51 protein-coding genes and 2 tRNA genes (2 of these 53 only partly in view) are annotated in these 57,671 nt (G+C 70.2%); 41 read left to right on the top strand and 12 right to left on the bottom strand.

Annotated elements, in window-relative coordinates; genetic code table 11:
* Positions 1 to 415, bottom strand: the 5' portion of a protein-coding gene (locus ADX84_RS01310; RefSeq protein WP_049566002.1) for a nuclease-related domain-containing protein. Its footprint begins 371 nt before the window's first position; the window shows 415 of its 786 coding nt (coding positions 1-415); the start codon lies at positions 413 to 415; the stop codon falls past the left edge of the window.
* Positions 416 to 625: 210 nt separating this feature from the next.
* Between ADX84_RS01310 and ADX84_RS01305 the strand changes: the two genes are divergently transcribed.
* Positions 626 to 2,065: an amidase gene (locus tag ADX84_RS01305; protein ID WP_082206232.1), complete on the top strand. Its 1,440-nt coding sequence runs from the start codon at positions 626 to 628 to the stop codon at positions 2,063 to 2,065.
* On the opposite strand, the gene ADX84_RS25175 is transcribed toward ADX84_RS01305, so the two are convergent.
* The gene (locus ADX84_RS25175) at positions 1,962 to 3,446 is read right to left on the bottom strand and encodes an MFS transporter (protein ID WP_082206231.1); all 1,485 of its coding nucleotides are present in this window, start codon (positions 3,444 to 3,446) and stop codon (positions 1,962 to 1,964) included. The genes ADX84_RS01305 and ADX84_RS25175 overlap by 104 nt on opposite strands.
* 199 nt (positions 3,447 to 3,645) lie before the next feature.
* Between ADX84_RS25175 and malQ the strand changes: the two genes are divergently transcribed.
* Positions 3,646 to 5,679 (top strand): 4-alpha-glucanotransferase, encoded by a 2,034-nt coding sequence (gene malQ, locus ADX84_RS01285; protein WP_049565996.1) that lies wholly within the window; start codon positions 3,646 to 3,648, stop codon positions 5,677 to 5,679.
* A 101-nt stretch (positions 5,680 to 5,780) separates the two neighbouring features.
* Here malQ and pepN read toward each other — a convergent pair whose 3' ends face one another.
* Positions 5,781 to 8,324 carry an aminopeptidase N gene (pepN, locus tag ADX84_RS01280; RefSeq protein ID WP_049565993.1) on the bottom strand — a complete coding sequence of 848 codons (2,544 nt, stop codon included), beginning with the start codon at positions 8,322 to 8,324 and terminating at the stop codon, positions 5,781 to 5,783.
* Between the two features lie 249 nt (positions 8,325 to 8,573).
* Between pepN and ADX84_RS01275 the strand changes: the two genes are divergently transcribed.
* The 10 genes from ADX84_RS01275 to ADX84_RS01240 all read left to right on the top strand — a co-directional run bounded on the left by ADX84_RS01275 (position 8,574) and on the right by ADX84_RS01240 (position 16,904).
* Complete coding sequence (locus ADX84_RS01275; RefSeq protein WP_049565989.1) at positions 8,574 to 9,209, top strand: DsbA family protein; 636 nt, start codon at positions 8,574 to 8,576, stop codon at positions 9,207 to 9,209.
* 20 nt (positions 9,210 to 9,229) lie between these two features.
* A complete protein-coding gene (locus tag ADX84_RS26205) occupies positions 9,230 to 9,385 on the top strand; it encodes a hypothetical protein (protein ID WP_199776440.1) in 156 nt (51 codons plus the stop codon).
* A 140-nt stretch (positions 9,386 to 9,525) separates the two neighbouring features.
* Positions 9,526 to 10,947, top strand: coding sequence for an aldehyde dehydrogenase family protein (locus tag ADX84_RS01270; protein ID WP_049565986.1), 1,422 nt, complete (start codon positions 9,526 to 9,528; stop codon positions 10,945 to 10,947).
* 126 nt (positions 10,948 to 11,073) lie between these two features.
* Entirely contained in the window at positions 11,074 to 11,220 is a 147-nt protein-coding gene (locus ADX84_RS26200; protein WP_199776439.1) for a hypothetical protein, read from the top strand.
* A gap of 100 nt (positions 11,221 to 11,320) precedes the next feature.
* Positions 11,321 to 11,788: a ribose-5-phosphate isomerase gene (locus tag ADX84_RS01265; RefSeq protein ID WP_026129371.1), complete on the top strand. Its 468-nt coding sequence runs from the start codon at positions 11,321 to 11,323 to the stop codon at positions 11,786 to 11,788.
* 617 nt (positions 11,789 to 12,405) lie between these two features.
* The gene (locus ADX84_RS01260; protein WP_049565983.1) at positions 12,406 to 13,509 is read left to right on the top strand and encodes a PP2C family protein-serine/threonine phosphatase; all 1,104 of its coding nucleotides are present in this window, start codon (positions 12,406 to 12,408) and stop codon (positions 13,507 to 13,509) included.
* Between the two features lie 272 nt (positions 13,510 to 13,781).
* Positions 13,782 to 15,122 (top strand): magnesium transporter, encoded by a 1,341-nt coding sequence (gene mgtE, locus ADX84_RS01255; protein ID WP_049565980.1) that lies wholly within the window; start codon positions 13,782 to 13,784, stop codon positions 15,120 to 15,122.
* A gap of 79 nt (positions 15,123 to 15,201) precedes the next feature.
* Positions 15,202 to 15,414 carry an antitoxin gene (locus ADX84_RS01250; protein WP_017545185.1) on the top strand — a complete coding sequence of 71 codons (213 nt, stop codon included), beginning with the start codon at positions 15,202 to 15,204 and terminating at the stop codon, positions 15,412 to 15,414.
* A gap of 231 nt (positions 15,415 to 15,645) precedes the next feature.
* Positions 15,646 to 16,338, top strand: a complete 693-nt coding sequence (locus ADX84_RS01245; RefSeq protein ID WP_234003810.1) for a M23 family metallopeptidase — start codon at positions 15,646 to 15,648, stop codon at positions 16,336 to 16,338.
* A gap of 20 nt (positions 16,339 to 16,358) precedes the next feature.
* Entirely contained in the window at positions 16,359 to 16,904 is a 546-nt protein-coding gene (locus ADX84_RS01240; protein ID WP_049565976.1) for a (2Fe-2S) ferredoxin domain-containing protein, read from the top strand.
* Positions 16,905 to 16,950: 46 nt separating this feature from the next.
* Here the strand turns inward: ADX84_RS01240 and ADX84_RS01235 are convergent, their stop codons facing one another.
* Positions 16,951 to 18,813, bottom strand: a complete 1,863-nt coding sequence (locus ADX84_RS01235) for an ABC transporter ATP-binding protein (protein WP_049565973.1) — start codon at positions 18,811 to 18,813, stop codon at positions 16,951 to 16,953.
* A gap of 115 nt (positions 18,814 to 18,928) precedes the next feature.
* On the bottom strand, positions 18,929 to 19,432 hold the full coding sequence (locus ADX84_RS01230; RefSeq protein ID WP_049565970.1) for an adenylyltransferase/cytidyltransferase family protein: 504 nt from the start codon (positions 19,430 to 19,432) through the stop codon (positions 18,929 to 18,931).
* Between the two features lie 215 nt (positions 19,433 to 19,647).
* Here ADX84_RS01230 and ADX84_RS01225 point away from each other — a divergent pair, with 215 nt between their 5' ends.
* The gene (locus tag ADX84_RS01225) at positions 19,648 to 19,941 is read left to right on the top strand and encodes a hypothetical protein (protein ID WP_049565967.1); all 294 of its coding nucleotides are present in this window, start codon (positions 19,648 to 19,650) and stop codon (positions 19,939 to 19,941) included.
* A gap of 206 nt (positions 19,942 to 20,147) precedes the next feature.
* On the opposite strand, the gene ADX84_RS01220 is transcribed toward ADX84_RS01225, so the two are convergent.
* Positions 20,148 to 20,221: transfer RNA gene (locus ADX84_RS01220), tRNA-Gly, on the bottom strand.
* A 116-nt stretch (positions 20,222 to 20,337) separates the two neighbouring features.
* Between ADX84_RS01220 and ADX84_RS01215 the strand changes: the two genes are divergently transcribed.
* The 5 genes from ADX84_RS01215 (at position 20,338) to clpX (ending at position 25,251) form a co-directional block, all read left to right on the top strand.
* Positions 20,338 to 20,412 (top strand) — tRNA-Pro (locus ADX84_RS01215).
* Positions 20,413 to 20,640: 228 nt separating this feature from the next.
* A complete protein-coding gene (gene tig, locus ADX84_RS01210; protein WP_049565963.1) occupies positions 20,641 to 22,092 on the top strand; it encodes a trigger factor in 1,452 nt (483 codons plus the stop codon).
* A 316-nt stretch (positions 22,093 to 22,408) separates the two neighbouring features.
* Positions 22,409 to 22,957, top strand: coding sequence for a ClpP family protease (locus ADX84_RS01205; RefSeq protein ID WP_082206236.1), 549 nt, complete (start codon positions 22,409 to 22,411; stop codon positions 22,955 to 22,957).
* Positions 22,958 to 23,015: 58 nt separating this feature from the next.
* The gene (locus ADX84_RS01200; protein ID WP_017545193.1) at positions 23,016 to 23,672 is read left to right on the top strand and encodes an ATP-dependent Clp protease proteolytic subunit; all 657 of its coding nucleotides are present in this window, start codon (positions 23,016 to 23,018) and stop codon (positions 23,670 to 23,672) included.
* 295 nt (positions 23,673 to 23,967) lie between these two features.
* On the top strand, positions 23,968 to 25,251 hold the full coding sequence (gene clpX, locus ADX84_RS01195) for an ATP-dependent Clp protease ATP-binding subunit ClpX (protein ID WP_049565959.1): 1,284 nt from the start codon (positions 23,968 to 23,970) through the stop codon (positions 25,249 to 25,251).
* Between the two features lie 132 nt (positions 25,252 to 25,383).
* Here the strand turns inward: clpX and ADX84_RS01190 are convergent, their stop codons facing one another.
* On the bottom strand, positions 25,384 to 26,094 hold the full coding sequence (locus ADX84_RS01190; protein ID WP_049565956.1) for a DUF305 domain-containing protein: 711 nt from the start codon (positions 26,092 to 26,094) through the stop codon (positions 25,384 to 25,386).
* Between the two features lie 252 nt (positions 26,095 to 26,346).
* Here ADX84_RS01190 and ADX84_RS01185 point away from each other — a divergent pair, with 252 nt between their 5' ends.
* The 4 genes from ADX84_RS01185 (at position 26,347) to ADX84_RS01170 (ending at position 32,312) form a co-directional block, all read left to right on the top strand.
* A complete protein-coding gene (locus ADX84_RS01185) occupies positions 26,347 to 27,705 on the top strand; it encodes an LVIVD repeat-containing protein (RefSeq protein ID WP_049565953.1) in 1,359 nt (452 codons plus the stop codon).
* A gap of 185 nt (positions 27,706 to 27,890) precedes the next feature.
* A complete protein-coding gene (locus ADX84_RS01180) occupies positions 27,891 to 29,300 on the top strand; it encodes an LVIVD repeat-containing protein (protein ID WP_049565951.1) in 1,410 nt (469 codons plus the stop codon).
* 133 nt (positions 29,301 to 29,433) lie between these two features.
* The gene (locus ADX84_RS01175) at positions 29,434 to 30,852 is read left to right on the top strand and encodes an LVIVD repeat-containing protein (protein WP_049565948.1); all 1,419 of its coding nucleotides are present in this window, start codon (positions 29,434 to 29,436) and stop codon (positions 30,850 to 30,852) included.
* 95 nt (positions 30,853 to 30,947) lie between these two features.
* Positions 30,948 to 32,312 (top strand): LVIVD repeat-containing protein, encoded by a 1,365-nt coding sequence (locus tag ADX84_RS01170; protein WP_049565945.1) that lies wholly within the window; start codon positions 30,948 to 30,950, stop codon positions 32,310 to 32,312.
* A 48-nt stretch (positions 32,313 to 32,360) separates the two neighbouring features.
* Here the strand turns inward: ADX84_RS01170 and ADX84_RS01165 are convergent, their stop codons facing one another.
* Both ADX84_RS01165 and ADX84_RS01160 read right to left on the bottom strand, forming a co-directional pair.
* Positions 32,361 to 32,612 carry a hypothetical protein gene (locus tag ADX84_RS01165; protein WP_049565941.1) on the bottom strand — a complete coding sequence of 84 codons (252 nt, stop codon included), beginning with the start codon at positions 32,610 to 32,612 and terminating at the stop codon, positions 32,361 to 32,363.
* Between the two features lie 77 nt (positions 32,613 to 32,689).
* A complete protein-coding gene (locus ADX84_RS01160; protein ID WP_049565939.1) occupies positions 32,690 to 33,952 on the bottom strand; it encodes a hypothetical protein in 1,263 nt (420 codons plus the stop codon).
* Between the two features lie 111 nt (positions 33,953 to 34,063).
* Between ADX84_RS01160 and ADX84_RS01155 the strand changes: the two genes are divergently transcribed.
* The 16 genes from ADX84_RS01155 (at position 34,064) to ADX84_RS01080 (ending at position 53,925) form a co-directional block, all read left to right on the top strand.
* Positions 34,064 to 35,413, top strand: a complete 1,350-nt coding sequence (locus tag ADX84_RS01155; protein WP_049565937.1) for a folylpolyglutamate synthase/dihydrofolate synthase family protein — start codon at positions 34,064 to 34,066, stop codon at positions 35,411 to 35,413.
* Positions 35,414 to 35,439: 26 nt separating this feature from the next.
* Positions 35,440 to 35,808, top strand: coding sequence for a DUF4233 domain-containing protein (locus ADX84_RS01150; protein WP_049565935.1), 369 nt, complete (start codon positions 35,440 to 35,442; stop codon positions 35,806 to 35,808).
* A 211-nt stretch (positions 35,809 to 36,019) separates the two neighbouring features.
* On the top strand, positions 36,020 to 36,424 hold the full coding sequence (gene ndk / locus ADX84_RS01145; RefSeq protein WP_049565932.1) for a nucleoside-diphosphate kinase: 405 nt from the start codon (positions 36,020 to 36,022) through the stop codon (positions 36,422 to 36,424).
* 265 nt (positions 36,425 to 36,689) lie between these two features.
* On the top strand, positions 36,690 to 37,691 hold the full coding sequence (locus ADX84_RS01140; protein ID WP_304413745.1) for a rod shape-determining protein: 1,002 nt from the start codon (positions 36,690 to 36,692) through the stop codon (positions 37,689 to 37,691).
* Position 37,692: 1 nt separating this feature from the next.
* Positions 37,693 to 38,592 (top strand): rod shape-determining protein MreC, encoded by a 900-nt coding sequence (gene mreC, locus ADX84_RS01135; RefSeq protein ID WP_049565927.1) that lies wholly within the window; start codon positions 37,693 to 37,695, stop codon positions 38,590 to 38,592.
* Positions 38,589 to 39,143 (top strand): rod shape-determining protein MreD, encoded by a 555-nt coding sequence (gene mreD / locus ADX84_RS01130; protein WP_049565924.1) that lies wholly within the window; start codon positions 38,589 to 38,591, stop codon positions 39,141 to 39,143. The genes mreC and mreD overlap by 4 nt, the downstream gene beginning before the upstream one ends.
* Positions 39,144 to 39,147: 4 nt before the next feature.
* Positions 39,148 to 41,280: a penicillin-binding protein 2 gene (gene mrdA, locus ADX84_RS01125; RefSeq protein WP_049565920.1), complete on the top strand. Its 2,133-nt coding sequence runs from the start codon at positions 39,148 to 39,150 to the stop codon at positions 41,278 to 41,280.
* The gene (gene rodA, locus ADX84_RS01120) at positions 41,280 to 42,464 is read left to right on the top strand and encodes a rod shape-determining protein RodA (RefSeq protein WP_049565917.1); all 1,185 of its coding nucleotides are present in this window, start codon (positions 41,280 to 41,282) and stop codon (positions 42,462 to 42,464) included. The genes mrdA and rodA overlap by 1 nt, the downstream gene beginning before the upstream one ends.
* 112 nt (positions 42,465 to 42,576) lie before the next feature.
* Positions 42,577 to 44,514, top strand: coding sequence for a TIGR03960 family B12-binding radical SAM protein (locus ADX84_RS01115; protein WP_049565915.1), 1,938 nt, complete (start codon positions 42,577 to 42,579; stop codon positions 44,512 to 44,514).
* Positions 44,515 to 45,130: 616 nt separating this feature from the next.
* On the top strand, positions 45,131 to 45,913 hold the full coding sequence (locus ADX84_RS01110; RefSeq protein WP_049565912.1) for a TIGR03936 family radical SAM-associated protein: 783 nt from the start codon (positions 45,131 to 45,133) through the stop codon (positions 45,911 to 45,913).
* Positions 45,914 to 46,072: 159 nt separating this feature from the next.
* A complete protein-coding gene (locus ADX84_RS01105; RefSeq protein WP_049565910.1) occupies positions 46,073 to 49,228 on the top strand; it encodes an Rne/Rng family ribonuclease in 3,156 nt (1,051 codons plus the stop codon).
* Between the two features lie 279 nt (positions 49,229 to 49,507).
* Positions 49,508 to 49,819 carry a 50S ribosomal protein L21 gene (gene rplU / locus ADX84_RS01100; protein WP_049565907.1) on the top strand — a complete coding sequence of 104 codons (312 nt, stop codon included), beginning with the start codon at positions 49,508 to 49,510 and terminating at the stop codon, positions 49,817 to 49,819.
* A gap of 13 nt (positions 49,820 to 49,832) precedes the next feature.
* Positions 49,833 to 50,093: a 50S ribosomal protein L27 gene (gene rpmA / locus ADX84_RS01095; RefSeq protein ID WP_026129380.1), complete on the top strand. Its 261-nt coding sequence runs from the start codon at positions 49,833 to 49,835 to the stop codon at positions 50,091 to 50,093.
* Positions 50,094 to 50,232: 139 nt separating this feature from the next.
* Positions 50,233 to 51,597: a GTPase ObgE gene (gene obgE, locus ADX84_RS01090; RefSeq protein WP_049565904.1), complete on the top strand. Its 1,365-nt coding sequence runs from the start codon at positions 50,233 to 50,235 to the stop codon at positions 51,595 to 51,597.
* A gap of 99 nt (positions 51,598 to 51,696) precedes the next feature.
* Positions 51,697 to 52,884: a glutamate 5-kinase gene (proB, locus tag ADX84_RS01085; protein WP_049566058.1), complete on the top strand. Its 1,188-nt coding sequence runs from the start codon at positions 51,697 to 51,699 to the stop codon at positions 52,882 to 52,884.
* 153 nt (positions 52,885 to 53,037) lie between these two features.
* Entirely contained in the window at positions 53,038 to 53,925 is an 888-nt protein-coding gene (locus ADX84_RS01080) for an alpha/beta hydrolase (RefSeq protein WP_049565903.1), read from the top strand.
* A gap of 39 nt (positions 53,926 to 53,964) precedes the next feature.
* Here ADX84_RS01080 and ADX84_RS01075 read toward each other — a convergent pair whose 3' ends face one another.
* Genes ADX84_RS01075 through ADX84_RS01065 form a run of 3 tightly spaced genes read right to left on the bottom strand, consistent with a single transcriptional unit; the run spans position 53,965 to position 55,885 of the window.
* Positions 53,965 to 54,714, bottom strand: coding sequence for an SDR family oxidoreductase (locus ADX84_RS01075; protein ID WP_049565900.1), 750 nt, complete (start codon positions 54,712 to 54,714; stop codon positions 53,965 to 53,967).
* Positions 54,711 to 55,574, bottom strand: a complete 864-nt coding sequence (locus ADX84_RS01070) for an SDR family NAD(P)-dependent oxidoreductase (RefSeq protein WP_049565898.1) — start codon at positions 55,572 to 55,574, stop codon at positions 54,711 to 54,713. The genes ADX84_RS01075 and ADX84_RS01070 overlap by 4 nt, the downstream gene beginning before the upstream one ends.
* Complete coding sequence (locus ADX84_RS01065; RefSeq protein ID WP_049565895.1) at positions 55,571 to 55,885, bottom strand: hypothetical protein; 315 nt, start codon at positions 55,883 to 55,885, stop codon at positions 55,571 to 55,573. Before ADX84_RS01065 ends, ADX84_RS01070 begins: the two co-directional genes overlap by 4 nt.
* Before the next feature lie 70 nt (positions 55,886 to 55,955).
* Between ADX84_RS01065 and ADX84_RS01060 the strand changes: the two genes are divergently transcribed.
* From ADX84_RS01060 to ADX84_RS01050, 3 genes are all read left to right on the top strand, one after another.
* Entirely contained in the window at positions 55,956 to 56,510 is a 555-nt protein-coding gene (locus tag ADX84_RS01060; RefSeq protein WP_049565892.1) for a TetR/AcrR family transcriptional regulator, read from the top strand.
* Between the two features lie 203 nt (positions 56,511 to 56,713).
* Positions 56,714 to 57,109 (top strand): type II toxin-antitoxin system PemK/MazF family toxin, encoded by a 396-nt coding sequence (locus ADX84_RS01055; protein WP_049565890.1) that lies wholly within the window; start codon positions 56,714 to 56,716, stop codon positions 57,107 to 57,109.
* A gap of 168 nt (positions 57,110 to 57,277) precedes the next feature.
* A protein-coding gene (locus ADX84_RS01050; protein WP_049565888.1) for a glutamate-5-semialdehyde dehydrogenase crosses the window boundary here: on the top strand, positions 57,278 to 57,671 show its start. It continues 881 nt past the right edge of the window; 394 of the gene's 1,275 nt are visible here — the first part of the coding sequence; it begins with the start codon at positions 57,278 to 57,280; its stop codon lies off the right edge, out of view.

The raw sequence follows: 57,671 nt of genomic DNA, 5'->3' as shown, positions 1-57,671 counted from the left end.
TGAAGTGGTCGATCTGCCCGTTGCCGCCCGGGACGGCGCGCGCGTGGAGGACGCGGTAGCCGAGCTGCTTCATGAGTTTGAGCTGGACCTCGGTGCGGCGTTGGGCCGCCGAGGGCTTGCGCCAGCGTGGGATCTCCGACTCCCGACGCGCGCTCCAGACCATCACCCCGACCAGGACGACGAGACCGAGGGTGACGCCGACCCTCCAGTCGCCGGTGAGCATACCGAAGGCGCCCGCCACCGCCCCGGCCGGAACGCTCCGGAAGATCCAGCGGCGAACGGCGTCGTTCGACTTCAGGGCCCCGTAGAGGGCCCTGGTGTTCGCCGCCCCGCCTTCCTTGCGTTGGTTGGGGAAGAAGAGGGTCTCGGGTCGTTCGGGCTCCGACCCGTCGGAGGATGAGCTACGACCGTTCACTCTGGTTGCCGATTCCACGACGGACAGGTTAGTTCCATCCATATCCGAGTCCTAGTGCATTACTTCTCACACTTTTCTTCCCTGATGTCCTGGCGCCCAAGCGTGTCCGGGGCGTCGGAACGGGGAAGGATTGCTCTTTCGTCACCTCTCTGGAGAAGTACCGTTCTTCGGCGTGGTGCCCGTTGCCCTACCCGGTTAACCTCGGGTGGCATGACCAGAATTCATGAACTTCCCGCGCACCGACTCGCCGCGTTGGTCCGCAGTCGTGAACTGTCGCCTGTTGAGATCGCTGAGCACTATCTCGAGCGAATTCGGAGGTTGGACGACCGATACGGCGCCTACGTTACGGTCACAGAAGAATTGGCTCTGGAGCAGGCCCGGAACGCGCAGAAACGCGTTCTGAGCGACACGCCGGACGATCTGCCCCCACTCCTCGGTGTCCCGGTGCCCATCAAGGACCTGGACACCCTCGCCGGAGTCCGCGTCACCTTCGGCTCACGCCTGTACGCCGACCTCGTGGCACCCACCGACTCGGCGACGGTCACCCAGCTGCGCGAGGCGGGCGCGGTCTTCCTCGGAAAGACCAACACCCCCGAGTTCGGCGCCACCTGCCACACCGAGAACGCCATCGCCCCGCCCAGCCGCAACCCCTGGGACACCACCCGCTCCCCGGGCGGCTCCAGCGGGGGCGCCGCCGCGGCCGTGGCGGCCGGTCTCGCGCCCGTGGCCCAGGGCAGCGACGGCGGCGGGTCCATCCGCATCCCGGCGAGCGTCTGCGGCCTGTTCGGGCTCAAGCCCACGCGCGGTCGCATCTCCCTCGGACCCGACCGCGCCGACCTCAACGGCCTCTCCACGGCGGGACCGATCACCCGCTCCGTCCTGGACGCCGCCCTGATGCTGGACGCCATGGCGGTCAACCTCCCCGGCGACCTCTTCACAGCCCCGCCCCTGCTCCCCGGTGAGACCTTCGCCGACCACGCCCGGCGCGAACCCGGGCGGCTGCGCGTGGCCCGCTACTCCGACACCGGGTCCACGGGTATCCCCGTCCACCCCGACGTGCTCGCCGCCCACGAGGAGACCACGCGGCTGCTCCTGGAGCTGGGCCACGAGGTCGAGGAGATCGACAACCCCTTCGAGTCCGCCTTCGGAGGGGCCTTCGCCGACGACTTCCCGTACCTGTGGGCGGCCATCGCCTCGGCCACGTCCGTCGACCCGGCCCGCGAGGACGAGCTCACCCCGATCTACCGGTGGCTCCGCGAACGGGCCCGCCGGACCACCGTCCCCGAACACGTCGGGGCCACCGCCCGCCTCCAGCGCGGCACCCGCGCGATGCTCGCGGTCACGGATCGCTTCGACGCCGTCCTGAGCCCCACGCTGGCCCAGCCGCCGGTGCCGATCGGGCACTTCACCTCGGGCGGACCGGAGGAGGAGTTCCGGCTCATGACCGAGTTCACCCCGTTCACCTCGCTCTACAACGTGACCGGGCAGCCCTCGGTGAGCGTCCCGCTGCACTGGTCTCCGAGCGGTCTGCCGATCGGCTCCATGCTCACGGGTCGGATGGGCGGTGAGGGGACGCTGCTGTCCCTGTCGGCGCAGCTGGAGCGGGCCCGTCCGTGGGCGCACCGGGTTCCCGATGGCTGGACGGACTGACGCCCTCGGAGTCGACGGCGTCAGCCTCGGCCGCTGTGGAGGCGGCCGAGACCAACGTCGCGCCCGAGCCGGGTGCGGCCGGGCTCGCGTCGAGGACGGCGGACACCTCCGCCGGGTCGGCGGCCTCCCGCGCGTCCTCGCGGTCCGTGGACGCCGACGCACCGCGCAGGAAGAGGCTGAGGACGGCGGACACCAGCACCAGCACGGCCGCGCCCAGCGCACCGCCCGCGATCCCGTTGGTGTCCACCAGCGCACCGGTCAGCGGCCCCGCCACCGCCGCGCCGATGCTCATGGCCGTGGCCATCCAGCCGAACGCCTCAGCTCTGCGATGGGCGGGGGCGGTGTCGCCCAGGCGACCCATCGCGGCGGCCAGGGTCGGTGCCAGCGCGAGACCCGAGACGAAGAGCAGCGGGGTGATCAGCAACGGGGTCGGCAGGTGGCTGACCGGCGGCAGGAACGGGACCAGCACCGCGATGCCCAGCGCCGCCCCGAAGGCCCGCAGCGGCAGCCTCGGAGCGCCCCGGAGCGCACCGGCCACCGCGCCGCCCACCAGGGAGCCCAGCGCCCAGACCGAGGCCAGCACCATCACGTAGTGCGGCGCTCCCAGCTCGTTGGCCCAGGCCACGATGACCAGGTCCATGCCGACCACGCCGGAGACGATCATCCCGCACATCGCGAACAGCAGGCAGAGCGCCGGGTGGAAGAGCAGACTCCGGTTCACCCGGGTGGAGGGGCGGTCCCGCACGCTGGCAGTCTCCTGCGGGACGGCGGCGGCGCGGTCCGGTACGGCCGGACCGGTCACCCCCGCGCGGCGCAGGGCCAGGGCGAACCCCACGGCCCCCATCAGTCCCAGAATCCCCAGGAGCAACAGCGCCCAGCGCGGACCGGCGAACGCCACCACACCGGCGGTGAGGATCGGGGAGAAGACGAAGATCAGTTCCTGCGTGGTGGCCTCGGCCGCGTAGATCGCCTGCCGCTCCGAACCCGTGGTCAGCCGGGGCCAGAGCGCGCGCACGATCTGGTTGGCCGGGGTGCCGAAGAGACCGGTGCCCAGGGCCAGGGGGATGGACACCCACCACAGGGACGCGGGCAACAGCGCCAGGGTCGCCAGACCGACCGTGAACACCACGCCGCACACCAGCACCAGACGGTCGCTGTTGCCCCGGTCGGCCATGCGCCCGCGCAACGGTCCCACCAGCGCCATGCCCAGGGTGAACGCTCCCGCCACCAGACCCGCGAGGGTGTAGGACCCGGTCCAGCCCTGGACGAGGAAGGTGACCGCGATCATCAACCCCGGTGTGTAGAACCGGGCCGCGAGGGACCAGACCAACAGGGACAGGACGTGGGGCACGGCGAAGAGCCGTCGGTAGTTGGCGAGCACGTGTTCGATTATGCCGCTCCCACCGGGCGCTCCGCGAAAGGATTCCCCCACCGCCCACCGGTGCGCACGGGGTCAGGGAAAGCCAGGGGAAAGGGGAGGTCGAGCCGGGGCCCAGGAAGGTCGAGGGGAAGCATCTTCTGTCCCCACGCCGGGCCGTCCTGCGGTGTACGCGCGCCACCGTGGGGCATGATCGGTGTCTGTGAGGGACGTTCAGCTGACCCGGGTCGCCGAGCGCTACGGGGTCGCGACCGCATACGAGGACTGGCGGGGCCGGCAGGTGCCCGTCAGTCCGGACACGATCCGCCATGTCCTGTCCGCCCTGGGGGTGGACCCGACCGATCCCGACGCGGGGCCGGGGCACGGCCTGCTGCCACCCGCCGTGGTGGTCCGCGAGGGCAAGGCGCCGGATCTGGCGCTGCCCGAGGGCGCCCGCGCCTCCGTGGAGACCTCGGACGGCGCCCTGCTGCCGTTCGACCCCGGGCTGCCCCTGGGCGTGCACACGCTGCGGGTCACCGACAGGGGGACCGAGCACGACGCCCCCATCCTGGTCGTCCCCGACCGGATCGAATCCACCGCGCTGCGCGACAACCCCCGCCTGTGGGGACTCATGGCGCAGGTCTACAGCGTGCGCTCCCGGGCCTCCTGGGGCACGGGGGACCTGCGTGACCTCTCCGAACTCGCCGAGTGGAGCGCCCGGGACCTCGGCGCCGACTTCACCCTGATCAACCCGGTGCACGCCACCGAACCCGTCACACCGCTGGAACCCTCCCCGTACCTGCCGGTCAGCCGCCGGTACGCCAGCCCGCTGTACGTCCGTGTGGAGGACGTGCCCGAGTACGCGCGCCTGGACCCCGCCCAGCGGGAGGGCATCCAGCGCCTGGCGCGGCCGCTGCGCGAACGCGGCCGCACCGCCGACCTCCTCGACCGCGACGCCGTCTGGGAGGCCAAGCTCACCGCCCTGGAGATCCTCTTCCAGGTGCCGCGCGCCCCCGGCCGCGAGGAGGCGCTCCGCCACTACCTGGAGCGTGAGGGCCAGCCCCTGGTCGAGTTCGCCACGTGGTCGGCGCTCGCGGAGGAGCACGGCTCCGACTTCCGCACCTGGCCCTCGGAACTGCGCGACGTCGGCGCGCTCACCGTGGGCAGGCGGGCCCTGGACCTGTGGCCGCGCGTGGAGTTCCACCGCTGGCTCCAGTGGATCCTGGACGAACAGCTGGCCCAGGCGCAGGGAAGCGCCCTGGACAGCGGCATGGAGGTGGGGATCGTCCACGACCTCGCCATCGGCGTGCAGGCGGGCGGCGCGGACGCGTGGATGTACGGCGACGCCCTCGTCCACGGACTGCACGTGGGCGCCCCACCGGACGAGTTCAACCGGCGCGGGCAGGACTGGGGGCAGCCGCCCTGGAACCCCACCCGCCTGGCCCAGCTCGGCTACGGCCCGTTCCGCCAGATCCTCTCCCAGGGGCTGAGGCACGCGGGCGGCCTGCGGATGGACCACGTCATGGGCCTGTTCCGGCTGTGGTGCGTGCCCGAGGGCGCCTCCGCCGACCAGGGCACCTACCTGCGCTTCGACCACGAGGGCACGGTGGGCACGCTGGTTCTGGAGGCCCGGCGCGCGGACGCGGTGATCGTCGGCGAGGACCTGGGCACCGTCGAGCCCTGGGTCCGCGACCACCTCTCCGACCGCGGGGTGCTCGGCACCTCCGTGCTGTGGTTCGAGAACGACGCGGACGGCGAACCGCTCGCACCCGACAGGTGGCGCCGGGACTGCCTGGCCACTGTGGCCACCCACGACCTCCCGCCGGTCTCCTCGTACCTGTCCGCCGAGCACGTGGAACTGCGCGACCGCCTCGGACTCCTCGACCGGCCCGTGGCCGAGGAACGGGCCTCCTCCGAGGCCCGTGTGGCCCAGTGGTGCGCCCTGCTGGTGTACCTGGGGTTGCTGGAGGAGGACGCCGACCCCGTGGGGGATCCGGCCTCCGTGGTCGCCGCGATGCACGCCTACCTGGCCGCGACCCCGGCCCGGATGCTGGGGGTGGCGCTCACCGACGTGGTGGGGGAGCGGCGCATGCAGAACCAACCGGGCACCAACACCGAGTACCCGAACTGGCGGATACCGCTCACCAGCGGCGAGGGCGAGCCGGTCCTGGTCGACGAACTGCTGGCCGACCCCAGGATGGTCGCCCGGGTGCGACGCACCCTGGGGCCCCTCGGCCACCAGGGCCGCGGCCTCTAGGACGCACCGGCCACCGGACACGCGATCCGCAGCCGAACACGGGACGGCCCCGAGGAGCGCATCTCCCCGGGGCCGTCCCACGATCACTCACACCGTGGCCGTCAGCCGCCCTGACCGGTGGCGATGTCCTTGGCGCGGGCGCGCAGGGCACGCTCCACCCCGGCCCGCCCCTCGATCAGCAGGCGGTGCAGCGCCGGAGCGGGGGAGTGCTCGGCGACGTAGGCGTCGGTGCGCTCCAGGGTCGCCTCCTCCACCAGCTGGCTCGGGTAGACCAGTTCGGCGAAGGACTGCGCGAACTCACCGGTCCACTTCTCCCACGCCGGGGCGAGCTGGGCGAAGTACCGCTCCACGTAGGGGCGGAACAGGTCCGCCTGGCGCGGCTCGGTGAAGCCCAGCAGGGTGGCGCGGAACTCGGCGTTGGCCAGGTCCCCGCCCACGATCCGCTCCCAGGCGGTCTCCTTGGCCTCGGCGGTGGGGATCGCGGCCCGGGCGCCAGCGGCGTTGCGCTGACCGGCGGCGGTCGGGTCGGCCACCAGCTCGGCGGCGATCTCCGCCTCACCCGCCGCACCAGCGGCGACCAGGCGGCGCAGCAGGGTCCAGCGCAGGTCGGTGTCGACCTCCAGGCCCTCCACGGTGATCGCGCCGTCCAGCAGCCCCCGCAGGAGGGAAAGGTGGGCGTCGGTCACGGCCGCGTCCGCCAGGGCGTTGACGTAGGCCAGCTGGAGGTCGCCGCCGGGCTCGGCGGACGACAGCAGCTCGCTGAGACGGTCGGCCAGCAGGGCGAAACCGAACGGGCGCCACGCCGGGTCGGCGTAGTTGAAGAGCGCACCCGAGGCCTGGCGGAGCAGGGTCTGGGCCACCGTGACGTCGTTGACGCCGCTGATGCCGGAGGTCACCAGCGCCACGTAGTCCCGGGCGGCCATCTCACCGTCGCGGGTCATGTCCCAGGCCGCGCCGAAGGCCAGCGCGCGCGGCAGCGACTCGCGGATCTCGCCCGCGCCCTCCACCACGGTGCGCAGGGAGCGCTCGTCCAGACGGATCTTGGTGAAGGTGAGGTCGTCGTCGTTGATGAGCACCAGGTCGGGCTGGGCCCTGCCGACCAGCTCGGCGACCTCGGTGCGGGCCCCGCTGACGTCCAGCTCCACGCGCTCGCGGCGCACGATGCCGTCGTCGGTGCGGTCGTACAGGCCGACGGCCAACCGGTGCGAACGCAGCGTGGGGTGCTCGGAGGCGGCCTCCTGGAGGACCGTGAACGACGTGAAGTCGCCGTTCGCGTCGACCTCGAACTCCGGGCGCATGGTGTTGACGCCCGTGGTCTCCAGCCACTCCTTCGACCAGCCGGACAGGTCACGGCCGGACGCGGCCTCCAGGTGCTTGAGGAGGTCGCGCAGCTCGGTGTTGCCGAACGCGTTCTCCTTGAAGTACGCGCGCACGCCCGCGAAGAACGCGTCCACGCCCACATAGGCGGCGAGCTGCTTGAGGACCGACGCGCCCTTGGCGTAGGTGATGCCATCGAAGTTGACCTCGACCGCCTGGATGTCGACCATGTCGGCGGCGATCGGGTGCGTGGAGGGCAGCTGGTCCTGGCGCAGCGCCCACGCCTTCTCCACGTTGGCGAAGGTCGTCCAGGCGTCCGACCACTGGGTGGCGTTGACCTGGCAGTACACGCTCGCGTAGGTCGCGAACGACTCGTTCAGCCACAGGTCGTCCCACCAGCGCATGGTGACGAGGTCGCCGAACCACATGTGCGCCATCTCGTGCAGGATCGTCTCGGCCCGGCGCTCGTAGCGGGCGTCGGTGACGCGGGACCGGAAGACGTAGTCCTCCAGGAAGGTCACCGCGCCGGCGTTCTCCATGGCGCCCGCGTTGAACTCGGGCACGAACAGCTGGTCGTACTTGCCGAACGGGTAGCGCAGGTCGAACAGGCCGTGGAAGAAGTCGAAGCCCTGCTTGGTGACCTCGAACAGCGCTTCGGAGTCCAGGTGCTCGGCGAGCGAGGCGCGGCAGTACAGGCCCAGCGGGATGCCGTCGTGCTCGTCGCGCACCACGTGGTAGGGGCCCGCGATCAGCGCGGTGATGTAGGTGGACATCACCTGGGTGGCGGGGAAGTGCCAGCGCACCCGCTCCTCACCCGAGGCCTCGCGCTCGACGTCGGGGGCGCTGTTGGAGACGACCTCCCACGACGGCGGCGCGTACACGGTCAGCTCGAACGTGGACTTGAGGTCGGGCTGGTCGAAGCACGTGAACATGCGATGCGCGTCGGCCGTCTCGAACTGGCTGTACAGGTACACCGAGTCGTCGACGGGGTCCACGAACCGGTGCAGGCCCTCGCCGGTGCGCATGTAGGCGGCGTCGGCGACGACGGTCAGCTCGTTCTCGGCGGCAAGGTCCGGGAGGGTGAGCCGCTCGCCGTCGAACAGCTCGGCCACGTCCAGCTCGCGCCCGTTGAGCACGGCGCTGCTGACTCTCGGCGCGGCCAGGTCGACGAAGGTCCGCGCGCCCGGCTCCGAACTGGAGAAGCGCACGACGGTGGTGGACCGGAAGGTCTCGTCACCGGTGGTCAGGTCCAGCTCCACGGCGTAGGAGTCCACGCCGAGAATGCGGGCCCGTTCCCTGGCCTCGTCCCGTGTCAGGTTCCCTGCCACGCCACGCTCCCTTCACGGCCGTCTTCGTCGTCGGCCGGAAATCGGTTGTCGACCGCGTCGGGCCCGCCGACTGGGGGTGGGCGCCGCCGGGCCTGAGGTCGTTGTAGTCGGTTCGATCCTGCCACGCGCCGGGACGGAATGCGCAACCGATCACCGTGGTTGACGATCCATGGCGGCGGTCTGACCGCGGCCACCGGAACCCGACCTTCCCCCAGGCCCGAGACCTCAGGCCCCGGACGAGGAGCAGCGATGACCCAGATCCCCGCACAGCCAGCCGAGCCGGAGAGCGTGTTCGCTGACATGTGGTTCGACCCGGCCTGCCCGTGGGCCTGGATCACCTCCCGCTGGCTGCTGGAGGTGGAGAAGGTCCGCCCCGTGACCGTGCGCTGGCACGTGATGAGCCTGAGCGTGCTCAACGAGGGCCGCGACCTGCCCGCTGACTACCGGTACTTCCTCGACCGCGCCTGGGGCGCCGTGCGCGTGTGCGTCGCCGCCGAGGAGCGCTTCGGCCCCGAGGTACTGGGCCCCCTCTACACCGCCCTGGGCACCCGCTACCACGACCGGGGCGAGGCCAAGGAAACGGACACGGTCCGGGCCGCCCTGGCCGACGCGGGGCTGCCCGAGGACCTGGCCGACGCCGCCGACTCCACCGCGTACGATGAGGCCCTGCGCGCCTCGCACGGCGAGGCGATGAAGCTGGTGGGGGAGGACGTCGGCACACCCGTCATCCAGGTGGAGGACGTGGCCTTCTTCGGCCCGGTCGTCTCCCCGATCCCCCGCGGTGAGGCCGCCGGGAAGCTGTGGGACGGCGTGCGCCTGGTCGCCGGGACCGACGGGTTCTTCGAGCTCAAGCGCACCCGCACGCGCTCGCCCATCTTCGACTGACCACCTCACCGGGAGCACCCATGCCAGGGCCTGACGACGACCGCCGCGCCACCTTCCTCGACGACCTCGACCTGCTGCCCGACACCACGAGTGACGAACGCTCGGAGGGATGGGGCGACGCCGACGAGGACTCCACCGCGCGGCTGATCGCCGACCGCCCCCCGCACTGGGGCTGACCTCCGGCGCCGGACCGGGTCCGCCCCTTCCGCGCCCCGACGGGGCGGGTATCCGTGGAACCACGGGTGCCCGCCCCGCAGTCGTTCCCACGGCCCCCTCGCTCTGGCCAACCCGAATCGCGTTCTGCGAAAGTGGGGCCATGCGATCCCTCTACATCGACGGCGCCTGGCGTGACTCCGCCTCCGACGAGGCCCTTGACGTGGTCAACCCGGCGACCGAGCAGGTCATCGACACCGTTCCGGCGGGCTCCGCCGCCGACGTCGACGCCGCGGTCGAGGCCGCCGCGTCCGCCCTCCCCGCCTGGTCCGCGCTCACCCCGGGCCAGCGCGTCACCCATCTCTCCCGTGCGCTGGAGCTCTTCGACGCCCGCCTCGACGACGTCGCCCGGCTGCTGACCACCGACATGGGCGCGCCCGCCACCTTCGCCACCAAGGTGCAGGCCGGTCTGCCCTCACGCATGTTCGGCACCTACATCGACCTGGTCGAGGAACACGGCGAGCGCTACTTCGGCGGCGAGGAGGTCGGCAACTCCCTGGTGGTGCACGAGCCGGTCGGCGTGGTCGGCGCCATCACCCCCTGGAACTACCCGCTGCACCAGATCGTCCTGAAGGTGGTCCCCGCGCTCCTCGCGGGCAACACCGTGGTCCTCAAGCCGAGCGAGGTCGCCCCGCTGAGCGCCTACTGGCTGGCGGAGATCCTCCACGAGGCCGGGCTGCCCGCGGGCGTGTTCAACCTCGTCTCCGGTACCGGGCCGGTGGTGGGCGAGGCGATCGCCGCCCATCCGAGAGTGGACATGGTCTCCTTCACCGGTTCCACCCGCGCCGGGACCCGGGTGTCCCAGGTCGCCGCCGAGACGGTCAAGCGGGTCGCCCTGGAACTGGGCGGCAAGTCTCCCAACGTCATCCTGCCCGGGGCCGACCTCACCAAGGCCGTCAAGCGCGGCGTCGCCGACGTCATGCGCAACACCGGCCAGAGCTGCAACGCGCTCACCCGCATGCTCGTGCACCGCGACTCCTACGAGGAGGCCGTGGAACTGGCCGCCGCCTCCGCCGCCAAGTACGTGCCGGGCGACCCCGAGGACGAGGCCACCCGGCTGGGTCCGCTGGTCTCGGCCGCGCAGCGGGACAAGGTCCGCGCCTACGTCGACCTGGGCGTGGAGGAGGGCGCGCGCCTGGTCACCGGGGGTTCCGAACCGGTCGAGGAGCGGGCCGTCGGCTACTACGTCCGCCCGACCGTCTTCGCCGACGTGCGCAACGACATGCGCGTCGCCCGGGAGGAGATCTTCGGCCCGGTACTCGTCCTCATCCCCTACGACACCGTGGAGGAGGCGGTGGGGATCGCCAACGACACCGTCTACGGGCTCAACGCCGCCGTGTGGTCCGGGGACCCCGACGAGGGCCTGGCCGTCGCCCGCCGACTCCGGGCGGGGCAGGTGGAGCTCAACGGAGGTGCCCTGAACCCGCGGGCCCCCTTCGGCGGGTACAAGCGATCCGGCAACGGACGCGAGTGGGGCCTGCCCGGCCTGGTGGAGTTCTGCGAGGTCAAGGCTGTGCAGAGATGACCCCTGTGTCCGGTCTCACCGCCCCCCACCAGGCCCTTCCGGAATCGGACCCGGTGACGCGCGCGTTGTGCGGTGTGGAAAGATTCCGACTGGTCATCCCCTGGTCGAACCCAATCGAGGTGTGAGTTGAGCAACAAGCCCGCGGTCTCCAAGGCAGGTCCTCTCGGTAAGGACCTCAAGTCGATCCTCGTGTACAACCTGATCGCGATCCTGTCGATGGCCGGCTTCGCCGTCCTCGGTCTGAGCGTGGCGGCGGCCGCCGCCGGGGCCTGATCCCCCGCGACCCACACGACGCGCGCCGCGCCCCTCGACGGTCACACCGACCGGGTGGGGCGCGGCGTCGTTCGTTCCAGGGAGCTGTCACACTGGTGACGTGCGTGTTTACCTTGGATCAGATCATGCGGGCTTCGAGCTCAAAGAACACCTCGTCTCCTGGTTGAAGGAGAACGGCCACGAGGTCGTGGACGCCGGACCGGCCGTCTACGACGCGGTCGACGACTACCCCCCCTTCGTCCTGCGCGCCGCCGAGGGCGTCGCGAAGGACCCGGGTTCCCTGGGCGTCGTGATCGGCGGCTCCGGCAACGGCGAGCAGATCGCGGCCAACAAGGTCACCGGCGTCCGCGCCGCCCTGGCCTGGAGCGAGGACACCGCCAAGCTGGCGCGCGAGCACAACGACGCCAACGTGCTCGGCATCGGCGGCCGGATGCACTCCCTGGAGGAGGCCACGCGGTTCGTGGAGCTCTTCCTCGCCACGCCGTACAGCGACGAGGAGCGGCACACCCGCCGTATCGCCATGCTGAGCGACTACGAGCGCACCGGCGAGCTGCCCCCGCTTCCGTAACCCGTCCCAGGTCCCGCTCGTGCGGGTCCGACCCCTCGCCCCCGCTTGCCCGGCACGCGGGGGCGAACGCGTGCGGGGCGCCGTGGGGTCAGTGTCCGGTTCGGGACCGGGGCCCTGTCGCCCTCGGGGGTCGTTGTGGGATCCTTGCCCAGGAGTGGCCCCGCGTCCGGCGTGGGTTCTTCGCCAAGCGCGCGAGTGCGCCCGGGACACACCCGGCCAGCATGCCGTGTCCGAGAGAGGGGAGGGTTCCCGAAATCAGCGGGAAGTTCCCCCACGGGCATGTGGGTCCGACACCGCGAACACGGGTTTAGGCGGAACCCAAACCCGGGGTTATGGGGCGGATCGCCGCTGGTAGTACGTGCCAGGCCAGCACCCCAAGCGCTACAGTTCGTGCACAGCGGCGGGCCATCGTAGTCCGAGACACCTTGTTGTCCGCGTCCATCGGTGCCCGCCCCTCGGCGGAACCAGCCTCCGCGATCCGGGCCGTGCCCCCACACGACTCCCCCTCCGCCGACCCAGACACAGGCCCCCGACGCGACCGTGATCGCACCGGTGTGCCGTACCCCGACCAGGAGTGACCCCCGCGGGTGAGCGGGCGTGCCGAGCCTAGAGGATCAATGAACCCCACACCGACCGCCAGGACCACCCGACTGCTGCGATCCACCGTGCAGCGCATCGTCGCGGTGCTCCGGCGCAAGGTGCTCTTCCGCTATCGCCTCGTACTCATCACCCTGGTCGCCATCGCCGTGGGCATCGGAGTCGGCGCCGTGTGGGGCCCCACCGGCTGGTTCCCGCCCAGCTCCACCATCCTCACCGTCCTCGCGGGCGGACTGCTGCTCAAGCGCAAGAGCCTCGCCTTCCTGCTCGGGGTGGTCGTCGCCGTCCTGCTGTTCGTGGCCTTCATGCTCGACTTCGGCCAGGTCGGCCCCGGCCTGGTGGTCACCATCGGTGTCACCGGGGTCCTGTCCTACCTGCTGTCCGGAGTGCGCGAACGCCTCGGCGTCCAGGGCCTGAGCGGCGAGATGATGCTGCTGGACCTGCGCGACCGGCTGCGGGACCAGGGCAAGCTCCCCCCGGTCCCCTCGGGCTGGGGGCGCACCGCCGTCCTACGTCAGGCGGGCGGCTCCTCGTTCGGCGGGGACTTCGTCGTCTCCATCCGCCGCGAACACCGGCTCGACATCGCCGTCGTCGACGTCTCCGGGAAGGGCGTGGACGCCGGGACACGGGCCCTGATGCTCTCGGGGGCCTTCAGCGGGCTCATAGGAGCGGTCCCCGCCAGCGACTTCCTCGCCCACTGCAACGACTACCTCATGCGCAACAGCGGCGGCGAAGGCTTCGTGACCGCCGTCCACCTGAGCGTGGACACCGAGACCGGCGAGTACCAGGTCGCCTCGGCCGGGCACCCGCCCGCCCTGCACTTCGACGGCGGCGGCGGAGTGTGGAGCACCACCGAGGCCAAGGGCGTTGTCCTGGGAGTCATCCCCGAGATGACCTACACCTCAGTCCAGGGCAAGCTGCGGCCCGGCGACGCCATCATGCTGTGCACCGACGGCCTCATCGAGACGCCCGGCGAGGACCTCGACGCCGGTATCGACCGACTCCTCGGAGCCGCCGAATCGCTGGTCACCCAGGGATTCGCCACCGGCGCCAGCGAGGTCGTGGACACCCTCAGCAAGGACAAGAACGACGACTGCGCGCTCGTGGTCCTCTGGAGAACCTGACCCCCGGCCGCCGCGGCACCGGCAGGGGGTGAGTCGCCCCAGCCGTTCCTGGCGGTAGGGTCGACATGTTCCCCGACCCCGGTACGAGGTCTTCGTACCCGTTCACGGATCACCGTGCCCGCCCCTCTCCGCCCCCTGGGCGCCGACGCCCGCACGGACCACCACACCAGTGACCAGGGGCCGGACCGGGTCCCCAGGACCCGGACCTACCGGATTTTCGCGGCCCCGCGGGCGTGCCCGCCGGGCGATGGAGACGCAAGGGGGTGCTTCGCATGGACGGCGAGCGCGCTGAAGAACTCACGGACCTGGTCGAGATCAATGACCTGACCGGGATCAGGCTCTGGTTGGCCGAACACAGGCCCCACGAGATCGCGGACGAACTGGCCCGCATGTCCAGCAGCGAGGCGATCATCCCCTTCCGCCTCCTGGACAAGGACCGTGAGCTGGAGGTCTTCGAGGAGCTGGACCCCGGTCAGCAGCAGGCCATCCTCCTCGGCCTGCGCGGTACCGACTTCCACGACATCCTGGAGGAGATGGACCCGGACGACCGGGCCCGCCTCATCGGGGAGGCCCCGGCCAAGATCGCGACCCGGGCGCTGGCCGGGCTGAGCCCCGCCGAACGCAAGATGACCGCCGCGCTCCTGGGCTACCCCGAGGACTCGGTCGGCCGGTACATGACGCCGGAGACCGTCATCCTGCACCGGGACCTCACCGTGGGCCGCGCCCTCGAGGTGGTGCGCGCCAAAGGAGCCGACGCCGAGACCATCTACACCCTCCCGGTGGTCAGCGACGGCCGTCGGCTGCTCGGCACCATCACCCTGAGCGACCTCGTGGTCAGCGACGACGACCGCGTCCTCAGGGACCTGGTCGACGTCCTCGCGCCCCGGGTGGGCGTGAGCGAACCGGTCGAGGACGCCGCCCGACTCATCCAGGAGGCCAACCTGGTCTCCCTCCCGGTGGTGGACTCCGAGGACCGCTTCGTCGGTCTGTTCACCTTCGACGACGCCCTTGAGGTCATCGAGGCGGCCGACTCCGAGGACATGGCGCGTCAGTCCGGCGCCAGCCCCATCGACGACCACTACGTGTCCGTCGGGGTGCTGCGCCTGGTCGGCGCGCGTTCGGTGTGGCTGATGCTGCTCATCGTCGCGGCGACTCTGACCGTCAACGTCATGCAGGTCTACGAGGCCACCCTGGAGGAGGTCACGGCGCTGGCGATGTTCGTCCCGATGCTCATCGGCACCGGCGGGAACGTGGGCGCGCAGTCGGCCACGGCGATCGTGCGTGCCCTCGCGGTCGGTGAGGTGCGGGTACGCGACCTCCCCTCGGTGATCTGGAAGGAGAGCCGGGTCGGTCTGCTCCTGGGCGTCATGCTCGCCGGAATCGCCCTGGTCATCGGGTCGGTGCTGGTTGGCTTCGACATCGCGGTGGTGGTCGCCCTCTCGGTGATCGCCATCTGCACCTGGGCGGCGATCATCGGTTCCGCGATGCCCCTGCTCGCCCGCAAGGTGGGGGTGGACCCCGCCGTGGTCTCCTCACCCATGGTCGCCACCCTCGTGGACGCCACCGGTCTGCTCATCTACTTCTCGGTGGCGCGCATGGTGCTCGGGCTGTGACCAGGGGCTGACGTTTCGCTTGAAGTGTGGCGGAAACGGGTATCGCACCAGCAGGCAGGACGCGTCTGAGGGGGATTCGATGTCCGATACCGGAGATACGTTCAACCGGCTCAAGAAGGCCGTCAACGACCACGCCGACAAGGCCGAGGGGGTCGTCGGCAAGGTGGCCGACGCCGCCAAGAAGGCGACCGGCGGGTCCCACGACGACAAGATCGACAAGGGAGCCGGGGCCGCCACCGACTACCTGCGCAAGCGCGCACAGGAGAACAAGAAGGACAAGGGTCAGGAGTAGACGCGGGGGCTCTCGGGCCCCGAGGAACGGAACGGATGGGGCGGGCCCACAATGGGGCATGGCCTCATCCGTTCCGCGTCCCGTGCCCGTCCTCCTCGCCCGGCTGCGCATGCCCCTGCTGTGGGCCGCGATGGCCGCGCTTCTGGCCGGGTACCTGGGTCTGTCCTGGTGGGTCGGCGGGACGCTGCTGGTGGTCGCGCTCGCGGTGCACCTGCGACTGGGCACTCCGAGGTGCGCGCCGCGCGTGCTGGCCCCGCCGGTACGCGGACGCTGGATGCCGCTGACCAGCCCGTCGACCACGTACCCAGCCAGGGCACGCACGCCTACGGGCAGACGTACGCGCTGGGTCTGGTCGCCGAGGACGGCACCCGCCCGGACATCGGTTGGCGACCGCTCAGCCGACCCCCGGAGGACTTCCCGGCCTGCGGTGCCCCCGTGTACGCACCCGCCGCGGGCACCGTGGTCCGGGTGCACGACCGCCAGCGCGACCACCGCAGCCGCAACTCCTGGCCGTGGCTGTTCGGCGCCGTCGTGGAGAACACCCTCCGTGAGCTGCGCGGACCCTCGGGGGTGGTCGGCAACCACGTGGTCATCGACCTCGGCGGCGCCCACGTGCTCCTCGGCCACCTGCGGAGGGGCTCCGTCACAGTGGCCCCGGGAGACACCGTGGTGGTCGGCCAACGCGTCGCCGCGTGCGGCAACTCGGGTGCCTGCACCGAGCCCCAGGTCCGGATGCAGCTCATGGACCTGGCCCACCCGCTCTTCGCCGCGGGGCTGCCCATGGTCTGGGGGAGGGGCTGGAGGGCCGGTGCCCCGGAGAACGAAGGGCTTCCCGAAACCTGGCGGTCGGTGGAGGTCGTCGGACCTGACCACGTCAGTGCTGGTCAGGACGGTGTCCCGGAGGAATATCCTGAACTGAGGTAAGGCAAGCCTAATGAGGGGGTGTGGTGAGCGCGATCGACGGTACGCCCTGCAAGCTCACGGTCTGCCGGGGCTGCTGCTGCGGCACACGCAAGAAGGTGCCCGGCGTCGACCACAAGGCGCAGCTCGCCCGGCTCAGCGCCATCGACGACCACGCGGCACGCCGCGTCCCGGTCCGCACCAGCAAGTGCCTGGGCATCTGCTTCGAGGCCAACGTCGTCGTGGTCCAGCCCTCCCGTCAGGGCCGCGCCGCCGGAGGCAACCCCGTCTGGCTGGGCCGGATGACCGAGGACCATCTCCTGGAGGCGCTCGACGACTGGATCTTCGACGGAGGACCCGGCATCGCCCCGCTCCCCGCACTTCTGGAGGAGCACGTGACCTCCAAGGACGCCAAGAAGCCGAAGAAACGCAAGAAGTCGAAGAAGAAGTCGGAACTGTCCGGGGGCACCGAGTCCGGCAAGAAGAGCAAGAAGGACAAGAAGGACAAGAAGGATAAGAAGGATAAGAAGGACAAGAAGCGGGCCAGGAAGGCCGAAAAGAAAAAGAAGGAGGAGGCTGGGAGGACGTGAGGGGGCGACCCCGCCGAGCACACCGACGGAGCCGCCCCCGAACCCCCTAGCCCGACTGGGACGCGAACTGGGTGCGGTACAGGGCCGTGTACAGCCCGCCCGACTCCAGCAGCTCCTCGTGCGTGCCGCGTTCCAGGACGCGCCCGTCCTCCAGCACCAGGATCTGGTCCGCCTCGCGGACCGTGGCCAGCCGGTGCGCGATCACCAGTGAGGTCCGGCCCTCCAGCGCCACCGCCAGCGCCTCCTGCACCGCCGCCTCCGACTCGGAGTCCAGGTGCGCGGTGGCCTCGTCCAGGACCACCACGGACGGCGCCTTCAACAGCAGCCGCGCGATCGCCAGGCGCTGCTTCTCCCCGCCCGAGAGGCGGTAGCCGCGGTCACCGACCATCGTGTCGAGGCCGTTGGGCAGCTGGTCCAGGAGAGCACCCAGCCGCGCCATCCGCAGAGCCTCCTCCAGCTCCGCGTCGGTCGCCTCCGGCCGGGCGTAACGCAGGTTGGCGCCCACGGTGTCGTGAAAGAGCTGCGCGTCCTGCGTCACCACGCCCACGGCCTCCCGGAGGGAGTCACTGGTGGTCTCACGGAGGTCCAGGCCGCCGATCCGCACCGCCCCCTCCGTCGGTTCGTACAGCCGCGAGACCAGGTGGGTGAGGGTGGACTTGCCCGCCCCGGACGGACCCACCAGGGCCACCATCTGACCCGGTTCGGCGCGGAAGGACACCTCGCTCAGCACCTGGGTGTCGTCGGCGGCCTCTGCCTGCGGGGTCAGTTCCAGGGACGCCACCGACGTCTCCGAGGCGCCCGGGTAACGGAAGGACACCCGGTCGAACTCCACGCTCAGCGGCCCGGCGGGCAGCGGCTGCGCGTCCGGGCTCTCCTTGATCTGCGGTTCCAGGTCCAGCACCTCGAAGACGCGGTCGAAGGAGACCAGGGCCGTCATGATCTCCACGTGCACGTTGGACAGCGTGGTGATCGGCCCGTAGAGCCTGGCCAGCAGGGTGGTCAGCGCCACCAGGGTGCCCACCTCGAAGGAACCGTCCACGGCGAGCACACCGCCCACGCCGTAGACCATCGCCATGGCCAGCGCCGTGATGGTGGCCAGCATGGTGAACAGCAGACCGCCGATCACCGACTGGCGCACCCCGAGGTCGCGCACGCGGGCGGCACGGTCGGAGAAGGTGCCGGACTCCTCGTCGGGACGGCCGTAGAGCTTGACCAGCATGGCCCCGCCCACGTTGAACCGCTCGGTCATCAGCGAGCTCATCGCGGCGTTGTTGTCCATCGCGTCGCGGGAGATGTTCGCGAGCCTGCGTCCCAGCAGCTTCGCCGGGACGATGAACAGCGGTACCAGGACCAGCGCCAGCAGGGTCACCTGCCACGACAGGGCCAGCATCGTGATGAGCACCGCCACCACGCTGATCAGGTTGGAGACCACCGACTGGAGCACCGAGGTGATGGCGCGCTGCGCGCCGACCACGTCCGTGTTCAACCGACTGATCAGAGACCCGGTCTGGGTTCGGGTGAAGAAGGCGATCGGCATCCGCTGCACGTGGGAGAACACCTGGGTGCGCAGCAGGTAGATGACGCCCTCACCGATCCTGGAGGACAACCACCGTCCGGTCAGGGTGATGACGCCCTCCACGAGCGCCAGCACGGCCGCCGCGACCGCCAACCAGATCACCACCGAGGTGTTCCCCGGGAGGATGCCCTGGTCGATGATGGCTCGCAGGAGGAGCGGGTTGGCCACGACCACGGCCGCGCCCACCGCGGTCACCCCGAGGAAGAGCAGGATCTGCCGCCAGTGCGGTGTCGCGTAGGACAGCACACGTCTGGTGAGCCCCGGGGGCAGTTCCTGCCCCCGTGCGCTTCCGTCGTTGACCAGTGCCCTGTAGGAGGGCCTCCCTGACATCATCCGCAGCCTCGATTCCGTTCACCACGTCGCCATCCAAGCCTCAACACCGGAGGGAGGGCGCTGCTTCCCTGGTCCGATGTGGGATCGCCGGGGAGGTCGGTGGGAACACGGGTCGTCAGAGGGACGAGGCGAGACGACCGAGTGCCGCGGTGGTCGAGCGGCCGGGGGTGAACGGCAGTTCCCAGGTCTGGGCGCCGAGGGCGTCGGCGCCCCGGATCTTGGCCTGGGTGTAGCGGTCCCCGGCGGTGAAGGCCAGCGCGGCGGGGGAGAAGGGGCGCAGCAGTTCCGCGTAGGCAGCCCAGTCCGCCACGGAGGGCGGGCCCTCGATCACGAACGATCCGGCCACACAGCCCAGGGCGGCGATGGTCTCGGACCGTTCCGCGTCGGGGTTGACCGGGCGTCCGGGGCCCTTCCAGGCCCGGACGCGCTCGTCGGACTCGATCCCCACGACGAGGGGGAGGCCGCGGGCGGCGATGGACTGGAGGAAGCGCACGTGCCCGACGTGCAGGACGTCGAAGACTCCGGTCACGACGACCGGCCGCTCCAACGGCTCCGGTCGTTGGAACCACAGCAGGCGGAGCGACGTCGCCTGCTCGCCCGTGCCGTCCGTGTCCGTCATCTGGCCCCCGTTCCACCGAACCCGAGTGGCGCCCGTTCCAGGTCGTGCCGACGGGTCCGCCCGAAAGGTCAACGTACCCGCTTGAGGCCGGTATTCCGCTTCGTGGCGAGGTGAAACCGAACAGTGTTCTGTGAATGTGCCCTGCGTCGCCGCGAACCACGACGGCGGGGAGTGAGTCCCATCACTGGAATCGAGTGCGAGAGGAAGAGGTGTCCATGTCGTGGACGGTGCTGATCGAGGAGATCCGGGGGAGCGGGGAACGCCAACGCTGGGGATTGGTCCCATCGGCGCCCGGTGGCCAGCGCAACGCCAGCTTCGACGATCGGGAGGAAGCCAGGACGGAGGCCCTTCGCCTGACAGCGGCGCATGTTCCGGGCCACCCGTGGTCGGAGCGTGACCGTCAGGCCTACCGGATCTCTCCCGACGAGTACGTCGTGAACGTGGACGGTGCCACGACGGAGTTCCACTTCCGCGTCACCGTGGCCGAGCGGATCGTTCCCGGAGGCTAGGGGCACGGGCCGGAACCCCTGCGCCGCCGAGTCTTCCGGGCTTCGAGGGTGCGGGTTATGGGGGGTCGTTTCCTGGGTGGAACGGCGAAGCGGGTTGGTGCTGACGGGCACACGGTTCGCTTCGAGTGGTGCGGGTTTTGGGGGGTTGTTTCCCGGGTGGAACGGCGAAACGAGCTGGTGCCGACAGGCACACAGCTCGTTTCGAGTGGAGCGGGCGACGAGAATCGAACTCGCATGACCAGCTTGGAAGGCTGGGGTTCTACCATTGAACTACGCCCGCGTGGCATCGGAGCCCCTGAGTTTCCTCTAGACTCGTGGAGCCGATGGAGACAAGAGTACAGTCTCTGGGGCGTTGGTCGCACACCCGTTTTCGGGACGTGTGTCCACGCCGGGTGACGGGGTGTAGCGCAGCTTGGTTAGCGCGCATGCTTTGGGAGCATGAGGCCGCGGGTTCGAATCCCGCCACCCCGACGAAACCGTCCGCGGCGGTTCGGCCTTCGGGCCGTGCGCCGTGGCCCCCTGTCTGTCTGCCCTAGACTTGGTGCGATCAGCAGGAAACTGTAAGTCCCAGCCCGTCGCAGGGCACCCCGAAGGAACGTGGTCATCACCGACCGGGGGTGCGCGCGTGCATACGCCGTTCGTGTGGTGCGCCTGCGGGCCGACGCGGACACCAGCCGGCAAACCTAGGAGTACCGCCCCGTGAAGACCGATGTCGAGGAGCTCAGCCCGACCCGGGTCAAGCTGACCATCGAGGTGCCCTTCGAGGAGCTCGAGCACGCTTTCGACGTGACCTACAAGTCGCTCGCCAAGCAGGTTCGGATCAAGGGCTTCCGCCCGGGCAAGGCACCGGCGCGGCTGATCGACCGCTACGTCGGCCGTGGCGCGGTGATCAGCGAAGCGGTCAACCACGCCGTTCCGGAGCTCTACAACGAAGCCATCCAGAAGGAGGAGATCTTCGCGCTCGGCCAGCCCGACGTGGAGGTCACCAAGCTGGAGGACAACGACGAGCTCGCCTTCACCGCCGAGGTCGACATCCGACCCAAGTTCGAGGTGAAGGACTACAAGGGCATCGAGGTGACCGTCGACAGCGCGACCGTCACCGACGAGCAGGTCGACGAGCAGATCGGCACCCTGCGCGAGCGCTTCTCCACCCTGGTTGGCGCCGACCGTCCCGTTGAGGACGGTGACAACCTCTCCATCGACCTGGTCGCCGCCATCGACGGTGAGAAGCTCGAGGACGTCGCCGTCAGCGGCTACTCCTACGAGGTCGGCACCAACACCATGCTGGAGGGCCTCGACGAGACCCTGCGCGGCATGGAGTCCGGTGGCGAGGCCACCTTCAAGACCACCCTCGTCGGTGGTGAGCACGAGGGCCAGGAGGCGGACGTCACCGTCACCGTGCACTCGGTGAAGGTGAAGGAGCTGCCCGAGCTGGACGACGAGTTCGCCCAGCTGGCCTCCGAGTTCGACACGATCGACGAGCTGCGTGACGACGTGCGCAAGCGCATGGCCGACGTCCGTCGCATGCAGCAGCTGTCCGCCGCCCGTGACAAGGCGCTGGAGAAGCTGATCGAGTCCGTCGAGATCCCGCTGCCCGACGCGGTGGTCGACGAGGAGATCAACCGCCGTCGCCAGAGCCTTGAGCAGCAGCTCGCCCAGAGCGGTCTGACCAAGGAGGCCTACCTCGAGTCGCAGGAGAAGACCGAGGAGGAGTTCGAGGAGGAGCTGAAGACCGGCGCCAACTCGGCGGTCAAGGCTGGCTTCATCCTCGACCAGCTGGCCCTCCAGGAGGACCTCAGCGCCGACCAGGGTGAGCTCAGCCAGTACGTGTTCGAGCAGGCCCAGCGCATGGGTGTGAGCCCGGACCAGCTGGCCCAGCACCTGGTCGAGTCGAACCAGATCCGCGTCGCCTTCACCGAGGTCGTCCGCGGCAAGGCCATGGACGTGGTCCTGGCCGGTGCCAAGGTGACCGACGAGGACGGCAACGTCGTCGAGCAGGAGATCGTCGAGGCCACCGACGACCAGGCCCTGGCCGAGGCCGTCAAGGCCGCCGCCGCTGCCTCCACCGAGGTCGCCGAGGCCGACAAGGCCGAGGAGACCGCTGAGGCCCCCGAAACCGACGAGGACGCCGACAAGGCCGACTCCAAGTAGTCCGAGGCTTCACGGCGCCGCGAGGCACCATGGCTCTCACGGGCCCTGGCCAACCCGTTACGGGACGGCCGGGGCCCTTTCCCTTCCGTTCCTGGCGCGTTGTTCGCTGTCAGGAGAAAGGGTGTGTCCGCGACCGGCTGCACCCTGCGCTCAAAGCGAACAGGGACGGTATCCGGACGAGCCTGGCGTCTGTCGGCGTTAGTGTCGCTGTATCGCAACCGTTTCGATTCCGGAGCAGGTGACGAGAGTGCCGCCGACCTTTGATGAGTCCCAGCGATTCGACGCTCGTACGTCGGATCAGCAGCTTTCCCCTTTTATTGAGCAGACGCCTCAGCGCCTGTTGCGCCAGCGAATCGTGTTCCTCGGCCAGCAGGTCGACGATGACATCGCCAACCGCCTCGTCGGTGAGCTCCTGCTGCTGTCCGCGGAGGACCGCCAGCGGGACATCACGATGTACATCAACTCGCCGGGTGGTTCCGTGACGGCGGGTATGGCGATCTACGACGTCATGCAGTACATCCCCAACGACGTGCGCACCGTGGGTATCGGTATGGCCGCGTCGATGGGCCAGATGCTCCTGTGCGCCGGTGCGCCCGGCAAGCGTTACGCGCTGCCGCACACCCGCGTCATGATGCACCAGCCGTCCGGTGGCATCGGGGGCACCGCCTCCGACATCCGGATCCTGGCTGACCAGCTGCTCTACGTGAAGAAGATGTTCATCCAGAAGATCTCCGAGCACACCGGGCAGTCGGTCGAACAGATCGAGAAGGACGCCGACCGGGACCGCTGGTTCACGGCTCAGGAGGCCAAGGAGTACGGCTTCATCGACGAGGTGCTCGAGGGCACGCTCGACGTGACCAGCTGACAGTCCTGAGCTGACCTGGCCCAGTCCATGAATCGGCGCAGTGCGTGGAAGGCGTGAAATGACCGAGTTCAACCCCAGTCTCATCGGCGGCGCGGCCTCGATGGCTCCCCAGAGCCGCTACGTCCTGCCGTCCTACGTGGAGCGTACGTCGTACGGCGTCAAGGAGATGAATCCGTACAACAAGCTCTTCGAAGAGCGGATCATCTTCGTCGGCGTCCAGATCGACGACACTTCGGCCAACGATCTGATGGCCCAGCTCATCACCCTTGAGCAGCTCGACTCCGAGCGGGACATCCAGATGTACATCAACTCGCCGGGAGGTTCCTTCACCTCCCTCATGGCGATCTACGACACCATGCAGTTCGTGCGCCCCGACATCCAGACGGTGTGCATCGGACAGGCCGCGTCGGCCGCCGCGATCCTGCTGGCGGGCGGCACCAAGGGCAAGCGTGGTGCCCTGCCCAACGCCCGGATGATGATCCACCAGCCGGCGACCGAGGGTATGCACGGTCAGGCCAGCGACATCGAGATCCAGGCCAACGAGATCACCCGTATCCGTACGCAGCTGGAGACCACTCTGGCCAAGCACACGGGTCGCTCCCACGAGCAGGTCTCGAAGGACATCGAGCGGGACAAGATCCTCACCGCCGAGGAGGCAGTGGAGTACGGTCTCATCGACTTCGTCCTGCCCTACCGCAAGGCCTCCCTGAAGTAACGGGGACAACGGTTGCCGTGTCCTCCCCGGCCGGGGCGTCTCGCGAACGCGAGAAGCGCCCCGGCGGGGGGAATCCGGCGCCACGAAGTACTCACCGGTCCGGTTTCTGACCCGCCTGGGACAGCCCGGTGGTGAAGCCGGTCCGGTTTTTCGCTTAGTCTGGCGGAGAGCGACACACAGATCGCCCCGTTCGTGGCTGGCAGTCGCGAACGGACACACGGGAGACGAGTCCTTCCGTCCGTTCGGCGCCGCGTGCGCCCGGAACGGGGCGGCCTTAGTTTTGAGGAGTGGCTGGGTGGCACGCATCGGCGACGGCGGGGACCTGCTGAAGTGCTCATTCTGCGGTAAGAGCCAGAAGCAGGTGAAGAAGCTCATCGCTGGCCCCGGCGTGTACATCTGCGATGAGTGCATCGATCTGTGCAACGAGATCATCGAAGAGGAACTCGCCGACGCCACCGAGCTCACGTGGGACTCCCTTCCCAAGCCCCGGGAGATCTTCGACTTCCTGGACTCGTACGTGATCGGTCAGGAGCAGGCGAAGAAGTCCCTCTCGGTGGCGGTTTACAACCACTACAAGAGAGTGCGCTCGGAGACCGACCGTCCCGGTGACGAGGACGTCGAGATCGCCAAGTCGAACATTCTCCTGCTGGGGCCGACCGGTTCGGGCAAGACCCTGCTGGCGCAGACCCTGGCGAAGATCCTCAACGTCCCCTTCGCCATCGCGGACGCCACCGCCCTCACCGAGGCGGGCTACGTGGGCGAGGACGTCGAGAACATCCTCCTGAAGCTGATCCAGGCCGCTGACTACGACGTCAAGAAGGCCGAGACCGGCATCATCTACATCGACGAGGTCGACAAGGTCGCCCGCAAGAGCGAGAACCCGTCGATCACGCGCGACGTCTCCGGCGAGGGTGTCCAGCAGGCGCTGCTGAAGATCCTGGAGGGGACCACGGCTAGCGTGCCCCCTCAGGGCGGCCGCAAGCACCCGCACCAGGAGTTCATCCAGATCGACACCACCAACGTGCTGTTCATCTGCGGTGGAGCCTTCGCGGGGCTGGAGAAGATCATCGAGTCCCGCACCGGTCAGCAGGGCATGGGCTTCAACGCCACCCTGCGGCCCAAGAGCGAGATGGCCGGGACCGCGCTGTTCGGCGAGGTCATGCCGGAGGACCTGCTGAAGTTCGGGATGATCCCGGAGTTCATCGGCCGTCTGCCGGTGATCACCAGCGTGCACAACCTGGACAAGGCCGCGCTGATCCAGATCCTCACCGAGCCCCGCAACGCCCTGGTCAAGCAGTACCAGCGGCTGTTCGAGCTGGACAACGTCGAGCTGGAGTTCACCCAGGACGCCCTGGAGGCGATCGCCGAGCAGGGCATCATCCGGGGGACCGGCGCCCGTGGTCTGCGCGCCATCATCGAGGAGGTCCTGCTCTCGGTGATGTACGAGGTGCCCAGCCGGGAGGACGTCGGCCAGGTGATCATCACCCGTGAGTCGGTGGAGCAGCACGTGAACCCGACCATCGTGCCGCGCGCCCAGCTCGAGGCGGACGAGGACGGTCGTCAGGAGAAGTCGGCCTGACCGCCGGACCGGTCGCCGCGGCGGGCTGACGCCGCGCGGTTGGACCGCTGAGGCCTTCGGGGCGCCCTTCCCACGGGAAGGGCGCCCCTTCTCATGCCTGGGCCAGGCCGGACGGGGCCGGGCGTGGTCCGGTCACTCCCCGCCCTCGAGAACTCCCTCCATTCGGGCGATCTCGGTGTTCTGCTCGGCGATGAGGTCGTTGGCCATCCGCAGGACCTCCTGGTCCTTGCCCTCGGCCATGGCCTCCTCCGCCATGGTGACCGCGCCCGCGTGGTGGGCGGTCATGAGTTCCACGAAGAGGTGGTCGAAGTCGTCGCCGTCGGCGTCGGCGAGGCGGCCCATGTCCTCGTCGGAGACCATGCCCTCCATGTCGTCGTGGTCCACCTGGAGGTCGCAGGCGACCACGGCGTCCTCGGTGGAGTGGTGGGTGCCGTCGCCCTCCAGACCGCAGAAGTTCTGGTGGGCGGGGTTCTCCCGGGCGGGCCCGAAGACGTTGACCTCCAGCCAGCTCTCCATGGCGGAGATCTCGGGCCCCTGGGCGGCCGCGATGCGGTCGGCGATCCGCTCGATGCCGTCGCGCTGGTAGCGGTCCTCGACCAGGTCGGTCATCTCCAGGGCCTGGCGGTGGTGTTCGATCATCTTCACCAGGTAGGTGACGTCGGCCTCGTTGTGGCCCTGCTCCTCGGCGAGGGCGGCGATCTGGTCCGCGGTGGCTGGGGTCGATTCCTCCCCGGGGGCGCCGGGGGCGATGACGTTGGCGGACTGCTGTCCCTCGTCACCGGTACAGGCCGAGACTCCGAGCAGCACGAGGGCGGTTCCGGCTGCGAGTGCCAGGCGACGCACGAGGTCTCCTCCAGGGGTGGGGGTCGGCGGGCCGGGTGCCCGCCGGTGTCGGCTGACCCGACGTCCTGCGGGTTTTCTACTCACTCGAGGGGTGTTTTGTCCAGTACCGGGGGTGCGGCGGGGTGGTCGTGTCCGTTCGTGGGACTCCCGGTGGTGTCCGTTCTCGGCGTTTCGTCTGGCTTGTGTACGACGATGAGGGTACAACCCATTGTAGTCAAGTGACTTCTTTGGGTGGTTTTCGGGGGTGGGTGCATGGCTTCGGTTACGGGACGGCGCCGGGGTACGGTCGCGGTCGCCTCGCTGGTCGCGGTGGCCTGGCTCGCGGTCCCGGGCGCCGGCGCCGACGACGGGGTGACCACGGGTGGGGGCGTGGTGCACCTGGCCAACGTGCCCAAACCGGAGACGCTGGCGAGGTCGCCCAACTCCGACCTGGCGTTCACCGGTGACTACGCGATCGGCGGCAACTACAACGGTTTCGTCGTCTACGACATCTCCGAACCGGAGTCCCCGACGGTCGTCTCCGAGGTCCTGTGCCCGGGGGGTCAGGGCGACGTCTCGGTCAGCGGCGACCTCCTGTACTTCTCCGTGGACTACCCGCGCGCGAACGACGAGTGCGGGGCGCCGTCCGCCCCGGCCACTGAGGCCGACGCCTTCGAGGGCCTGCGGATCTTCGACATCTCGGACAAGGCGAACCCGCGGTACGTCGCGTCTGTGGCCACCGACTGCGGATCGCACACCAACACCCTGGTGCCGGGCGCGGACGGGCGCAGCGACGTGGTCTACGTGTCCTCGTACGCCCCCGCGGAGGTCTTTCCGAACTGCCAGCCGCCGCACGACAGGATCTCCATCGTCGAGGTGCCGCACGAGGCCCCCGAGGAGGCGGCCGTCGTCAACGAGCCGGTGCTCTTCCCGGGCGGCGGCCACAGCACGACCACGGGCTGCCACGACATCACCGCCTATCCCGCTCGCGGTCTGGCGGCCGCCGCGTGCCTGGGTGACGGCCTGCTGTTGGACATCACTGACCCGATCCACCCGGAGGTGGTGGAGCGCGTCCAGGACGAGAACTTCGCCTTCTGGCACTCGGCGACGTTCACCAACGACGCGAGGAACGTGGTCTTCACCGACGAACTCGGCTCGGGTTCCTCGGCGACCTGCAACGAGAGGATCGGCCCCGAGCGCGGCGCCAACGCCGTCTACTCGCTGGACACGTCGGGAGAAAGCCCCGAACTCGAGTTTCGGAGTTACTACAAATTGCCTCGGCACCAGACCGATACCGAGAACTGCGTGGCGCACAACGGTTCGCTGATCCCGGTCCCGGGCCAGGACTTCTTCGTTCAGTCCTGGTACCAGGGCGGAGTGTCGGTCATCGACCTCACCGACCCCGACCAGCCCGTCGAGGTGGGCTTCTTCGACCGTGGCCCGTTCGACCCGGACCAGCTGCGCACGGCCGGCTCCTGGTCCGCGTACTACTACAACGGGCACGTCTACTCGTCGGACATGGAACGCGGGCTGGACGTGCTGGCGCTCACCGACCCCCGGTTCGAAGGGGCTGAGTCGGTGGTGCTGGACGAGTTCAACCCGCAGTCGCAGCCGGAGCTCCCGAACAGCTAGCCGGACCGGGTGCGGCGGTCGCCCGCCGCACCCGGAACCGGGCCGGTCTGGACACGGTGCGTGAGCGGATCGAGTCGGCTCGACACCGTGTAAACAACCATGTTTCTTTTGTTTCCCTCTATACATATTGATGTTGAGCTGTGTACGTTCTTCCTGTTTCGCTCCATCAGGAATCAGGAGTACGCATGGCGTCGTCCCCCGCCCCCTCCCCTTCCAGACGCTTGCGGTACCGACGCGGCTCCACCGGCCTCGCTCTCGTCGGCGCCACCGCCCTGACCTTGGGCCTCCTCGGGCCCGCCGCCGCCTCGGCGGACCGGACCCCCTTCGAGAGCGACGCCGAGACCAGCGCGAACGTCACTCACGTGACCAACGTCCCGAAGTCCGAAGCCATGGGTGACTACAACACCGACCTGGCGTTCACCGGTGACTACGCGATCGGCGGCAACTACAACGGTTTCGTCGTCTACGACATCTCCGAACCGGAGTCCCCGACCGTCGTCTCCGAGGTGGTGTGCCCCGGCGGCCAGGGCGACGTCTCGGTCAGCGGCGACCTCCTGTACTTCTCCGTCGACTACCCCCGGGCCAACGACGAGTGCGGCGCCCCCGCCGTCCCCACCACCGACCCGAACGGGTTCGAGGGCATCCGCGTCTTCGACATCTCCGACAAGGCCAACCCGGCCTACGTCGCGGCCGTGGCCACCGACTGCGGATCGCACACCAACACCCTGGTGCCCGGCAAGGACGGCGAGCACGACTACGTGTACGTGTCCTCCTACTCGCCCTCGGCGAACTTCCCCAACTGCCAGCCGCCGCACGACAAGATCTCGGTCATCGAGATCCCCGTGGACAACCCCTCCGAGGCCGCGCTGGTCAACGAGCCCGTCCTGTTCCCGGACGGTGGCAACCGCAACACCAGCGGCTGTCACGACATCACCGCCTACCCGGAGCTCGACCTCGCCGCCGGGGCGTGCATGGGTGACGGCATCCTGATGGACATCTCCGACCCCGCCCACCCCGTGGTCACCGACGTCGTCCGGGACGACAACTTCGCCTTCTGGCACTCGGCCACGTTCACCAACGACGCGGGCACCGTGATCTTCACCGACGAGCTCGGCGGCGGTGGCGGCGCCATCTGCACCGAGGAACACGGGGTGGAGCGCGGCGCCAACGCCATCTACTCCGTCGGCGGCACGGACGGGGCGCCCGAGCTGGACTTCGAGAGCTACTACAAGATCCCGCGCGTGCAGAGCGCCACCGAGAACTGCGTTGCGCACAACGGTTCGCTGATCCCGGTCCCGGGCCAGGACTTCTTCGTTCAGTCCTGGTACCAGGGCGGGGTGTCGGTCATCGACTTCAACGACCCGACCGCGCCGCGTGAGATCGGCTACTTCGACCGGGCCCCGATCGACGAGGACAACCTCGTCCTGGGCGGTTCGTGGTCGGCGTACTACTACAACGGCTACGTGTACTCCTCGGACATCACCCGGGGCCTCGACGTGATCCGGCTCGACGACCCGCGCCTCCGCTCCGCCGCGCGCGTCACCTATGACGAGTTCAACCCGCAGTCGCAGCCGAGCTACCGACCGGGCCGCTGACGCGCGCCACGACCTCTCCCGGTGGCTCCTCCTGGGGAGTCAGGGCAAACGGGAGAGAACGGGGCCGTGGTCCGACGGCCACGGCCCCGCCGCGTACCCCTCATCTCCGTCCCCCAACCGATCTGGAGAAACCATGCCCGCAGCTCCCCCGTCACGGGCCGGACTCGGCCCGCGCGGCGTGACGGCGGTCGCGCTGACCGCGGCGGCGACCCTGTTCGCCGGGCTCCTCGGCCCGGCGGCGGCGTACGCCGACACGCCTCCCTCCGACAGCGTCACCAGTGACAACGTCGAGCACCTCGCCAACGTCCCCAAGCCGGACGCGGTCAGCAACACCAACTCGGACCTGGCGTTCACCGGCGACCACGTCATCGGCGGCAACTACGACGGTTTCGTCATCTACGACGTCGCTGACCCGGCGGACCCGAGGATCGTCTCGGAGGTGGTGTGCCCCGGTGGCCAGGGCGACGTCTCCGTCAGCGGGGACCTGCTCTACTTCGCCGTGGACTCCCCCCGGGCCAACGACGAGTGCGGCGCTCCCGCCGTGCCGGTCACCGACCCGAACGGGTTCGAGGGCGTGCGGATCTTCGACATCTCCGACAAGGCCAACCCCCAGTACGTCTCGGCCGTGCGCACCGACTGCGGATCGCACACGCTGACCCTCGTGCCCGGCGCGGACCCCTCGACCGAACTGGTCTACGTCTCGTCCTACGCGCCCTCGGTGAACTTCCACAACTGCCAGCCGCCGCACGACAAGATCGCGATCATTGAGGTCCCCGTGGACGACCCGGGCTCGGCCGCGATCGTCAACGAGCCGGTGCTCTTCCCGGACGGCGGCAACCACGACCAGCCCGGTCTGCTCCGACCGACCGAGGGCTGCCACGACATCACGGTCCACCCGGCCAAGGACCTCGCCGCCGGCGCCTGCATGGGCGACGGCATCATCATGGACATCTCCGACCCGGTCAACCCGGTCGTGACCGAGGTGGTCCAGGACGAGAACTTCGCCTTCTGGCACTCGGCCACCTTCACCAACAACGCCGAGGCCGTCCTGTTCACCGACGAACTCGGCGGCGGCGGTGCGGCCACCTGCACCGAGGAGATCGGACCCGAGCGCGGCGCCAACGCCATCTACTCCCTGGAGGAGTCCCCTGACGGCGGCCACGACCTGGAGTTCGCGAGCTACTTCAAGATCGACCGCCACCAGGGCGACCAGCAGTCCTGTGTCGCGCACAACGGGTCGCTCATCCCGGTTCCGGGGAAGAACTACTTCGTGCAGTCCTGGTACCAGGGCGGCATCTCGATCATCGACTTCAACGACCTCAGCAACCCCCGCGAGATCGGTTACTTCGACCCCGACAACCGGATCGACCCGGACATCGAGAACGGCAGCACCTGGTCCGCGTACTACTACAACGGCTACGTGTACTCCTCGGACATGCGCCGCGGCCTGGACGTCCTCAAGCTGACCGACCCGCGCCTGCGTGCGGCCGAGCGGGTCACGTACGAGGAGTTCAACCCGCAGACCCAGCCGGTCTACCGCCCCGGGCGGTAACCAGCGACGACGCACCGGGGTGCCGCGCGAGCCACGCGCGGCACCCCCGCGTGCTGTCACCCCCAACCCCCGATCCCCATCTGGAAGGCAGACCCATGCGCACCTCCCCGCGCCGCGGCGCCGTACTGGCGACGGCCGCTGCCGCGACGCTGTTCACCGGGCTCCTCGGCCCGGCGGCGGCGTACGCCGACGCGCCGCCCTCGGACGAGATCTCCAGCGACAACGTCGAGCTCGTGGCCAACGTCCCCAAGCCCGAGGCGGTCAACAACACCAACTCGGACCTGGCGTTCACCGGCGACTACGCCATCGGCGGCAACTACGACGGCTTCGTCATCTACGACATCTCCGAGCCCGAGGACCCGAGGATCGTCTCCGAGGTGGTGTGCCCCGGCGGGCAGGGCGACGTCGCGGTCAGCGGCGACCTCCTGTACTTCGCTGTGGACTACCCCCGCGCGAACGACGAGTGCGGCGCCCCCGCCGTGCCGGTCACCGACCCGAACGGGTTCGAGGGTGTTCGCATCTTCGACATCTCCGACAAGGCCAACCCGCAGTACGTCTCGGCCGTGCGCACCGACTGCGGATCGCACACCCTGACGCTGGTCCCCGGTGACGCGGAGCGCGAGTACGTCTACGTGTCCTCGTACTCTCCCTCGGCGAACTTCCCCAACTGCCAGCCGCCGCACGACAAGATCGGCGTCATCGAGGTGCCGCTCGACGCGCCCTCGGAGGCGTTCCTTGTCAACGAGCCGGTGCTGTTCCCGGACGGCGGCCACCGCACCACCACGGGCTGCCACGACATCACGGCCTTCCCGTCCAAGGACATCGCCGCCGGTGCCTGCATGGGCGACGGCATCCTGATGGACATCTCGGACCCGGCCTCCCCGGTGGTCACCGAGGTGGTCCAGGACGACAACTTCGCCTTCTGGCACTCCGCGACCTTCACCAACGACGCCCGCACGGTGCTGTTCACCGACGAGCTCGGCGGCGGCGGTGCGCCCACGTGCACCGAGGAGATCGGACCCGAGCGCGGCGCCAACGCCATCTACACCCTGGACGGTGAGGGCGCCGACTCCACGCTGGAGTTCGCGAGCTACTTCAAGATCGACCGCCACCAGGGCGACCAGGTGTGCGTGGCCCACAACGGGTCGCTCATCCCGGTCCCCGGCCAGGACTACTTCGTGCAGTCCTGGTACCAGGGCGGCATCTCGGTGATCGACTTCAACGACCCGACCAACCCGCGCGAGATCGGCTACTTCGACGCCGACTCCCGGATCGACCCCGACATCCAGGACAACGACACCTGGTCGACGTACTACTACAACGGCTACGTGTACTCGTCCGACATCGACCGCGGCCTGGACGTCCTCAAGCTGACCGACCCGCGCCTGCGTGCGGCCGAGCGGGTCACGTACGAGGAGTTCAACCCGCAGACCCAGCCGGTCTACCGCCCCGGCCGGTAACCGTCACCGACGATCCGGGGCCGGGGGCCGCGTGCCCCCGGCCCCGTCTCAGTCGAAGAGGTCCTCGGGCCGGTCCACCGTGACGGCCGAGGGGACCCACTTCTCCAGGGTCGCCAGGTCCGCACAGCCCTCGATGCGCTCGCGGACCTCGTCCGGGACGCTGAAACCGCGTGCCTCCAGCACCGAGACGACGCTGCGCGCCGCCTCAGCCGCGCGGCCTTCTTCCCGGCCTTCTTCCCGGCCGATACCGACGTACTTGCGGGCGAAGTCGCTCTGCCACTCGTAGGTCTCCACAGCCATCAAGCCCTCCAGCTCCTTGCGAGCGGCCTCATTGAGGCCGAGCCGATCGTGTCGCGAAGTGTGGTCGCGTGTGGGGGTTATGCGGGACGCGGGTCGAAGAGGCGGTCGGTGGGGGCGTCGAGGACCTCCGTCATGCGCCCGGTGAAGTAGACCGTGCCCAGGGCGAGGACGCGTCGGCCGAGGGCGGTGACGGCGGTGGGGGAGAGGTCCTCGGCGCGGACGCGGTTCCAGTGGTCGGGGAGGGCGTGCTCGAAGCGCAGGTGCTCCTCCGGCAGGCGCACGGCGGTCACCCGCAGCCCCTTGAGCGCTTCGACTGCCCCGGAGACGTCCTTGTGGTCGGGCAGGCACAGCAGGACGTGATCCACACCGCCCCACAGGTCGCGGGCGTGGGACAGCGCGGCGGTCACGCCGACGCGGTCGATGGCGGAGTCCACCACGACCTCGGTGGATGAGCCGGGAACGGTGTGCCTCGACAGGCGGGCGGGCAGGTTCACGGTGCCCAGGACCTCGTGGAGCCGACTGGGCGTCGCCGGTGGCCTGTCCATCAGGTCCAGCATGCGGGTGGCGGCGGCGGTGCCCAGGACTCCGTTGGCGGCGGACAGGCCCCGGGGGCGCAGGGCCTCGGGGGGTTCGGTCGCGGTCGCGGGGTCCACGACCTGTGGGGAGAGCCGTTCACGGGTGTTCTCGGCCAGGGTCCCGGCCACGACGGGCGCCGCCTCCGCGCTCTGCGGCAGGGTCACCAGCGCACGGGTGCGTTCGGGGTGGACCACGCGGGTCTTCTCGCGTGCGATCTCCGCCACGGTGTCCCCGAGGACCCCCACGTGCTCGGCGAAGACCATGCCCAGAGCCACCACCTGCGGGCCCAGGAGACGCAACTCGTCGCGGTGCCCGCCCATGCCGGCCTCCAGGACGCACACGTCGGCGCCGACCGCGCGTGCGTGCAGCAGGCCGGCCACGAGGAACAGCCCGCTCGGCGCCAGATAGCCCTCCTCAGGGGAGGGCAGGGAACGCCGGGCGGCCTCCATGGTCTGGCCGAGGTCGCGGAGTTCGTCGTCGGTCACGGACACGCCGTCGACCCGGACCCGTTCGCGGTACCCCCGGAAGCTCGGACCCGTCACCAGGACCGTCCGCAGACCGGCGGCGGACAGGGTGGCCGCCGCGTAGGTGGCCGTGCTCCCCTTGCCCTTGGAACCCACCACACCGAGCACGGGCGTCGGTGCCGGGTCCAGGTCCAGCGCGGCCAGGAGCGCGGACGCGCGGTCCAGGCTGCGCGCCTGTCCGGGGCCGCGTCCCGCCCACTCGGAGAAGAACGGTTCGACGATCGGGTCAAAGCTGGGCATGCCCCCAGTATGGTCCGCGCGGAGGGGACCACCGTACGCCCGACCCCGCGTCGGAGCCCAGGTGGGGCCGCGTACACTGGCGCGGGTGTACACCCCGACCACCGAGACCCCGTGAGTGGCGCGGGCGCCCACGAGCGCTACGCCGAGGTCACCGCGGAGATTCTCTCCCGCGCGCCCGAATCCGACATCGACCCCACTCTGGACCGTGTCCGCACGGTCCTGGACCTGCTGGGTGACCCGCACCGCAACTTCCGGGTCATCCACGTCACCGGAACCAACGGCAAGACGTCCACCGCCCGGATGATCGACGCGCTCGTGCGCGGCCGAGGCCTGCGCGTGGGCCGCTACACCAGCCCCCACCTGCGGACGGTGCGGGAGCGGATCGTCGTCGACGGCGAGCCGATCTCGCAGGAGGAGTTCGTCGAGGCCTACGATGACATCCGGCCGTACCTGGAGATGGCCGACTCGATGAGCGACATCCGGTTGTCGTTCTTCGAGATCCTCACCGTGATGGCCTACGCCGTGTTCGCCGACGCCCCCGTGGACATCGCCGTGGTGGAGGTCGGCATGGGCGGCAGCTGGGACGCCACCAACGTCGTCGACGGCGACGTGGCCGTGATCACCCCCATCGGGATCGACCACACCGAGTACCTGCCCGACACCCTCGACGGCATCGCCGAGGAGAAGGCCGGGATCATCAAGCCCGGCTCGGTCACCGTCATGGCCCAGCAGCCTCTGCCCGCCGCCGAGGTCCTGCTCCGGCACGCCGCCGAGGTCGGGTCCACCGTGGCCCGCGAGGGGCTGGAGTTCGGCGTGACCTCCCGCGAGGTCGCCGTCGGCGGCCAGCAGGTCGCCGTCAAGGGCCTCACCGGCACCTACGACAACCTCTTCCTGTCGCTGTTCGGCGAACACCAGGCCAGCAACGCGGCGGTCGCCATCGCGGCCGTCGAGGCCTTCTCCGCCTCCGAGGACGCGGCCGGACTCGACCCGGTGATCGTCGGCGAGGGCCTGGCCGCGATCGACTCCCCGGGCCGCATGGAGGTCGTGCGCACCAGCCCGACCGTCATCGCCGACGCCGCCCACAACCCGGCCGGAATGATCGCCACCGCCGCGGCCGTGGAGGAGGCCTTCTCCTTCTCCAGGCTGATCGGCGTGATCGCGATCATGGCCGACAAGGACGTCGAGGGCATCCTGGAACCCCTCGAACCGCTGCTCGACGAGATCGTGGTCACCCGAAACTCCTCACCTCGGTCCCTTGACCCGGCACAGCTGACCGACATCGCCCGGCAGATCTTCGGCGAGGACCGCGTGCACGTGGCCGCGCGGCTCGACGACGCCATCGACCAGGCCGTGGGCCTGGCCGAGGGAGGCGGCGAGTTCGGCGGAACCGGCGTGCTGGTCACCGGATCGGTCGTCACCTCGGGCGACGCGATCCACCTGCTGCGCGGTTCCGGGGACTGAAGACCCACAGACGAAGGGAGAACGCCGTGCGCACACTCTGCGCCGTGGTCCTCGTGTTCGAGGCCGTCGTGATCGGTCTGGCGATCCCGATCGCCATCAACCTGGAGGGCGCCGACCCCGCCGTGGCGGGCGGTGTCTGGGGCGGCATGGCGCTGGCCGCCCTGCTGCTTTCCGGCCTCCAGAAGCACACCTGGGCGCACTACGCGTCGTGGGTGCTCCAGGCGGCCTTCCTGTTCAGCTCCTTCATGGTCACCGGGGCGCCCCTGGTAGCGATCGTGTTCGTGTCCCTGTGGGTCACCGGCGTGATCCTGGGGCGAAGGGTCGACGCAGCCCGCGCCGCCCATGAGGAACGGGCCGAGCAGGAGGTGGACGCGGGGGTCGGCGGGCCGTCCTAGGACGAATGGGCTCTCCCCCCGCGTCCACGGAGCAAACGCGATAGTGTGACGCACGTCCGGGCAGACGAGCGGACCCGCACGGCGGAACCTCCCCCCGCCTCGTCCCCGAGCCCCGGTCACACACCCGTTCACCCCACCGCGTGCGCTCGCCACTGCGGGCCCAGGCCCCCTTGTGCCACGCGGGGGTCCCCAATGAGGAGTTGAAACGCACGTGGAGCGCACTCTCGTTCTCATCAAGCCCGACGGTGTCCGCCGCAACATCGTCGGTGAGGTCATCTCGCGCATCGAGCGCAAGGGCCTGAACCTGGTCGCGATGGAGCTGCGCACGCTCGACGCGGACACCGCGAAGACGCACTACGAGGAGCACGCCTCGCGTCCGTTCTTCGACTCGCTGGTGGAGTTCATCACCGGTGGTCCGCTGGTCGCCATGGTGGTCGAGGGCGAGCGCGCCATCGAGGCCTTCCGCGCCCTGGCCGGTGCCACCGACCCGGTGACCGCCACGCCCGGGACCATCCGCGGCGACTTCGCCCTGGAGGTCCAGAAGAACATCGTCCACGGCTCGGACTCCACCTACTCCGCCGAGCGCGAGATCAAGCTGTTCTTCCCCGACCTGTAGGGGTTCCGGGCCCGTGAGCCCTAGTCTTGGTGTCCCGGGGTGCTCACGCACCCGGGACACCATTTCTTTTCCCACCCTTGCCCGGTGACGAGGCAACAATTCGGTGTGTTTGCGTAACGGACTAAGTGCGGACCGTTACGATGCGGAGGACTGGATACCTAACGTGCTGGAACGACCACGTATGGTCGTGACCGCGCGTCCCCGCCCGACACGGCGCCTCTGAGGACGTTACATGCCGAACAACCTTGCATTTCTCGGCCGGGACATGGCCGTAGACCTTGGTACCGCCAACACACTCGTGTACGTACGCGGACGCGGCATCGTCCTGAACGAGCCCTCCGTGGTCGCGCTGAACACCTCGACCGGCAAGATCGTGGCGGTCGGTATCGAGGCCAAGCAGATGATCGGCCGCACGCCGACCAACATCACCGCCATCCGCCCCCTCAAGGACGGCGTCATCGCCGACTTCGAGGTCACCGAGCGCATGCTGCGGTACTTCATCCAGAAGATCCACCGCCGCCGCCACTTCGCCAAGCCCCGCATCATCGTCGCGGTCCCGAGCGGCATCACCTCGGTCGAGCACCGCGCGGTCAAGGAGGCGGGCTACCAGGCCGGGGCGCGCCGCGTGTACATCATCGAGGAGCCCATGGCCGCGGCTATCGGCGCCGGGCTCCCGGTCCACGAGCCCACCGGCAACATGGTGGTCGACATCGGCGGAGGCACCACCGAGGTCGCCGTCATCTCCATGGGCGGCATCGTCACCTCCCAGTCCATCCGGGTGGGCGGTGACGAACTCGACCAGGCGATCATGACCTTCATCAAGAAGGAGTACTCCCTGATGATCGGGGAGCGCACCGCCGAGGAGCTCAAGCTCGCCATCGGCTCCGCCTACCCCACGGGCACGGAGGAGCTGCACGCCGAGGTGCGCGGACGCGACCTCATCAGCGGCCTGCCCAAGACCATCGTCCTGTCCGAGTCCGACGTGCGCCAGGCCATCGAGGAGCCGGTCACCGCGATCATCGACGCGGTCCGCACCAGTCTCGACAAGTGCCCGCCCGAACTCTCCGGCGACATCATGGACCGGGGCGTCGCGGTCACCGGCGGCGGCGCCCTGCTGCGCGGCCTCGACGACCGTCTCCTCCACGAGACCGGAATGCCCATCCACGTGGCCGACAACGCCCTCGACTCCGTCGCCGTGGGCTCGGGTACCTGCGTTGAGAACTACGAACGCCTCCACCAGGTCCTCGTCCCGGAACGGCGGCGCTGACATGCTCCGCGACTCCACGCGGTCCCGTCTGTTCCTCGCCGTGCTCATCGTGGCGGCCGTGGCCCTGATGGTCCTGGACTCGCGGGCGGGGAGCAATCCGGTCACCTCGGTCGCCCGGGGCGGCGGCGAACTCGTCTTCACCCCCGCCTCAACCGCGGTCGGCCTGGCCGCCGGGCCCGCCGCCACGCTCTACGAGGGTGTGAGCCAGGGCCCGAAGTCGGCCGCCAGGATCGCCGAGCTGGAGGCCGCCAACGCCGAACTGGAGTCGGACCTCCAGGCGGCCCGACTCGACGACGGACGCGCGGACCAGCTCGACGAGCTCCTGCACCTGTCCGGTCTGGGCGGCTACGAGATCGTCCCGGCCCAGGCCGTCACCCGCACCACCGCGCAGGGCTACGGGCACACCGTCACCATCGACGCGGGCACCGACTCCGGGATCCGCCCGGACATGACCGTCGTCAGCGGCTCCGGCCTGGTCGGACGGGTCATCGAGGCCGGGCCCCGACTCGCCACCGTCAAGCTCGCCACCGACGTGAACTCCACTGTCGGCGCGCGGCTCGAGAAGACCAGCAAGATCGGCGCGATCAGCGGAGGCAGCGTGCCGGGCGGCCCCGAGGCCGACCTCACCCTGGAGCTGTTCGACATGGAGGCCCCCATCGACGAGGGGGACCGCGTGGTCACGCTCGGCTCACACGACGGCGCTCCCTTCGTCCCGGGGGTGCCCATCGGCACCGTCGACGAGGTCCACGTGGCGCCCGGCGCGCTGAGCCGGATCGCCCGCATCACCCCAGCCGTGGACTTCGCGTCCCTGGACATGGTGGGTGTGGTCGTCTCCGGCCCCGCCGAGGACCCGCGCGACTCCGTGCTCCCGCCCAAACCCGACCCCAAGGGGGACCAGTGAGGACCGCAGGGACCCTGCTCATGGTGGCCGTCGCGGTGCTCGCGCAGGCCACCATCGTCAACCGTCTGCCCTTCGAGTGGGGGCCGGACCTGGTCCTCGCGGCGGTCGTCGCGGTCGCCCTGACCACCAACCCGGCGGCCGCCGCCGGGTGCGGCTTCGCGGCCGGGCTGGCCATGGACGCCCTGCCCCCGGCCGAACACCCGATGGGCCGCTACGCCCTGGTGCTGTGCGTGGCCGCCTACCTCGTCTCACTGCTGCGAGCCAACACGGGCCTGGGCGGTGCGGTGGGCAACGCCGTCTCGAACTGGACCGCCCTGGGCATCACCGCCGTCACCGCGGTGGGAGTGGGCCTGACCTACGCGCTCGTCGGATTCCTGATGGGGGACGCCAACATCACGCTCGCGGCGGTCAGCGTCCGCGTCGGCGTCGGCGCGCTCCTGACCACCCTGTTCGCCACGGTGGTGACACTGCCGATCCTGTGGGTGCGCACCTCGCTCGCGGAGAGCGACCTCGCCACCATCCAGGGGCCGACCTCGATCAGAGGGTGGTGACCCCGTGCACAAGCCGCCCACCAACCCGTCGCTTCCCGGCCGCAGGCTCGGCTGGTTCGGACTCTTCCTGGCGCAGTTCCTGGTGCTGGCCCTGTTCGCGGTCCTGGTCGCCCGGCTCTGGTACCTCCAGGTGCCCATGGCCGACCACTACCGCGAGCTCGCCGTCTCCAACCACCACCAGGAGCTGGTCGTCCCCGCCACCCGGGGGCAGATCCTCGACTCCAGCGGCCGCGTCGTGGTCAACAACAAGACCGAACTCCTGGTGTCGGCCGACTACCACCGGCTCCAGGGGATGAAGGACGGCGGGGAGAAGGTCCTCAGCGACCTCTCCGGAGTCCTCGACGTCCCCCTGGAGGAACTCCAGCAGCGCATGCGCCTGTGCGGCCCCGAGGTCCAGCGTCCCTGCTGGCCCGGGTCGCCCTACCAGCCCGTCACCCTCGCCGAGGACGTGGAGGGCCCGATCGCGCTCCAGATCATGGAGCGCGCCGACGACTTCCCGGGGATCACCGCGCAGGCCCAGGCCGTGCGCGAGTACCCCTACGGAGACCACGCGGGCCAGATGCTCGGCTACCTCCAGCCCGTCACCCAGGAGGAGCTGGAGGCCCGTGAGGAACTGCGCACCCAGTTCACCGGGATCGACATGGTGGGCCGTGACGGCCTGGAGGCCGTCTACGACAAGGAGCTGCGCGGCAACGCCGGACTGCGGACCCTGGGCGTCAACAACCACGGCGAGATCATGGACGTGATCTCCGAGCGCCTCCCCGAGGCGGGTATGCACCTGGTGACCCACATGGACATGAACGTCCAGAAGGTCGCCGAGGAGGCCCTGGCCCGCGGCATGGAGGGCGCCCGGCCCAAGTACAAGGCCGACTCCGGGGCCGCGGTCGTCCTGGACGTCACCAACGGCGGGGTCGTGGCCATGGCCAGCCTGCCCACCTACGACCCCACCATCTGGGACGGCGGCATCGACCAGGAGACCTTCGACGCCATGCTCAGCGAGGAGGCCGGGGAGCCGCTGCTCTCCCGCGCCGTCCAGGGCACGTACCCGCCCGGATCCACCTTCAAGGTGTCGTCGCTTTCGGCCGCCGTCGAGAACGGGTACTCGCTGCGTAGCAGCTACGCCTGTCCCGGCTCGGTCAACCTGGCCGGTCAGAGCTACGAGAACTACGCGGGCGCGGGTCAGGGCAGCATCACCCTGAAGCAGGCGATCATCGCCTCCTGCAACACCGTGTTCTACAACTTCGGCTACCAGATGTGGTCCAAGGACGGCGGGCTCCACCCGGACGGCGACCCCGAGGAGGCCATGGCCGACATGGCGCGCGGCTACGGGTTCGGCTCGCCCACCGGCGTGGACCTGCCCTACGAGACCGGTGGCCGCATCCCCGACCGCGAGTGGAAGCGCACCTTCTGGGAGGAGACGCGGGAGGTCAACTGCAAGCGCGCTGAGGGCGGCTACCCGGAGATCGCCGAGAGCGACCCGTCCCAGGCCGCCTACCTCAAGCAGCTCGCCCACGAACACTGCGTGGAGGGTTTCGAGTGGAGGGCCAGCGAGGCGATCAACTTCTCGATCGGCCAGGGCGACGTCCTCGTCAGCCCGCTCCAGCTGGCCAGCGCCTACGCGTCCATCGCCAACGGCGGCACGCTGTACGAGCCCCGCGTGGCCAAGGCCATGGTCGCCGCCGACGGCTCGAAGGTCGATCCGATCGAGCCCACGGTCAAGAACGAGGTGCCGGTCAGCGAAGAGACCGTCAAGTACCTCCAGGAGGCCCTGGCGGAGGTGACCACATCCGGCACCGGTGGTGGCGCCTTCTCCGACTTCCCGCAGGACAAGGTCGCCGTCGCGGGCAAGACCGGAAGTGCCGACGCGCAGGGCCGCCAGGTGTCGTCCTGGTTCGCCTCCTACGCGCCGGTGGACGATCCGCAGTACGCCATCGTCGTCCTGGTCTCCCAGGGCGGTACCGGCGGTGAGACCGCCGCACCGATCGCCCGCGAGATCTACGAGGGCCTGTACGGATTCTCGTCCGCCGGTGACACCGAGGACGTGAAGGACGGCAAGCCGCTGCTTCCCGGCGGCAAGCCGCACACCGAACTGCCGGTCGTCCGCCAGGACGGTTCCATCGAGACGCTGGAGCCCTGATGATCACGAACATGGGCGGTCCGCCCCGGCGCCAGAACGACCTGGGGCGGACCCTCAGCACGGCGGCGGGCGGGGCGCGCCGCCTCGACTGGCTCCTGATCGCCTCCGTGCTGGCGCTCGCCGGGATCGGATCGCTGCTGGTGTGGTCGGCGACCCTGCCGGGCGACGGCGGCGACCCCCTGGAGTCCCTGGACCACCTCGTCCGCCACCTGGCCCACCTCGCCGTGGCGGTGACGGTGTGCCTGGTCTTGGCGGCCGTGGACTACCGGACGGTCCGCGCCTACGCGCCGATCGCCTACGGGTTCTCGGTGGTCACCCTCGTCCTGGTGCTCACTCCCCTGGGCGCGGTGATCAACGGTTCGCGCGGCTGGATCGTGATCGGCGGCTTCCAGTTCCAGCCCAGTGAGCTGGCCAAGGTCGGGCTGATCCTGGTCCTGGCCACGCTTCTCGGTGAGCCCCGGGACGGCGAGACCCGGCCGATGACCAGGGACGTGCTGTTCTGCCTCCTGGTGATGGCGATCCCTCTCGGGCTCGTCATGCTCCAGCCCGACCTCGGGACCAGCCTGGTCCTGTGCGCGATCTTCCTCGGCATGCTCACGCTGTCCGGGGCTCCGGTCGTCTGGGTGGCGGGCATGCTGTCCTGCGGTGCGCTGGCGGCTCTGGCCGTGTGGTGGTTCGACCTGCTGGAGCCCTATCAGCTGGACCGGATCGCGACCCTGATGGACCCGGCCGCCGACCCGCAGGGCGCGGGCTACAACTCCGCGCAGGCGCTGATCGCCGTGGGGTCGGGTGGCTTCGACGGCACCGGTCTGTTCCAGGGGGAGCAGACACACGGCCGGTTCGTCCCCGAGCAGCACACGGACTTCATCTTCACGGTGGCCGGGGAGGAGCTGGGCTTCGTCGGCTCCGGTGCGATCATCGTGCTGTTCGCCGTGGTGATCTGGCGGATCCTGCGCATCGCCCAGGGGTGTGACCAGCCCTACCCGCGACTGCTGTGCGTGGGGGTGGCCTCCTGGTTCGGGTTCCAGGCCTTCATCAACATCGGGATGGGCCTCGGCATCCTGCCGGTGACCGGTCTGCCGCTGCCGTTCGTGTCCTACGGCGGCACGGCGATCCTCGCGAACATGCTGGCTCTGGGCCTGGTGCTGGGGGTCAACTCCCGGGACCGCGGCTTCGAGTTCTGATCCGCGCGAACCACCCCGGACCGGCCTGTGGATGACCGGTCCGGGAGGATCCCAGGCGGCTAGCCTGGTGTGATCCAGCCAGACACGATGTCCGCCGATCGAAGGCCACACCATGTCCGTCGAAAGCCTCTTCCCGCGTCTCGAAGCCCTGCTGCCCCGGGTGAGCAAGCCGATCCAGTACGTGGGCGGTGAGCTCAACTCCGTGGTCAAGCCCTGGGACTCCGCGCGGGTGCGCTGGGCGCTGATGTACCCGGACGCCTACGAGGTGGGGGTGCCCAACCAGGGCGTGCAGATCCTCTACGAGGTGCTCAACGAACGCGAGGGTGTGCTGGCCGAGCGCGCCTACGCTGTCTGGCCGGACATGGAACGCCTCATGCGCGAGCACGGTGTCCCGCACTTCACGGTGGACTCCCACCGGCCGATCCGCGCCTTCGACGTCCTCGGCCTGAGCTTCGCCAGCGAGATGGGCTACACCAACATGCTCACCGCGCTGGACCTGGCGGGCATCCCGCGCCGCACCGCCGACCGCACCGAGGAGGACCCGGTCGTCCTGGCCGGGGGCCACTCCGCGTTCAACCCCGAGCCCATCGCCGACTTCCTGGACGCCGTGGTGCTCGGGGACGGCGAGGAGATCACCCTCGCCATCACCGAGATCATCCGCGAGTTCAAGGAGGAGGGCGCCCCAGGCGGACGGGACGGTCTCCTCCTGCGCCTGGCCGCCACCGGAGGCGTGTACGTGCCGCGCTTCTACGACGTGGCCTACCTCGACGACGGACGGATCGCCGGGTACGCGCCCAACCGCGCCGGGGTACCGGACACCGTGCAGAAGCACACGGTGATGGACCTGGACCAGTGGCCGTACCCGAAGCGGCCCATCGTCCCCACGGCGGAGTCCGTGCACGAGCGGTACAGCGTGGAGATCTTCCGGGGCTGCACGCGCGGCTGCCGGTTCTGCCAGGCCGGGATGATCACCCGGCCGGTGCGCGAGCGCAACCAGGAGACCGTCCAGAAGATGGTGGAGGAGGGGGTGAAGGCCTCCGGCTTCCAGGAGGTGGGCCTGCTCTCGCTCTCCAGCGCGGACCACAGTGAGATCGGCGACATCGCACGCAACCTCGCCGACCACTACGAGGGCACCAACACCGGCCTGTCCCTGCCCTCCACCCGCGTGGACGCCTTCAACATCGACCTCGCCAACGAACTCACGCGCAACGGCCGCCGTTCCGGGCTGACCTTCGCCCCCGAGGGCGGCAGCGAACGCATGCGCCGGGTGATCAACAAGATGGTCACCGAGGAGGACCTCATCCGCACCGTCACCGCCGCCTACGCGGCCGGGTGGCGCCAGGTGAAGCTCTACTTCATGTGCGGACTGCCCACCGAGGAGGACGAGGACGTCCTGGCCATCGCGGACCTCGCCACCGAGGTGATTCGGACCGGCCGCGAGGTGACCGGGCGCAAGGACATCCGCTGCACGGTCTCCATCGGCGGGTTCGTCCCCAAACCGCAGACCCCGTTCCAGTGGGCGGCCCAGACCTCGCACCAGGACGTGGACGCCCGGCTGCGCAGGCTACGGGACCGGATCCGAGGTGACCGCAGGTACGGGAAGTCCATCGGACTGCGCTACCACGAGGGACGTCCGTCGATCATGGAGGGCCTGCTGTCCCGGGGCGACCGGCGGGTCGGCCGGGTCGTCGAGGAGGTGTGGCGCGCGGGCGGCCGCTTCGACGGCTGGAGCGAGCACTTCTCCTACGACCGCTGGATGAGGGCGGCCGAGACCGGGCTGGCAGGGACCGGCGTGGACGTGGACTGGTTCACCACCCGAGAGCGCGACGAGGACGAGGTCCTGCCCTGGGACCACCTCGACGCCGGGCTGGACCGCTCCTGGCTCTGGCAGGACTGGCAGGACTCTCTGCACGGCGAGGAGTCCCTGGAGGTCGACGACTGCCGTTGGAACCCCTGCTACGACTGCGGGGTGTGCCCCACCATGGGCACCGAGATCCAGATCAACGATCAGGCCGGGGGCCGTCCGATGCTGCCGCTGACCGTGGTCTGAGACGGGTTAGGGCCGGTCCCGCCGGGGGTGGGACCGGCCCCGCGAGGGGCGGGTGAGGGTTCGTGGGCACGGCGAGCGCACCCGGGAATCGGGGCGATCAGTGTGCGATGGGGGGAAACGGAGTAGGATTCGCGCTCCGGGCGCCCGCCGCGGTGTGGCTCGACCTCGTCGTGTGCCGTTGGCACCGGGGGAGCGTCCGGGGGAGAAGGTGTACGGCCCGGCGCCCCGCTCGCGCCGGGCCGTACGTGAAGTAAGACTCGCGGGGGATACCGGGGGTTGCCATGGTTGCGGGATTTCTTTGGATTTTTTTTCCGCGCCCCCGTGTTCTGGAGGTGAACACCGGTTCAGTGTCCGCTCGGACCCGCTCGGGACTTTTCGATCGGGGGCCGTCGGGGGAGGTACCGGTATGCGTGTCCCGCTTGGCGCGTGTGCACTTCGGCGCACCGTACGCTGAACAGGACGAGGAACAGCCCCTGAGGGCCGCCACAGACGGCCCTGAACACAGGGGGCACTGAGGAAAGGAGTTGAGCTGCCCCCCGCACACGAGGGCACCACCTCACCCTCCACCGCCAACCCCGGCCAGAGGCTGCGCGTCCGCTACGCCAAACGCGGACGTATGCGCTTCGCGAGCCACCGGGACATAGCCCGGGCACTGGAGAGAGCCCTGCGCAGGGCCTCGGTACCCGTGGCCTTCTCCGCTGGCTTCTCACCACACCCCAAGATCTCCTACACCGGTGCGGCCCCCACCGGGGTCGCCAGTGAGGCGGAGTATCTTGAGCTCATCCTGGCCGAGGCGCGCCGACCCGAACAGGTCAGGACCGCGATCGACGCGGCGATGCCCGACGGGATCGACGTGATCGAGGTCGTCGAGGCCCGGACCCAGGGCCTGGCCGACCGGCTCGAGGCCTCCGAGTGGCGCGTGGAGATGGCGGACGTCGACCCCGACGACGCCGCCAGGGCGGTGGCCACCTACCTGGCCGCCGAGAGCGTCGAGGTGGAACGGATGACGAAGAAGGGCCGACGCCGCTTCGACACCCGCCCGGCCGTCCTCGATATCGATGTGTGTCACCGATCCCATGGGCGCGTCCCAGGGGACCGACACGCGACATATGCCATACTTCGAATGGTCATACGGCACACGACACCTGCTGTACGACCAGACGACGTGCTGACCGGCCTCCGCCAACTGGCCGACCTCGCGCCGCCGTCATCACCGACGATGACCAGGCTGGCGCAGGGGCCACTGGACGAGGCGACAGGTGTGATCGCTGATCCGTTCGACGCGGACCGACCCGAGGCTGCCATCACTGGGAGCGCCGGGACCGCGCACGACCAGAAGAACGATCGACGCACCCGCTCACCACGGACGTCATCGCCCATGACGGGATCTTCGTCATGAAGGGCCCCAAAGCGGGGAACATGGGCGAAACCACAGGACTTTGCCCCGACGGCACACCAGTGTCGTCGGCGCTGACACAGCGACGACAGCGCCCGTGAGCCGCGCCACCGACCGATGAGGTCGCGGTGCGCCCGAGTGCTTTGACGGGAGACCGCCCGGATGCTCGAGAACGAGCCCAACAACGGTGCCGAAGGCGCCGCGGGTACAACTGAAACAACCGAGAACACGGCGGCGGCGCCCCCCACGGGGGACGGCGCGGTGCGGGTGACCACACCCGCGCCCGCCAAGGGCGCTCGCCGTGCGGCAGGACCACCCCCCGAGCCCGACGACGTCTTCTCCGCGCCCACCGCGCCGGTCACCAAGCTGGCCGGTTCCGGAGAGGTCGGCACCGTCAACACCTCGGTGTCCGCCAGCTCCCGCAAGCGCACCGTGCGCGCGGCGGGCCGTCCGGACGACGCCCCGGCCGCCGCGCAGCGCCGCACCCGCGCCCGCGCCACGGCCGAGAAGGCGAGCGCGCCCGCTCCGGAGGCCGCTGAGGTGAAGGAGCCCGCCGAGACCGGGGGCGACGCCACGGAGGCCAGGGAGAGCGCCAAGGAGGTCAAGGAGACCGGTCGCGGCCGCACGCGCGGCAGGACGCGCTCCCGCTCCGCCAAGACCGTCGAGGCACCCGCCCCGGAGGCCGTCGAGGAGCCCGAGGAGGCCCCCGCCGAGACCGGCGGGGCCGTCTTCCAGCCGCCCGGCGCCATGCTCTTCCAGCCTCCGGTGGCCAGCGCCGCCGTCCAGACCCGCCCCAAGGCCGAGCCGGTCGTCGAAGCCGACACCGACACGGACGAGGACGAGGACGACGCCGAGGACGAGTCCGCCGAGGCCCTGGCCGAGGAGACGGGCTCCGACGAGCGCCCCAGCCGTCGCCGTCGCCGCCGTGGCGGCCGCGGGCGCGGTCGCTCGCGCGGCGACTCCGACAACGACGAAGGCGACTCCGCCGCGTCCGAGGACGACACCAGGGACCAGCGCGGGGACGACCGGGCCGCCGCTGAGGAGGACGACTCCGAGGACGAGTCCGGTGACGACTCCGCCGAGGGCGAGCGCGGCGGCAGCCGTCGCCGTCGTCGCCGTCGTCGGCGTTCGGGATCCGGTGGCGACTCCACCAACGACGACCCGCCGAACACCGTGGTCAAGGTGCGCGAACCGCGCCAGGAACGGCCCATCGAGAACGAGGTCCAGGCGGTCCGCGGCTCCACCCGCCTCGAGGCCAAGAAGCAGCGCCGCCGCGAGGGGCGCGAGCAGGGCCGCCGCCGCGCGCCCATCGTCACCGAGTCCGAGTTCCTGGCCCGCCGTGAGGCGGTCAAGCGCGACCTGGTCGTGCGCCGGACCGGCGACCGCACCCAGATCGCCGTCCTCGAGGACGACATCCTGGTCGAGCACTACGTCGACCGCGCCACCCACCGTTCCTACGTGGGCAACGTGTACCTGGGCCGGGTGCAGAACGTCCTGCCGTCGATGGAGGCCGCCTTCGTCGACATCGGCAAGGGCCGCAACGCCGTGCTGTACGCGGGCGAGGTCAACTGGGACTCGTTCGGCCTGGACGGCCAGCCCAAGCGCATCGAGTCGGTGCTCAAGTCCGGCCAGTCGGTCCTGGTGCAGGTCACCAAGGACCCGGTCGGCCACAAGGGTGCCCGCCTGACCAGCCAGATCAGCCTGCCCGGCCGCTACCTCGTGTACGTGCCCGGCGGTTCGATGACCGGCATCAGCCGCAAGCTGCCGGACAAGGAGCGCGCGCGCCTCAAGACCATCCTCAAGAAGGTGATGCCCTCCGGAGCCGGTGTGATCGTGCGCACGGCCGCCGAGGGCGCCAGCGAGGAGGAGCTGGAGCGCGACATCACGCGTCTGGCCAAGCAGTGGGACTCGATCAAGCGCAAGTCGAAGTCGGCCAACGCCCCGTCCCTGCTCAACAGCGAGCCGGACCTGACGGTGCGCGTGGTGCGCGACGTCTTCAACGAGGACTTCTCCAGCCTGGTCGTCTCCGGTGACGAGGCCTGGACCACCGTCCACGAGTACGTGGACTACGTGGCGCCCAACCTCTCCGAGCGGCTGTCGCACTGGGACGAGGACCGCGACGTCTTCTCCGCCTACCGGATCGACGAGCAGATCAACAAGGCCCTGGAGCGCAAGGTCTGGCTGCCCAGTGGCGGTTCGCTGATCATCGACCGCACCGAGGCCATGACCGTGGTCGACGTCAACACCGGCAAGTTCACCGGTCAGGGCGGCAACCTCGAGGAGACGGTCACCAAGAACAACCTGGAGGCGGCCGAGGAGATCGTCCGCCAGCTCCGCCTGCGCGACATCGGCGGCATCATCGTCATCGACTTCATCGACATGGTGCTGGAGTCCAACCGGGACCTGGTGCTTCGTCGGATGCTGGAGTGCCTGTCGCGTGACCGGACCAAGCACCAGGTGGCCGAGGTCACCTCGCTCGGACTGGTGCAGATGACCCGCAAGAGGGTCGGCCAGGGCCTGCTCGAAGCCTTCTCGCACACCTGTGACCACTGCAACGGTCGCGGCCTGCTGCTCTCCGGTGACCCGGTGGAGAACAAGGGCGGCGGCGGTGGTGGCGGCACCGGTGGACGCAAGAAGAAGAAGGGCAAGGGCGACGCCGACTCGACCGGAGACAAGGACGCCTCGGGCAAGGCGGACAGGTCCGACAGTCAGGACGGCGACGACCGCCCCGTGAGTGGCGAGGAGACGGCCGAGCAGCCCGTCGAGCAGGCCGAGAAGCCCGAGAAGCCCGGCAAGGCGGAGAAGGCCACCAGGAAGAGCCGTGGCCGCAAGGCAGCGGAGCCGGTGGCCGCCGAAGCCAGCCCGTCCGAGGCCGCCCCGTCCGGCGAGGGCGAGTCCGCTCCCGTTGAGGCCGAGGCTCCCGTCGCCGAGGAGGCCGCTCCCGCGAAGAAGACGCGTAAGCGCTCCTCGCGTGCGAAGAAGGCCGCCGAGCCCGTGGAGGCGGCCGAGGGGGCCGCGTCGGAGGACAAGCCGGCTGAGGAGCCCGCTGAGGCCCCTGTGGCCGAGGAGGCCCCGGCCAGGAAGACCCGTCGGCGCACCAGCACCCGCAAGGCGGCCCAGGCCGACAGCGGTGAGGGTGAGCAGACGCGGGCGAGCGGTGCCGAGCAGGTCTCGGACTCCGACGCCACCGAGACACCCGCCACCGCCGAGGGTGACGCCGACGGCGCCACCGAGCGGCCCAAGCGCCGCCGTACGCGGCGGACCAAGGCGGCGGTGACCTCACAGACCAGTGAGTCCACTGCGGTCGACGTCCGCTGACCAGCGGTCGAGGCGGGACAGCAGGCTGGCCCGGACCCGTTCACGAACGGGTCCGGGCCAGGGCACGTGTGCGGGCCTGTGTCGGTTCGGTGGTAATCTGATGGACGGTGCGTCGGCGCGCCCCAAATGTTCGCGCGCCCCGAGACCGCAGTGCTCTCCACCAAGGTGGGTTTGTTTCCCTCAGATCCCCGCGCCCCGCTACAGGCGATTCGTGGATCGTGGCATCACGGTCATGAGTGAGCGCATTATTCGTTGAGCGAGCAGGAAGAGAGTTACCCGGTGTACGCGATCGTGCGAGCGGGCGGCCGACAGGAGAAGGTGTCTGTCGATGACGTCCTGAACATCGACAGGGTCTCCGACGAGACCGGCGCCACCCTCAAGTGGCAGCCCATCCTTGTGGTCGACGGTGACAACGTCATCAGCGAGGCCGACAAGCTGAGCGGCTACACGGTCACCGCCGAGGTCCTCGGCGAGACCAAGGGCCCCAAGATCAACATTCTGAAGTACAAGAACAAGACCGGTTACAAGAAGCGCCAGGGTCACCGCCAGAAGCACACCCAGGTGCGCGTCACCGGCATCGCGGCGAAGTAGGAGGCCTGGAGAAATGGCACATAAGAAGGGCGCTTCGTCCAGCCGTAACGGTCGTGACTCGAACGCCAAGCGCCTCGGCGTGAAGCGCTTCGGCGGTCAGGCCGTCTCGGCCGGTGAGATCCTGATCCGTCAGCGCGGCACCAAGTTCCACCCCGGTGCGAACGTCGGCCGTGGCGGCGACGACACGCTGTTCGCTCTGGTCGATGGCGAGGTCAAGTTCGCCAACTTCCGCGGTCGCAAGGCCGTCAACATCGTTCCGGTCGCCGCCGAGTAGGCTGCGCCGGCAACAGCGGTTTTTCGGGGGCGGGCCAGGGAACACTGGCCCGCCCTTCGCGTTGTCACTGGTGAGATGACGCGTGAGGAGTACCGGTCCACGCCGGGTGGCGGGGACCGCAAGAGTAACGGGGAGAGCTATGCCTGACTTCGTCGACGAGGCGGTCTTGCACGTCAAGGCCGGGAACGGCGGGCATGGCTGTGCCTCCGTGCACCGTGAGAAGTTCAAGCCGCTGGGCGGTCCGGACGGCGGCAACGGCGGCCAGGGCGGCGACGTCGTCCTTGAGGTCGACGCCCAGACCGCGACGCTGCTGGACTACCAGCGCCGACCGCACCGCAACGCCCAGAACGGGACCCCGGGCCAGGGCGGCCACCGGGCCGGAGCCAAGGGGCAGGACCTGATCCTGACCGTCCCCGACGGCACCGTGGTCACCAAGGGCGACGGGGAGGTCATCGCCGACCTGGTCGGCCACGGCACCCGCCTGGTCCTGGCCCAGGGCGGCAGCGGCGGCCTGGGCAACGCCGCGCTGGCCTCCAAGAAGCGCAAGGCCCCCGGCTTCGCCCTCAAGGGCGAGGAGGGCGAGGCCTTCGACGTGCGCCTGGAGATGAAGACCATCGCCGACGTCGGCCTGGTGGGCTTCCCCAGCGCCGGGAAGTCGTCGCTGATCGCGGCGATGTCGGCGGCTCGGCCCAAGATCGCCGACTACCCGTTCACCACCCTCATCCCGAACCTGGGAGTGGTGGAGGCGGGCGCCACCCAGTACGTCATCGCCGACGTGCCCGGCCTGATCCCCGGCGCGAGCGCGGGCAAGGGCCTCGGCCTGGAGTTCCTCCGCCACATCGAGCGCTGCTCCACGCTGCTGCACGTCCTGGACTGCGCCACCTACGAGCCGGGCCGCGACCCGGTCAGTGACCTCGACGCCCTGGAGGCCGAGCTGGCCGCCTACGGCGAGCAGGCCGGGGTGGACCTGTCCGACCGCCCTCGCATCGTCGCCCTGAACAAGGTGGACGTGCCCGAGGCCCGCGACCTCGCCGACATGGTCACCCCCATGCTGGAGGAGCGCGGGTACAAGGTGATGGAGGTCTCTGCGGCCTCCCGTGAGGGCCTGCGCGAACTCGCCTTCGCCCTGGCCGAGCAGGTGGCGGCGGCCCGTCAGGCCGCCCCGGTCGAGGAGCCCACCCGCATCGTGCTGCGCCCGAAGATGATCGGGGACGTCCCCTTCGAGGTCGTGCCGCTCGGCGACAACTCCTTCCAGGTACGCGGTGACAAGCCCGCCCGGTGGGTGCGCCAGACCGACTTCTCCAACGACGAGGCCGTCGGCTACCTGGCCGAGCGGCTCAACCGCATCGGTATTGAGGAGGCGCTGGCCAAGGCCGGAGCCACCCAGGGCGCCGAGGTGCAGATCGGCACGGACGAGGACGCCGTGGTCTTCGACTGGGACAACTCCATGGACGCCGAGGTCGTCCCGTCCGGCCCGCGCGGAACCGACGCCCGGCTGGGCTGACCCGCGCGGGGACCGACCGCTCCACACCAGCCGGACCCAGACAAGGTACGAGCACGGCGCTCGGGAGGGCGCCGTGCCACGGATGGAAAGCCCCTCGTGGTGCACAGCGCAGACACCCAGCAGCACACCGGCCAAAGGGCCGGGCGGAGTGACGTCGACGCCCTGGAGTCGGCAGGGCGGGCGGCGGTCGCCGGGGCCCGCCGGGTCGTGGTCAAGGTGGGGTCCTCCTCACTGACCACCCCGGACGGGCTGATCGACGCAGGCCGGATCAGGGACCTGGTCGAGGTCCTGGCCGACCGCAGAACCCTCGGCCAGGAGGTGATCCTGGTCTCCTCGGGCGCCGTGGCCGCCGGGATGACGCCGCTGGGCATGGCCCGCCGTCCGCACGACCTGGCCTCGCAGCAGGCCGCCGCCAGCGTGGGCCAGGGTCTCCTCGTGGCCTCCTATGCCGCGGAGCTGGCCGGGCACGGTCTGACCGCGGCCCAGGTCCTGCTCACGGTGGAGGACATGATGCGCCGGGTGCAGCACCGCAACGCCCAGCGCACCCTGCGCCGCCTGCTGGACATCGGCGCCCTCCCCATCGTCAACGAGAACGACACCGTGGCCACCCACGAGATCCGGTTCGGTGACAACGACCGCCTCGCCGCACTGGTCGCGCACCTGATCCGGGCCGACGCCCTCGTACTGCTCTCCGACGTGGACGCGCTCTACGACGGAAACCCGGCCGACGAGGGGACCTCGGTCGTGCACCTGGTGCGCGGCCGGGACGACCTGGACGGGATCGACATCGGTTCCTCGGGCAAGCGGGGCGTGGGCACCGGCGGGATGGTCACCAAGGTGGACTCGGCGCGCATCGCCACCGAGGCGGGGGTACCCACCCTCCTGACCTCTGCGGCCAACGCCCGAGCCGCCCTGTCCGGCGAGCGGGTGGGCACGTTCTTCGCGGCCGCTGACGGCCGCCGCCCCTCCGCCCGTCAGCTGTGGCTGGCCCACGCCACGGCCGGCCGGGGCAGTCTGGTCCTGGACCCGGGGGCGGTCAACGCGGTCGTGCGTGAGAAGGCGTCGCTGCTGCCCGCCGGGGTGGTAGGGGTCCACGGTGACTTCAGCGCCGGTGACCCCGTGGACCTGCGCGACGAGCAGGGCACGGTGGTCGCCCGGGGCCTGGTCAACTACGACGCCGCCGAGGTCCCGGACCTGATGGGCCGGTCCACCCGGTGGCTGGCCCGGGAGATGGGCCCCTCCTACGAGCGCGAGCTCGTGCACCGCGACGACCTCGTGGTGCTCTGACGGACGATCGCCGAGGGCCGGTCCTGGCCGTTGTGTCCGGGGCCGGCCCCGGTGTGTCCGGGAGTCGATCACGGCCGCGCCGCCGCCCTTCGCGCACACCTGTCGTCCGTGCGTGAAAGGGTCCGAGAGAACGTCCCGAGGAGGGTGGCACCCATGCCCAGTCTGATGACACACCTGGCGTCGCTGGCCCTCCGGGTCCTGCGCAAACCGACCCTGGAGTCGGTGGAGGACACCCGGGAGTGGCTCCACGAGCCCAAGGAGGACGCGGAGCCGCCGCAGTGGCTCAGCGCACGGCACTGGATCACCCGCCGGGAGGTCGGCGGCTTCCCCGTCTACACGGTGCGGCCCCGCAGCGTCGTCGAACCGGAGAGGGCGGTGTTCTATCTGCACGGGGGCACCTACGTCAGCGAGATCGCGGCGTGGCACTGGGTCCTGGTCGCCCGGATCGCCGACGCGGGCTGCCGGGTGGAGGTGCCGATCTACGGCCTGGCACCGGAGCACACCTACCGCGAGGCCTTTCCGTTCGTCACCGGGGTCTACCGGGAACTGACGGAGGACGCCGCGCCGGAGCGCACCCTGATCGCGGGTGACTCAGCCGGGGGAGGGCTCGCGCTGGCTCTCACCCAGACCCTGCCCGAGGCCGGGCTGCCGCTGCCCGCGCGGTTGGTCCTGATCTCCCCGTGGACCGACCTCACGATGTCCAACCCCGAAATCGCGGAAGTGGAGGGGTCCGACCCCTGGTTGGCCCCGGTGGGTCTGTTGGAGGCCGCCGGGGAGTGGGCGGGCGGGGACGATCTGGCCGAGCCCCGGCTCAGTCCGCTGTACGGGCCGATGTCGGGGCTGCCCCCGATGGACCTGTACATCGGGACCCGTGACCTGCTCCTGCCCGACACCCGTCGCCTGCACGACCGCGTGACCGAGGCCGGGGGAGTGGCCGAGCTCCACGTGGAGGAGGGGGCCTTCCACATCCACCCGCTGGTCCCGGTTCCCGAAGGCGGGGACGCCCGTGACCGGATCATGCGCACGGTCCGGGAGCTGTGAGGCGCCCCGGCGAGACACCCCCCGTGGCGACCCCTCGGGTCATGTCAGTCTTCTGACCACGGAGAGCGGCAGCCGCTTCAGCAGAAAGCCGATGGGTGCCCAGGGCCAGGCGGGGACGTAGGCCCGGACTCGCCGCCTCTCGATGGCCGCGACCATGGCGCGGACGCCGACCTCCGTGTCGACCATGAACCGGGTCCTCTGAGCGACGTGCTCGTTCATCTCCGTGCGGATGTAGCCGGGGTGGACCACCGAGACGTCCAGCCCCGGCACGCCCTCGGAACGCAGTCCCTCGGCGATGGCGGCCACCCCGGCCTTGGTGGCGGAGTAGACGGTCATCGCCCGGCGCATGCCGCGCAGGGCCGACATGGAGGAGACCATCACGAGGTGGCCGCGCTCCTGCTCACGGAAGATCTCCATGGCGGCGTCGGCCTGGGCGAGGGCGCCCACGAAGTTGGTCATGGCGGTCTGCCGGTTGGCGTCGTGGCGGCCCGTGCCGAGCGCCGCGCCCTTGCCGAGGCCCGCGTTGACGATGACCCGGTCCACCCCGCCGAGCTCGGCGGCGATCTCCCCGAAGACCCGGTGGACCGCCTCGTCGTCCGTGACGTCCAGGGCCCGGAGCACCACGCGGCGGTCGGGGTGGGCCGCGGCGATCCCGTCCCGGAGGACGGCCATGGGCTCGGTGCGCCGGGCGCACAGGCCCAGGTCGTAGCCGAGCGCCGCGAACTGGCGGGCCATCTCGGCGCCCAGCCCGGCCGAGGCGCCGGTGATGATGATGGTTCCCCTGCTCATACGCGGTTCTCCGTGGGGTCGTCGGGTGCGGGGGAGGGGCGCTCCACGCGGCGGCGCACGCCCTCGGCCACCTGTCGCATCGCGCGGTCGTACAGCGGACGCAGCCAGCGTTTGGCGAGGACCGCGACCCGGCCCTCCCTGTCGGTGAGGATGACCGGTCGACGCCGGTCCGTTCCCCGGAGCACACGCGCGGCGACCTCGTCGGCGGACAGCCGGGAGCCGTTGATCAGCCTGGTCGCGGAGACCTCAACCTCGGGGTCGCTGCCGCTGAGGGAGGAGGCCAGGTTGGTGCGGAAGAACGACGGGCACACCACCGAGGTGGTGACGCCGTAGGGGGTGAGCTCGTGCCGGAGGGTCTCGCTGAGCGCGACGACCGCAGCCTTGACCGCGTTGTAGGAGCTCATGACCGGCGGGTGCACGAGCCCGGCCATGGACGCGACGTTGACGACGTGCCCCGATCCCTGCCGTTTGAACAGCGGGGTGAACGTGCGGCAGCCCCGGACCACGCCGAACAGGTTGATCTCGGTGATCAGCCGCCAGTCCTCTACGGTGAGGACGTCGATCCGCCCGCCCGCAGCGATCCCGGCGTTGTTGACCAGCACGTCGAGCCCGCTCCACCGCTCCTCGACGTGGGCCAGGGCCGCCGCCCAGTCGTCGTCGGAGGTCACGTCCAGGCGCAGGTAGGCGACGTCCCTCGGAAGGGTGTCCGGGGCGTGTTCGGCGAGGTCGGTGGCGACCACTCGGTCCCCGCGCGCCGCGAACGCGGCCACCAGCGCCGCACCCAGGCCGGAGGCGCCACCCGTGACGAGGACGCGTCGGCCAGTGCCGCTCGCCGGGGCCCCTCGCTCGGAGGCGCTCATCTGCGGGCTCCGTGCATCATCGGCTCCAGCCGGGTGATCACGGCCCGGTGCGCCTCATCCGGTCCGTCCGCGAACCGCTCGGCGTAGGGGCCCTCGTGTCCGGCGGGCGGGAGGGGGTTCCACAGCCCCTGGGCGCGGGCACGGGCGCGGAGCTCGTCGAGCGCGGGCAGGGGCCGCCATGGGGCGCCGTCGCCCCGGAGGGCGGCGAGGTCCCGTTGGCGGGCCTCCTCGACGGGGTCGGTCCCGGTCTCGACGAAGGCGTGGACCCGCCCGACGGTGTCGGCGGCGCGGGGGGAGGGTGCGAAGTCCATGTCGTTGACACTACGACCTTGTTGAGCAATGCTCAACAGGGTGAGTGGAGCAGCTCCGCGTCGGACGCGGATGACCCAGGACGAACGCAGGCGCCAACTGGTGGGGATCGGCCTGCGCATGCTGGTGGAGCGCCCCATCCAGGACCTGGCGGTGGACGAGGTCGCCCGGGAGGCGGGTATCTCCCGAGGTCTGCTCTTCCACTACTTCCCCAACAAGACCGCCTTCCACGACGCAGTCGTGGCGGCCGCCGGGCGGCGCGTGGTGCGCAACACCGCCCCGGACGAGGACCGCACCGGCTGGGACGCCGTGACCCAGTTCGCCGAACGCTACTTCGAACAGGTGGACCGGCGCAGGGCGTCCTACGCGGCGCTGGTCTTCGGCGGGGGACCGGTGACCCTGGACGGCGCGCGGGTCGAGGGCCTGCGCGAGACCATGGGCGCCCGCGTACGCGCCCTGCTCGGCGCCCCCGACGCGGCGGCACCGGTCACCGACGCGTGGACCGCCTACGTGGAGGCCAGGGCACTGCGCTGGGCGGCCGTCCCCGACAGGGAACGCGTCACCGACCCGACCGCCGAGGCCGACCACTGCGTGCGGGCCCTGCGCGCCCTGCTGGACCTGGACTGACCAAGGGACGGCGGCCCCGGAGCGCTGTGCGCCGGGTCCGCGCGGGTCCTAGGATGCGGTGCGTGAGCCAACACACGACGCAGCACGGAAACCCGCCCCAGGGCGGCGCACCCCGACAGAACGGCAACTCCCGGCGCGACGGCGACACCCCTCAGCGGGGCGGTCTCCAACAGGGCACCGAGGCCCATCCCCATGAGGGCGCGGTGCGCGAGGTCCCCACCGGGCGCAACGCCACCAGACTCGTCTACGCGCCCGAGAAGGACGGCCTCGCCGACGCGGGCGAGATCGTGTGGACCTGGGTGCCCTACGAGGAGGACGCCACCCAGGGCAAGGACCGCCCCCTGCTCGTGGTGGGGCGCAAGGGGCCGCGCCTGCACGGGCTCATGCTCTCCACGCAGGCCCCCGACGAGCACGAACGACAGGACTGGCTGCCGATCGGCACGGGTGCCTGGGACCGGGAGGGCCGCGACTCCTTCGTGCGGGTGGACCGCCTCTTCGAGTTCGACGAGGCGGCGATCCGCAGGGAGGCCGCCGTGATGGACGAGAGCCTGTTCTGGAAGGTCGCGGCGGTCCTCAGGGAGCGCTACGGCTGGACCTGAGGGGCGCGCGGGGCGCTCCGCCGTCTCACCCTGTGGATAACCCAGTGTGTCCGGGGGCGGGGCCCTATACGCTGAGGGAGATCCCCCTGGTCCGGTGCCCTACGAAGGGGTGGGTCCACCGGCCCGGGCGGCCTCCCGAGCAAGGAAGCCCCGACAAGGATGACAGCCATGAGTGACATCGAGCGCGCGGTCCACGCGGTCGCCGAACGCGCAGGGGACGCGGCGGCCGACCTCGCCCCGCTCAGCCGGTCCGTGAAGGACGCCGCCCTGCTGGCCATCGCCGACGCCCTGGTCAAGAGGGCGGACGAGATCACCGCCGCCAACGCCGAGGACGTCGAACGGGCCCGTCAGGACGGCACCAGCCCGGCCATGATCGACCGGCTCACCCTGAACCCGGCGCGGATCGAGGCCATCGCGGAGGCGGTGCGCGAGATCGTCGAGCTGCCGGACCCGGTCGGCGAGTCCGTGCGCGGCGGTGTCCTGCCGGGCGGCCTCGACCTGCGACAGATCAGGGTCCCGCTCGGGGTCATCGGCATCATCTACGAGGGCCGTCCCAACGTCA

It is taken from the genome of Nocardiopsis sp. SBT366 (assembly GCF_001083815.1).
Classification (GTDB): domain Bacteria; phylum Actinomycetota; class Actinomycetes; order Streptosporangiales; family Streptosporangiaceae; genus Nocardiopsis; species Nocardiopsis prasina.
The sequence above is the reverse complement of the archived record's forward strand: the minus strand, read 5'-3'. Positions and strand labels throughout refer to the sequence as shown.

Excerpts from the sequence above, each read along its gene's own strand:
- ADX84_RS01305 (WP_082206232.1), top strand. The coding sequence starts at position 626 with ATGACCAGAATTCATGAACTTCCCGCGCACCGACTCGCCGCGTTGGTC.
- ADX84_RS01275 (WP_049565989.1), top strand. The coding sequence starts at position 8,574 with ATGACCCAGATCCCCGCACAGCCAGCCGAGCCGGAGAGCGTGTTCGCT.
- ADX84_RS26205 (WP_199776440.1), top strand. The coding sequence starts at position 9,230 with ATGCCAGGGCCTGACGACGACCGCCGCGCCACCTTCCTCGACGACCTC.
- ADX84_RS01270 (WP_049565986.1), top strand. The coding sequence starts at position 9,526 with ATGCGATCCCTCTACATCGACGGCGCCTGGCGTGACTCCGCCTCCGAC.
- ADX84_RS01260 (WP_049565983.1), top strand. The coding sequence starts at position 12,406 with ATGAACCCCACACCGACCGCCAGGACCACCCGACTGCTGCGATCCACC.
- mgtE (WP_049565980.1), top strand. The coding sequence starts at position 13,782 with ATGGACGGCGAGCGCGCTGAAGAACTCACGGACCTGGTCGAGATCAAT.
- ADX84_RS01250 (WP_017545185.1), top strand. The coding sequence starts at position 15,202 with ATGTCCGATACCGGAGATACGTTCAACCGGCTCAAGAAGGCCGTCAAC.
- ADX84_RS01235 (WP_049565973.1), bottom strand. The coding sequence starts at position 18,813 with ATGATGTCAGGGAGGCCCTCCTACAGGGCACTGGTCAACGACGGAAGC.
- ADX84_RS01230 (WP_049565970.1), bottom strand. The coding sequence starts at position 19,432 with ATGACGGACACGGACGGCACGGGCGAGCAGGCGACGTCGCTCCGCCTG.
- ADX84_RS01225 (WP_049565967.1), top strand. The coding sequence starts at position 19,648 with ATGTCGTGGACGGTGCTGATCGAGGAGATCCGGGGGAGCGGGGAACGC.
- ADX84_RS01200 (WP_017545193.1), top strand. The coding sequence starts at position 23,016 with ATGACCGAGTTCAACCCCAGTCTCATCGGCGGCGCGGCCTCGATGGCT.
- ADX84_RS01185 (WP_049565953.1), top strand. The coding sequence starts at position 26,347 with ATGGCTTCGGTTACGGGACGGCGCCGGGGTACGGTCGCGGTCGCCTCG.
- ADX84_RS01180 (WP_049565951.1), top strand. The coding sequence starts at position 27,891 with ATGGCGTCGTCCCCCGCCCCCTCCCCTTCCAGACGCTTGCGGTACCGA.
- ADX84_RS01175 (WP_049565948.1), top strand. The coding sequence starts at position 29,434 with ATGCCCGCAGCTCCCCCGTCACGGGCCGGACTCGGCCCGCGCGGCGTG.
- ADX84_RS01170 (WP_049565945.1), top strand. The coding sequence starts at position 30,948 with ATGCGCACCTCCCCGCGCCGCGGCGCCGTACTGGCGACGGCCGCTGCC.
- ADX84_RS01165 (WP_049565941.1), bottom strand. The coding sequence starts at position 32,612 with ATGGCTGTGGAGACCTACGAGTGGCAGAGCGACTTCGCCCGCAAGTAC.
- ADX84_RS01160 (WP_049565939.1), bottom strand. The coding sequence starts at position 33,952 with ATGCCCAGCTTTGACCCGATCGTCGAACCGTTCTTCTCCGAGTGGGCG.
- ADX84_RS01140 (WP_304413745.1), top strand. The coding sequence starts at position 36,690 with ATGGCCGTAGACCTTGGTACCGCCAACACACTCGTGTACGTACGCGGA.
- mreC (WP_049565927.1), top strand. The coding sequence starts at position 37,693 with ATGCTCCGCGACTCCACGCGGTCCCGTCTGTTCCTCGCCGTGCTCATC.
- rodA (WP_049565917.1), top strand. The coding sequence starts at position 41,280 with ATGATCACGAACATGGGCGGTCCGCCCCGGCGCCAGAACGACCTGGGG.
- ADX84_RS01115 (WP_049565915.1), top strand. The coding sequence starts at position 42,577 with ATGTCCGTCGAAAGCCTCTTCCCGCGTCTCGAAGCCCTGCTGCCCCGG.
- ADX84_RS01110 (WP_049565912.1), top strand. The coding sequence starts at position 45,131 with ATGCGCTTCGCGAGCCACCGGGACATAGCCCGGGCACTGGAGAGAGCC.
- ADX84_RS01105 (WP_049565910.1), top strand. The coding sequence starts at position 46,073 with ATGCTCGAGAACGAGCCCAACAACGGTGCCGAAGGCGCCGCGGGTACA.
- rpmA (WP_026129380.1), top strand. The coding sequence starts at position 49,833 with ATGGCACATAAGAAGGGCGCTTCGTCCAGCCGTAACGGTCGTGACTCG.
- obgE (WP_049565904.1), top strand. The coding sequence starts at position 50,233 with ATGCCTGACTTCGTCGACGAGGCGGTCTTGCACGTCAAGGCCGGGAAC.
- ADX84_RS01080 (WP_049565903.1), top strand. The coding sequence starts at position 53,038 with ATGCCCAGTCTGATGACACACCTGGCGTCGCTGGCCCTCCGGGTCCTG.
- ADX84_RS01075 (WP_049565900.1), bottom strand. The coding sequence starts at position 54,714 with ATGAGCAGGGGAACCATCATCATCACCGGCGCCTCGGCCGGGCTGGGC.
- ADX84_RS01070 (WP_049565898.1), bottom strand. The coding sequence starts at position 55,574 with ATGAGCGCCTCCGAGCGAGGGGCCCCGGCGAGCGGCACTGGCCGACGC.
- ADX84_RS01065 (WP_049565895.1), bottom strand. The coding sequence starts at position 55,885 with ATGGACTTCGCACCCTCCCCCCGCGCCGCCGACACCGTCGGGCGGGTC.
- ADX84_RS01060 (WP_049565892.1), top strand. The coding sequence starts at position 55,956 with ATGACCCAGGACGAACGCAGGCGCCAACTGGTGGGGATCGGCCTGCGC.